Raw genomic sequence first — 54,829 nt, forward strand, 5'->3', positions numbered from 1 at the left:
TCCAGATCCTGCAAAGCATGCAGGAAGACAACCAGCGCACCAGCCAGGAAGTCGCGCAGCGCGTGAACCTGTCGCCGGTGTCCTGCCTGCGCCGCATGAAACGGCTGCGCGAATCCAAGGTCGTGCTGGGCGACGTCTCCGTGGTCGACCCCGCCGCCGTCGGCCGGGGCATCATGATGGTGGTGCTGGTCACGCTGGAAAGCGAACGAGCCGACAAGCTCGACCTCTTCAAACGCGCCATGCAGTCCGCGCCGGAAATCATGCAATGCCTGTCGGTCACGGGCGAGGTCGACTTCGTGCTCACCATCACCATGCGCGACATGGCGGAGTACGAGGTCTTCGCCCAGCGCCATTTCTGGGGCAATCCCAACGTCAAGCGCTTTTCGACCCTGGTGGTGATGAACCGGGCGAAGTATGGGATGGCGGTGCCGGTGGGGTGAGGGCGGCTGGAAGGGCTTGGATCTGCCATGTTCCAAAAAATAGGTATTTATTGACATATACCTAGAAAAAGGAACACCATCGCTCGATGGATACCGCTACTGACAAGCTGCTGGCGCTGGCCCGCAAGGAGGGGCTGATCCGCGCCCGGGACCTGGCGCCACTGGGCATTGCCCGCGTGACGCTGACCCGCGCCGTGCGTCAAGGGTGGCTGCAGCGCCTGGGCCGGGGACTGTATGGCCTGCCATCCCGCCGCGTTTCGCAGCATGCAACGTTGGCCGAGGCGGCCGCGCGCCTACCCAAGGGCGTCATCTGCTTGCTGTCAGCGCTCCGCTTTCACGGCCTGACGACTCAGGCGCCGCACGAAGTGTGGATCGCCATTGGCAACAAATCGGCTGCCCCCGGGTTCGACTACCCGCCGCTGCGTGTTCTGCGGTTCTCCACAATTGCGCTGAGCGCAGGGGTGGAGGAGCATGTGGTTGACGGTGTGCCCATCCGGGTCACTGGGGTCGCAAAGACCGTGGCGGACTGCTTCAAATTCCGCAACAAGATTGGCCTTGATGTGGCCTTGGAGGCGCTGCGCGAAGCGTGGCATGAAAAGCGCATGACCAGCGATGAAATGTGGCGCCATGCCCAGTTGTGTCGAGTGGCGAATGTAATGCGCCCCTATCTCGAAAGCCTGGAATGACGGTCGCCCGCAATATTGCGGCATCGTTGCGCGCTCGCCTGCTCAACAAGGCGCGCGCGGACAGGCAAGACTTCAGCTTGCTACTTTCGCGCTATGCCTTGGAGCGAATTCTTTACCGTCTGAGCATCTCGATCTATCGCGAACAGTTCCTGCTGAAGGGCTCGCTGCTGTTCGACCTGTGGTTCGATATGCCTCACCGTCCAACCCATGATGCGGACCTGCTGGGCTTCACGCTGGCCGAAGTACCGCACTTGATAACGGTGTTTCAGCAAATAAGTGCCATTGCCTGCGAGGACGGCATGATCTATCCGGCTGATTCGGTGAGGGCCGCGGCAATTCGCAAGGAAGCCAACTATGCGGGTATTCGCGTGAATCTGGTCGGCTCCTTGGATGGGGCGCGACGCCCGGTGCAGATTGACATAGGCTTCGGGGATGCCGTCGTGCCAGGCCCCGAAGAGGCGAAGTATCCCGTCATCTTCGACGAAATGCCTGCACCGTGCCTGCGTGTCTATTCTCAGTACGCCGTCATTGCGGAAAAGCTGGAAGCCATCGTCTCGCTAGGCATGGGCAACACGCGGATGAAAGACTATTTCGATTTGTGGGTACTGGCGCGGCGAGCGGAAATCGATGGCGGAACTCTGGCTCATGCAGTGCATGCAACGTTTACGCGCAGAGCGACACGGATTCCAGTTGGGAGCCCTTTGGGATTAGCAGACGAGTTCGCCCACGATGCAAGGAAGGTGCAACAGTGGCAGGCATTCCTGAGCAAGAACGGGCTGGAGCCGGTGCCGCTGGATGTGGTCGTTGGAACCATACGCCCGCTATTGCTAGCTGCGCTGAAAAGCAGCGTCGAGCTTGGCAGGTAGCCTACTGTGGTTCTCCTTACTTCACTGTCCGCAACCTCAACGCATTGAAAATCACCGAAGCCGAACTCAAGCTCATCGCCAGCGCTGCGATCATTGGCGATAGCAGCCATCCCGTGAAGGGATAAAGCAGGCCGGCCGCTATCGGCACGCCGATACCGTTGTAGACGAAGGCGAACATCAGGTTCTGCCGCATGTTGCGCACCGTGTCGATCGAGATCTGGCGCGATGCGGCGATGCCGCGCAGGTCGCCCTTGACCAGGGTCACCTGGCCGCTGTTCATGGCCACGTCGGTGCCCGTGCCCATGGCCACGCCCACGTCGGCGCGAGCCAGCGCGGGAGCGTCGTTGATGCCGTCGCCGGCCATCGCCACCACGTGGCCGTCCTGTTGCAGCTTTTCCACCAGCGCCAGCTTGTCGGCGGGTTTTACCTCGCCATGCACTTCGTCGATGTGCAATGCGGCGCCGACGGCGCGGGCGGTGGTCAGGCCGTCGCCAGTCGCCATCACGATACGCAGGCCGCTGTCGTGCAGATGCTGGATGGCTTCAGGCGTGCTGGGCTTGATGGGATCGGTCACGGCAAGGATGCCGGCGAACCGGCCGTCCACGGCCAGGTGCATGATGCTGGCGCCTTCGCCGCGCAAACGCTCGCCATCCGCGCGCAGCGCGTCCACCTGCACGCCTTCCTGTTCCATCAGGGCGGTGTTGCCCAGCGCCAGGCGCTTGCCTTCCACCGTGCCGCGCACGCCGATGCCGCTGCCGGAATCGAAGTCCTCGGCCTTGGACAGCGCGAGACCTTGCGCGCGCGCCGCGCTGACGATGGCGTCGGCCAGGGGATGCTCGCTGCCCTGGTCCAGGCTGGCCGCCAGGCGCAGCACCTCGTCGGGCGTGTATCCCGGCGCCGCGATCGCGGTATCGAAGGCCGGTTTGCCTTCGGTCAGGGTGCCGGTCTTGTCCACGATCAGCGTGTCCACCTCGCGCATCTTCTCGATCGCGCCGGCGTCGCGGAACAGCACGCCTTGCGCTGCGGCGCGGCCCGTGGCCACCATGACCGACATGGGGGTGGCCAATCCCAGCGCGCAGGGGCAGGCGATGATGAGCACCGCAACCGCATTGATCAGTCCATAAATCCAGCTTGGCTCCGGCCCGAAAAAGCCCCACGCCAGCAGCGTGGTGATTGCCACCAGCACCACGGCGATGACGAACTTGCCCGCCACCACATCCGCCATGCGCTGCATGGGCGCCTTGGAACGCTGGGCATTGGCGACCATCTGCACGATCTGCGCCAGCATGGTGGCGGAACCGACCTTTTCCGAGCGCATCACCAGCGTGCCGCTGGTGTTCAGCGTGGCGCCGATCAGCTTGTCGCCTTCCCGCTTGCTGACGGGCACGGGTTCGCCGGTGAGCATGGATTCATCCACGGCGCTGCGGCCCTCGGTGACGACGCCGTCCACCGGAATCTTCTCGCCCGGGCGCACGCGCAGCAGGTCGCCCACGTGCACGTGGTTCAATGGCACATCTTCCTCGCTGCCGTCGGCGTTGATGCGCCGCGCCGTCTTGGGCGACAGGCCCAGCAGGGCCTTGATCGCCGCCGAGGTCTGCGAACGCGCCTTCAGCTCCAGGATCTGCCCCAGCATGGTCAGCGAAATGATGACCACGGCGGCCTCGAAGTACACCGCCACGCGTCCCATCGACACAAAGGACTGCGGGAACACGCCCGGCGCCAGCGTGGCGACGACGCTGTAGATGAATGCGGCTGACGTGCCCAGGCTGATCAGGGTCCACATGTTCGGACTGCGATGCACGAATGACTGCCAGCCGCGCACGAAGAACGGCCAGCCCGTCCAGAAAACTACAGGCAGGGACAGCGCCAGTTCCAGCCAGCTCTGGGTCGCCATGTCGAACCAGCCCAGCCGATGGCCGAACATGGCCAGCGCGGCAACGATGAGGGTCAGCGGCAGCGTGCACCAGAAGCGGCGCTGGAAGTCCTTGAGTTCGCTATTGTCTTCCTCGTCCAGCGGGATGAGCGGTTCCAGCGTCATGCCGCATTTGGGACAGCTCCCCGGATGGTCCTGGCGAATTTCGGGATGCATGGGGCAGGTGTAGATCGTGCCTGCGGGGACGTCGGGCGGGGCTGCGGCGACTGGCAGGGAGGTGGCGCCGTGGTGGCCTGTCTGGCGCATGCCGTGATCGTGGTGGTGAGGCTGGTGCGCCTCGTGGCCACCGTGCGCATACGCTGACTGCTGTGTCGCCTCTTCCTCGGGCACCAGATGCATCTGGCATTTCGGGCATCGGCCTGGGTGGTCCTGCCGGATTTCGGGGTGCATGGGGCACACGTAGAGCGTGCCGTCTTTCGATGCCGCGTCGCCGTGACGAGAGTGATTCATACCCATCCCTTTCGAGTGCTGGTGTGATCCTTCGTGTTCCGATTATGCCCGGGCAGGGCCGCCCGAGGCCCGGGGACCCGGCCGCCCGCGCGGCCGCAAGGCGCGCCGGGACGGCGGTTTATGGCGATCAGCCTTTGGGCGGCGAGGGCATCGAGTGATCCGCTGCCGGTGGCGTATCGCCCGCCCGGTTCATCATCGCTCCCATCATCTGGAGGCAGTCCTGCATACCGGCGCCATTGGCGGACATGGATTTCATGTGATCGGCCGTCATGGCCTGCATGTGCGCCTCCATGTTCATCATCATACCGGCGCCGGGCGCCATTTCCGGCTTCGAGGCCGGATCGCTCGCCGACGCGGGCGCGGGATGATGCGTGGCATGCTCGCTGCTCGCGTCCTGCGCGGAGGCCGCGCCGATCATCCCCAGGCTCAAGGCGCACGCGCTAAAAAGGGTGGTCAGGGTCTTCATGGTCAGCTCCTTGCTGTGGTCTGGAAGTGCATGGGTTCCAGTCTGGAGAGCTGACAGGGGCGCAGAGGTTACGCGAGCATTACTTTTTTGTAATGTGAAGAGAAAACCGAGTCAGATCGGCTTCACTGCGACCTGGCATAGTCCGCCACGATGTCCCGGGCCCGTTGCGCCGCATCCGTGACATTGAACTCCAGCAAGGTATAAATGCGCCCCGCGCCGTCCACGGAGGAATAGGCGCTGGCGCCTGAAAGCCTGTCGCTTTCCTGTCTGATGTAGACCGCGTATTCGTCGCGGCCGAGGTAGTCGGGGCGGTTCTTGTAGCGCGCTTCAAAGAAATCCAGCGCCGCGGCCCTTTCGGCCGGGACTCCGCCCGCCGCGTTCGCACGGTAATCGGCGAACAGCATCCTGGGACGATCCGGATGTCCGTTCTCTGCCGCGGACAGGGTCTCGCAGTCGATCGCCATCAAGACGACCGTCACGCCGCGATTCGCTTGCGGTTTGAATGTTTCGTAGATGCGCTGCTGATAGCCCGGCTTGTCAGCCCGGATTTCACAAAGCCCGGCGGGGAGCGGGCCGGCCAGGATGCCGCTCGATGCGCTGGCCAGGATTGCGCAGGACAGGATGTACAGGAGAGGGCGGGCGGCGGTCATTGGTTTTCCGGCCAACGCGTAAAGATCGCATCCTGCTCCAGCGCCCGCCTGCGCCAGGCATTCAGCAGTTCGGCCAGGGCTTCGTGGCTGAGCCCGTACGTTTCGCCCAGGCTGGAATTGCGGCCGACGAAGTGTCTGTTGAGTCCTGCCTTGCCGGCGCGGTCGACGGCGTCGTCGTCGAAGGCGATGACCTTGGGCACCGAGCTGCTGATGCTGGCCAGGGTGAATTCGCTGGTGTCCTGCCAGCGGATCTTTCTTTTGTTCCACACCTGCCTGGTTTCGAAGCCGTCGCGGCTCAGGAGCAAGCGGGTATCGTCCTTCACGGCGCGCAGCAGCAGCGCGACCGAGCCCAGTAGAAAAAACACGGAACCCGGCCAGAGGAGCAGCTGCTTGAGCGGCGGCAGCGATTCGTGAAGCAGCATCCACAGGATTACGCCGCCGAAGATTGCCGACAGCAGCGAGAAAACCAATAGCTTGCCTTTTGGGGCCTTCAGCTCCAGGGGGCCTGGATATCGCGCCAGCAGCGTCGAGGCCGAGCGCTTGTCGCGCTGGAGCAGTTCCGGCCATATCTGCAGGACTGCGGTCACGGCGCAGATGGCGAAGAACAGCGTGACGGGAATGCCCGCTTCGGCCTTGTCCAGGATCATGCCCGAGCCCAGGAAAACGAATACGACGCTGATCGCCAGGCAGGCATAGGCGAGCAGGTTCGCGCGCTTGCGGCCGGATGCGCGTTTCGAGGCGGGGGAGGCGGGGAGCTGTGTCATGGATATCCAGTGCGGCAACCGCCACTCAAGGCTTGTGGCGGGCCAGGATTTCGTCGCGCGGTCCCGCGTCCACCACGCGCCCGGCTTCCATCACCACGATGGTGTCGAAGCGGCTGAGCAGGCTGGGCCGGTGCACCGAGGCCACGATGCAAGCCGAAGGAAACGCAGCATACATGCGGTCGAACACCCGGCCTTCGGCTTGCGGGTCCAGCGCGCTGGTGGGTTCGTCCAGCAGCAGCAGGGAGCTGCCCTGGGCCGCCAGCGCGCCGCGCGACAGGGCCAGGCGTTGGCGCTGTCCGCCGGACAGGTTGCTGCCCCGCTCGTTCACCGGGCTGGAGAGGCCGTCGGGCATGCGTTGCAGCACTTCGTCGAACACGCCGGTGTGCACGGCGGATTGCAGCGCCGCAGGGTCCGCGGGTTCGCCGAAGGTGAGGTTCTCCTGCACGCTGGCTTCAAAGACCTCTGCTTCTTGCGGTATCAAGGTGGCCAGCGTGCGCAGTTCGGACCACGGCACGGGCTTGCCGTCGCGCAGCAGCTCGCCTTGCTGCGGCGGATAGAGGCCGGCGAGGGTGCGCAGCAGTGTGCTCTTGCCGCCGCCGCTGGCGCCGATCAGCGCGACGCGTGAACCGCGCCGCAATACCAGGTCTACGCCGTGCAGGCCGCCGCGCCCTTCATCCGAATAGCGCCAGGTGGCGCCGCGCAATTCCAGGGTCTGCCAGGGCGCGTCGGCCTGCACCGCGGGCACGACGGCCTCGGGGTCGCCGGGCGCCTGCCAGATGGGCTCTGCGCTGCTGAAGTCGGTGTGCATGCGCGAGAAGCTCTGGAAGTTGGAGGCGATCGCGCTGACCACCGAGGCCGCCTGCTGGGCGTATTGGTAAATCATGAAGATGGTGCCCAGCAGCAAGGCCTGTCCGGGTTCGCGGTGCCGCAGCACGTATTCCACCACCAGTATCCAGGTGAGGCACATGCCCATCAGGTCCACCACGCACCACTTGACCTCGTTGACCCACAAGGCGCGGCGCAGGGGCTTCATGACCGTTTCCAGGCGGCGGCCCAGCACTTTGCGCGAGGCCGCCTGCAACCGCAGGCCGATCACGGTGCCCGCATTGCTGACGAAGTCGAGCAGCGCCGCCACATAGCGGCGCTCCTGGTCGTTCTCGGAGCGCGCCAGGCGCATCAGTGCCAGGTCGAAACGCAGCGTGATGAGGGCGATGATCAGATAACCGCTGACGGCGATGAGGCCGCTGGCGTGCGACAACAAGGTCAGCGCGATCAGCGGGCCCACGAAGTTCAAGGCGCTGTGCAGGTAGCCATACATGCTGCGCGCGAAGGTCGACAGGGCGCGGCTGGATTGCAGCACGCGGTGCTGCAGGTCGCCGGAATGCCGGCCGTCGCGCCAGGTCAAGGGGGCCGCGGCGATGCGGGCATAGAGATCGTCGGCCAGCCGTTCGCGCACGCGCACGCCGACGTTGCCTTCCAGGACGCGTCCGGGGCCATGGAATACCCAGGACATGATGTAGCTGCCGACCAGGAACAGGATCCAGAGGCCGGCCGTGGACATGTCGTTCTGCTGCAGGGCGTTGATGGCGTGGGAGGCCAGCCAGGGCAGGGTCAGCTTCACCAGCTGCGCGCCCGACAGCAGCGCGATGGCGCCGATCAATTGCCGGCGCGCGCCGTCGGCATAGCGCCAGAGCGCGCGATACAGCACGAGCGCCGCGCGGCTCATGCCGATGGAGGAGGACGGAGAAGAGGAGTCAGGCTTCATCGCGTAGGGGGAAAGTCAGGGAGGGCACGCCAGGGATAATGCTATCCGACGCGCGCTGCTGCAATCCCAAAGCAAAAAGCCCCGCCAAAGGCGGGGCCAAGTGCTTGAATTCATTGGTGGCCTGGGGCGGAATCGAACCACCGACACAAGGATTTTCAATCCTCTGCTCTACCGACTGAGCTACCAGGCCAACGCGAAAGTCCGCAACTATACACAATATCCGCGTCATGTGGGCGGCTGGCCGGGGTCGGGCGGGGCGCCGCGGGCCTGGGCGAGAAGGGCGCCGGCTTCGGGGGAAACGCTGCGCAGGCGCAGTTCGGTCTGCGGGAAGGGGATGTCGATGCCGGCCTGTTTCAGCGCCGCGTACATGCGCGACAGCATGTCGCTGCGGATGGACATCCATTGGTCGAAGTCCGGCGTCCAGGCGCGGACGCTGAAATCCAGGGCGCTGGGGCCGAAACCCATGAAGAGCGCGATGGGCGCCGGCTGCGTGGATACGCCCAGGGTGCCGCGCGCGACCGAGGCCAGCAGTTCGATGGCCTGGGCGGGGTCGGTGCCGTAGGCCAGGCCCACGTTGATCTCGATGCGGCGGTTGCGATCCAGCATGGTCCAGTTGGTCAGCTTGTCGGACAGCAGGGTGCCGTTGGGCACGACCACGTCGGCGCCTTCGAAGGTCTTGATGCGGGTGGCTCGCATGCCGATGTCGCGCACCTGGCCGGAGGTGTCGCCGATCTCCACCACGTCGCCGGGCTGGATCGGGCGCTCGAACATCAGGATCAGGCCGGACACGAAGTTGTTGACCACGTTCTGCAGGCCGAAGCCTATGCCCACGCCCAGGGCGCCGAGCACGATGGCGAGCTGGCTGGTCTTGACGCCGGCCGCCGACAGGGCCACGGCCAGGCCCAGCAGCAACACCGAATAGTAGGTCAGCGAGGCGATGCTGTTGCCCACGCCGCGCGGCAGCGGCATGCGGGCCAGCAGCTCGTCGTGCAGCACCAGGCGGATGGCGCGCGCGGCCCAGAACGCGATCAGCACGGAGATCGCGAACACCAGGATGTTGCCCAGGCTGAGCGTGATGTCTCCGAGCGCCAATGTGTACGACAGCACTTTCGTTGCGATGGCGTAGGTGGCGCGCAGGATCCGGAAGCGGTCCATCGTGTAGATCGTCCAGCCCACGACCGCGGCGGCGGTCACCAGGCGGATCAGCAGTTGCACCAGGGGCGGGGCGTGCTCGCGAGCGAGCCGGAAGCGCGACACGCCGGGCCGGGCCAGCACCAGCTGCAGCAGGGTGACGATGATGGTGACGCCGGCGTAGAGCATCAGGCCGAAGTAGCCGCTGCTGATGACGGCGCTGGTCAGCATTTCCGCCAGCGACAGGTTGCCGACGAGGTTGGCGACGCCGGCAATCGCCAGCAGCGCCACCGCGGCCCAGGCGCCGGCACGCACCGCCTTGTGCAATCGGCCGGGAGCCTGGGCGGTGCCGCGGCGCTTGGCGCGGGCTCGCAGCCAGATTGCCGTGGCCAGGGCCAGCACGGTGATGACGAGATTGTGCAGCCGGTACAGCGTCTCGCTGGCCAGGAAGAATATGCCCAGCCGCTCGGCCAGATACAGGCCGGTAATGGCGTAGGGCCACAGGTCCAGTTGCTCGCGCGCGGTCGGCGGCAGCAGTCGCAGGACGGGCACGACCGCCAGTAGCAGCGCGAACTGCAGCACGATCAGCGGCGCGTCCGACTCCAGCAGCTGCACGCCCATCATCGCCAGCAGCAGCCACGCCGATAGCGGACGCCCCAGCACCCGCGCGGCCGTCTCGCTCATTTCACCCGCCCGGATCGCATGGCGGCTGTGCCAGGCCAGCCAGAGCAGCAGCGGCAGCAGCACCACTTGCAGCACGTGCAGTGCGATCTGGTTGCCGGTATCGGCCGCTGCGTACTGGCGGGCGAAGCGCAATTCCATTTCCAGGCCGCTCAGGAGATAGGCCCGCGCTTCGCTGCGGGCCATGGACGTGAAGGTGGCGGCCCACAGCGGCGGTCCGTCCAGTTCGAGCAGGCGGGAGTCGATGTAGGAGATGGCTTCGGCGACCGCCCGCTGTCCGGCCTGGATGCGCTCTTCGACGGAGTTGGCGCGCTGGCCCAGCGCGATCTGGCGGGCCAGCGGCACGGACAGGGCTTGTTCGGCTCGAGCCAGTTGGGCGATGACGGAATCGATCCGGGTATTCAGCGCGGGCGGCAGGTCGACGGCGCCAGGGGCGTTCTTGAGCGCTTGCCATGCTTCGCGGCGGCGCGCCAGTTCGGCGGCATCGCTGGCATAGGCGGCGGTCGCCTGCCGCATATCCTCTTGCCAGTTGGCGAAACCGCGGGTGTCGAACATCCAGTGCCGCTCCAGGCTTTCCAGCCGCATGATGGGTAGGGTGCGCAATTGGGCCGGCTGGAACTGTTGGAGCTTTTCGTCGATGGACCGGGAAATCGCCTCCAGGCGCGGCGCCAGCGAGTCCGTGGGGTCGGCTCCCATGATGCGTTCCATGACGCTTTCGGCATAGCGGTGATCGGTGTCCGCGCGTAGGGGGATCTCGGCCACCAGGATCGCCTGGGCCTGCGTGGGTGGCGGGGCGGGATGGGGCGGCGCCGTCATGGCGTTTTGCCCGAAAGCCGGGGCGAGCAGGCCCGCAAGCAGTGCAATCAGGCCGAAAAGCGCTTTTGCTTGGGCGCGCATGTCGCGGCTCCGGTGGGAGGATGCAGCGGGCGGGCGTTATGGAAGGACAGCGTCTTACGATATCGCGGAAACTGCGGGGCGGGGAAGGGGACGCGACGGGCGTTTTGTAGGCAAAACGTCGCGGGCGTGGTTGGCCGCTACTCATAGGGTCAAGATTCTTCTTGCGCTGCGGCCGCTGATGAACAGTCCCTGCGAGAGCTCAAGCGAAAAGCAATCCCTGCCTGACCCGCGAAGGCGCGTCTGACCCTTGCAAAAACGCTTTTCATCGGCGATATTCGTAATTCGCGAATAGCGAATATCGCCGATGAAATGGAACTGAAACCCCAAGACCTGCTGGTATTGCTAAAGGTGGCCGCGCATCCGCCGCAGCGCTGGACTTACGCCGCGCTGGGCGCAGCGCTGTCCATGAGCGCCTCGGAAGCGCATGCGAGCGTGAAGCGCGCCTTGGCGTCGGGCCTGGCGGTGGCGCCGGCACGCGGCCAATGGTCGCCGGTACGTGCCAACCTCCTGGAGTTTGTCCTGCACGGTGCGCGCTATGTCTGGCCACCCATACTGGGACCGGTCAAGCGTGGCGTGCCGACAGCCTTCGGTACTGACCCTTTGGCCAGCCAATTGACGGTAGTTCCAGGGGAGGCGCCCGTGTGGGCACATCCCACGGGAACATCCAAAGGGCCCACGCTTTCTCCCCTCTACCGCACAGCACCGCAGGCTGCTCTTTCAGACCCGGCGCTGCACCGTCTGCTGGCGCTGCTGGATGCCTTGCGCGTGGGGCGCGCCCGCGAGCGCGCGCTTGCCGCCAAGCTGATGGAGACCGAATTGATGCGCAGTGATGCAGGAGTTGCCGATGCGGGCTGATGACCCCAACCTGCCTTACTTGCGCAGCATTGCCGAAGCGCTGGGCGAACTGCGAGCGCAAGTTGTGTTTGTCGGCGGCGCCGTGGCAGGCCTGTTAATCACGGACCCATTGGCCGACCCCGTTCGCGCCACGCGCGATGTCGATGCGGTGCTGGAGGCCAATCGTGGCAACTTTCATCGCTTCGAAGAAGCCTTGGCGGCGCGCGGGTTTGCGCGCGATGTGGGTAGCGATGTCATTTGCCGCTGGATACACAAGGTATCTGGCGTGCTTTTTGACCTTATGCCCGTGCGGCCGGAGGTCCTGGGCTTTTCCAATCGCTGGTATCCCTACGCGGTCGAGACCGCCGGTCCCATGGACCTGGGAAATGGCGTCACGATCAAGCTAATGAGCGCCGTCGCCTTTGTCGCCACCAAGCTTGAAGCGTTCGCTGGCCGAGGAGGTGGCGATTTTATGAACAGCCATGACCTGGAAGATGTGTTGAACATCATCGACGGGCGTGAGGAACTGGCCGCGGAATTGGCCGTCGCGCCAGTCGAATTGCGCCAATCCGTGGGCGCTGCATTCGCCCGGCTCGTCAAGAATCCCGATTTCGCGAATGTGCTGCCAGGTCTTATTGCCGAGCCGGAGCGTGCCGATCTCATCATGGAACGCCTGAACAGCTTCAGCCAGTGAAGCCGCACGGCGTCCGGAATGATCGCAGTCAAGAACATTGGAAACTGACTGGCCAAAGCAAAAAGCCCCGCTTTCGCGAGGCTAGGTGCTGAAATCTTTTGGTGGCCTGGGGCGGAATCGAACCACCGACACAAGGATTTTCAATCCTCTGCTCTACCGACTGAGCTACCAGGCCAACGAAGTCCGCAACTATACACAATTTTTGAGGCTTGTGCCAGTTGAGGGCAAAAAATCCAGATTTTCTCGCCCTCAGCCTGATCGAAGGACGAATCGCGGGCCGAGGCGCGATGAGCTTGCGGCGGCGCTCGGCCCAGGTTCCGCCCGCAATCGGCTGACTGTTGGGCGGAGGGCACGAAAGGTGCGACCCAGGGTCGCGGCCGGGGGGTGAAATGGCCTGGGGATAACCCGCGGGGGTATAATGATGAGCGGTCCGATGCTGCGGCAAAGCCTGCGGCGTCTTGTTCTTAGTGGCAGTTTTTGAGCTTACGCGCGGATGGCCCGTCCATCCTTCCCACATGTCGGTAGCTGTCCTTGCCTTCGGTCTGAATCACACGTCCGCGCCGGTTTCGGTCCGCGAACGCGTGTCCATGCCCGTCGATCTGGTGAAGCCCGCGCTGGAAGGCCTGCGCTCGGCGTTCGGCGGTTCGGTCCGCGAAGCCGCCATCCTGTCCACCTGTAACCGCACCGAAATCTACTGCGCCGCCGACGGCCACGTGGCCGACCAGCTGCCCGCCTGGTTGGCCGATTACAACCGCCTGGACGCCGGCGCGCTGCGCCCGCATCTCTACCGTCACCATCAGGACGACGCCGTCCGCCACGCCTTCCGCGTGGCCAGCGGCCTGGATTCGATGGTGCTGGGCGAGACCCAGATCGTGGGCCAGATGAAGGACGCCGTGCGCGCCGCCGGCGAAGCCGGCTCGCTGGGCACCCTGTTGCACCAGATGTTCCAGCGCACCTTCTCGGTGGCCAAGGAAGTCCGGTCGCAGACCGCCATCGGCGCCCAATCGGTGTCCATGGCCGCCGCCGCGGTGCGCCTGGCCGAACGCGTGTTCGGCAACCTGGACCAGGCCCGCACGCTGTTCATCGGCGCGGGCGAAATGATCGAATTGTGCGCCACGCACTTCGCCGCGCAGCGTCCGCGCAGCATGGTGGTGGCCAACCGCACGGCCGAGCGCGCCGAACTGCTGGCCAATCGCTTTTCGGCCAGCACCATGAAGTTGTCGGACCTGACGGACCGCCTGTCCGAGTTCGACGTCATCGTTTCCTGTACGGCAAGCTCCCTGCCCATCCTCGGTTTGGGGATGGTGGAACGGGCCACGCGCCTGCGCCGCCACCGGCCCATGGTCATGATCGACCTGGCCGTGCCGCGCGACATCGAACCCGAAGTCGGCCGCCTGGACGACGTCTACCTGTATTCGGTGGATGACCTGGGCCGCCTGGTGCAGACCGGCACCGACGCGCGCCGCGCGGCCGTGGTGCAGGCCGAAGCCATCATCGAAACCCGCGTCCAGGGCTTCATGCACTGGATGCAGTCCCGCGAAGTGGTACCCGTCATCCGCGACCTGCACCAGGCCGCCGAGGACGTCCGCAGCGCCGAGCTGGAACGCGCCCGCCGCCTCTTGGCGCGCGGCGAATCGCCGGAAGCCGTGCTTGAACAATTGGCCCACGGCCTGACTCAGAAGTACCTGCACGGCCCGCTGGCGGCCCTGAACCGCAGCGAAGGCGAGGACCGCAAGCAGCTGCTTGCCTGGATGCCGCGCCTGTTCCCCGGCCGCGACTCCCGCCGTTAGCGACGCTGTCCCACGTCCCGCCTCCCGGCGGGCGTTCGTCTTTTTGGGCGCCCGCGATCCGCTTTCCCGCTTTTCTTTTTGGTCATTCCCCATGAAATCTTCCATGCGCAGCCGGCTGGAGCATCTGTGTCACCGCCTCATCGAGGTCGACGCCCTGCTCGCCGAACCGGAAACCGCGTCCGACATGGACCGTTTCCGCAAGCTCTCGCGCGAACGCGCCGAACTGGAGCCCGTGGTCGAGGCCTTTTCGGCCTTCGCCCGCACCGAGGAGGATCTGGCAACGGCCCAGGAAATGTTGTCCGACCCGGACCTGAAGTCCATGGCCGAGGACGAGATCAAATCCGGCCGCGTCAAGCTGGAAAAGCTGGAAGGCGCGCTGCAATTGCTGCTGCTGCCGCGCGACCCCAATGACGGGCGCAGCGTGTTCCTGGAAATCCGCGCCGGCACGGGCGGCGACGAAAGCGCGCTGTTCTCGGGCGACCTGCTGCGCATGTACACGCGCTACGCGGAACAGCGCGGCTGGCGCGTGGAGCTGATGTCGGAAAGCCCGTCCGAGCTGGGCGGCTACAAGGAAGTGATCGCGCGCATCGACGGCGATGGCGCCTATGGCCGCCTGAAGTTCGAATCCGGCGCGCACCGGGTGCAGCGCGTGCCCGCCACCGAGGCGCAGGGCCGTATCCACACCTCCGCCTGCACGGTGGCCATCATGGCCGAAGCGGACGAGATGTCGGAAATCGTCATCAACCCCAGCGACCTGCGCATCGACACCTTCCGCGCCAGCGGCGCGGGCGGCCAGCACATCAACAAGACCGATTCGGCGGTGCGCATCACCCACTTGCCGACCGGGCTGGTGGTGGAGTGCCAGGACGACCGTTCGCAGCACCGCAACAAGGACAAGGCCATGCAGGTGCTGGCCGCGCGCCTGAAAGACAAGGAAACCCGCGAGCGGCAGAGCAAGGAAGCCGCCGAGCGCAAGAGCCTGATCGGCTCGGGCGACCGGTCCGAGCGCATCCGCACCTACAACTTCCCGCAGGGTCGCGTGACGGACCATCGCATCAACCTGACGCTGTACAAGCTGCAGCAGATCATGGAAGGCGATCTCGAAGAGCTGACCGGCGCGCTGATTTCCGAACACCAGGCCGAGCAGCTGGCGGCGCTGGGCGACGACGTTTGAGTCCGGCCATGACGCCGCCCCAGCTGAAAAGCCTGCTGCTCGACACGCGCCTGCCGCGCCTGGAGGTGCGCATGCTGCTGGAGCACCTGCTGGCCAAGCCGCGCGCCTGGTTGCTGGCGCACGATACCGATCCTCTGGAGCCCGAGACGGCCGCTGCCTACGAGGCCCTGGCCCAGCGGCGGCTGGCCGGGGAGCCCATGGCTTATCTGCTGGGCCACCGCGAATTCATGGGGCACCGCTTCCGGGTCACCCCTGACGTGCTGATTCCCCGCCCGGATACCGAGGTGCTGGTGGAAACCGCGCTGGAATGCGTGGCCGGCGTGGCCGCGCCCGCCGTGCTGGACCTGGGCACCGGCAGCGGCGCGATCGCGATTTCGATCGCGCTGGCGCGCCGCGATGCGCGGGTGATGGCGTCCGACCTCAGCGCGGCCGCGCTGGCGGTGGCGGCGGCCAATGCCTGGGACCTGGCCGCGTCCGTGCGCCTGGTCGAAGGCAACTGGTATGAAGCCGTGCCCGCGGGCGAAGGCTTCGACCTGATCGTGTCCAATCCGCCCTACGTGGCCTGCGACGATCCGCACCTGGAGCTGGGCGACGTGCGCTTCGAGCCGCGCGGCGCGCTGACCGACGGCGCGGGCGGCCTGGAAGACCTGGCCCGCATCGTCCAGGGCGCCAGCCGCCACCTGAAGCGGGGCGGCGCCCTGTGGATGGAGCATGGCTGGGACCAGGCGCAGGCGGTGCGGGACCTGCTGGCCGCGGCCGGCTTCCAGGACGTGCACAGCCGCCAGGACCTGGCCGGGATCGAGCGGATTTCGGGCGGACGGCTGCCTGCCTGACCCGATTCCCGGTGGGGCGCCCGGGGTATCCGGGCGGATTTTCCCGCTGTACCTATAATTGGCGTATTCCGTTATGCCTGTCCAAGAGACCACCATGAGCGACGTTCAAGAATTCATCCGCGAAACCGTGACCCAGCACCCCGTCGTGCTGTTCATGAAGGGCACCGCCCAATTCCCGCAATGCGGCTTTTCCGGCAAGGCCATTCAGATCCTGAAGGGCTGTGGCGTGAAGAAGCTGGTCACCGTCAATGTGCTGGAGGACGACGAAGTCCGCCAGGGCATCAAGGAATTCTCCAACTGGCCCACGATTCCGCAGCTGTACGTGGCGGGCGAGTTCATCGGCGGCTCGGACATCATGAACGAGATGAACGAATCCGGCGAACTGAAGACGCTGCTGGATCAATCCGGCGCAACGGCCTGATCCGTCCATGCGGCGGCTGGTCATCGGCATCACGGGCGCCACTGGCGCGCTCTATGCGGTGCGCATGCTGCAGGCATTGCGCGGCGTGGACGATGTCGAAACCCACCTGGTGGTCTCGGCGTCCGGCGTGCTGAACATCAAGCACGAACTGGACGTCAGCCGCCACGATGTCTATGCCCTGGCGGACCACGTGCACAGCGTGCGCGACGTGGGCGCCACCCTGGCCAGCGGCGCGTTCCAGACGGCCGGCATGGTGATCGTGCCCTGCTCCATGCGCACCCTGGCGGCCGTGGCGCACGGCCTGTCGGACAACCTGATTACCCGCGCCGCCGACGTGACCCTCAAGGAACGTCGGCGCCTGGTGATGATGGTGCGCGAAACGCCCTTCAACCTGGCGCACCTGCGCAACATGACCGCCGTCACCGAAATGGGCGGCATCGTGTTCCCGCCGCTGCCCGCGTTCTACCACCGCCCGGCCTCCATCGAGGAAATGGTGGATCACACCGTGGCGCGGGTGCTGGAACTGTTCGACATCGTCGTGCCCGGGCCGCATTGGGAAGGCATGAAGTAGGCGCGAGACCGCGCCTGCAAGCGCTCCCGCATCAAACGCGCGAAACCTTCACGCGTACTTCCCCGTCAGTCCCCCATCCACTACCAATTCGGTTCCCGTGATGTAGGACGCCTCGTCCGAAGCCAGGAACGCGACCGCGTTTGCTACTTCCCAGGGCGTGCCCATGCGGCCAATCGGCACCTGCCTGTCGCGCGCGGCGCTGGCGGCACGGGCGTCGGCGTCGAACATGCGCGCCACGTTCCTGGCCACCCGCGGGGTGTCGATCAATCCCGGTATCACCGTGTTCACGCGGATACGGTCGGCGGCGTATTGCTGCGCGGCCATCCGCGCGAAATGGATCACGGCGGCCTTGCTGACGCTGTAGGCCAGATGTGGATACCCCGTGTAGCGGATGCCGGCCACCGAGGACACCGTGACGATGGCGCCGCCGCCCTGATCTCGCATGAGCGGAGCCAGCAGGCGCGTGGCGATCAGCAGGCTGGTCACGTTCACCTGCTGGATGCGGTCCCACTCTTGCAGCGTGATGTCTTCGGGGCCGCCGACCTTGCCGATGCCGGCGTTGGCCTGCAAGACGTCGATGCGTCCGTAGCGGCGCAGCGCGGCGTCCAGCGCCGCTTGCATGGCGGCGGGATCGGCGACGTCTGCCTGTACCGGCAACGCGCTGCCGCCCGCCTGCTCGACTTCGTGGGCCGCGTCCTCGGCTGCAGCCAGGTCGGCGTCCAGCGCGACGATGGCGGCGCCCTGGCGCGCCAGCGTCACGCAGCTGGCCTTGCCTATGCTCCAGCCGGGGCCGGACGAACCGGCCCCGGCCACCAGCGCGATCTTGCCCGCCAGGCGTCCCGCCGGCGCTCCGGCAGTCATGGCTGCTCTCCGTCCTGATGCGTCTTGCCCTTGCCCACGTAGGGAATGGCGTGGTCTATGGTTTCCCAGATGTAGCGTCCCGACGGGCTCTGCTGTTCCTCGGCCACGTGCGACACCAGCCCGGCGGCGCGCGAGATGACGGCGAAGCCGCGCATCAGTTCGGTCGGCACGCCGATCTCGCTGAGCAGCGCGGCGACCGCGCCGGTGGCGTTGATGGTGATGTGCTTGCCGTAGGTTTCGTCGATGGCGGCCGAGAGCAGGCGCAGCGCCTTGAGCGAGTCGCCCTTGAGGTCCGGTTCGGCCTCGGCCAGCGCCAGCAGCTTGATCGAGCGCGGGTCGTCCGGCTTGTGCAGGTGATGGCCGAAGCCGGGCAGGGCGCTGCGCGATTCGCGGTGTTCGCGGGCGATGGCCAGTGCCTCGGCGCGGCCGTCCTGGGCCTGGCGGATGCGGTCCAGCAGGCGCGAGCAGTTTTCCATGGTGCCGACGAACTGGCTGCCCACCGCCATCAGGCCGGACGCCACCGCGCCCTGCAGGTTCTCGGGCGCGCTCATGTAGATCAGCCGCGTGGCGATGGCGCTGGGCGTCAGGCCATGCTCCATCAGGGTGACCAGCACCGCGTCGACGATGCGCAGGTCCACCGGGCGAGCCTCGCGGCCCAGGATCTGCATGATCATGACTTCGGTGAACGTCTTCTTGCCGATCAGGTCCTCGACCAGGTCCACGTCGCGGTAGGACATGCCGGTCAGGTGATGCGCGCAGAGGTGGGTTTCGGGCGTTTTCATGAGGTCTCCTTCAGGGCCGCGTCGCGCACGGCGTTTTTCAGCACCTTGCCCACGCTGGAGCGCGGCAGGCTGTCATGGATGTGGAACTGCTTGGGCGTGGCCACGGGGCCGAGCAGGCCGCGCACGTGCGCCTTGAGCTCGTCCTCGCTAACTGCTGCGCCGGGATGGAACTGGACCGCGGCATGGACCGCCTCGCCCCACTTGTCGTCGGGCAGGCCGAAGACCGAGCACTCGTACACCGCGGGGTGCGCGGACAGCGCGTTCTCCACGTCCACGGGATAGATGTTGAAGCCGCCTGTGATGATCACGTCGCGCAGGCGGTCCTTCAGGAACAGGTAGCCGCGCGCGTCGATCAGGCCGGTGTCGCCAGTGTGCAGCCAGCCCTCCACGACCGTCTCGGCCGTTTTCTCGGGCAGACGCCAGTAGCCGGACATGAGCAGGTCGCCCTGCACCACGACCTCGCCGATCTCGCCGCGCGGCAGCAGCGCGCCGTCGGGCGACATGATGGCCACGTCGGTGAGCCAGGTGACGCGCCCGACCGAGGCGCGGTTCTCCGGCGCTTCGAGGTCGGCGGGTCGCAGCACCGTGACGATCTGCGGCGCCTCGGTCTGGCCGTAGGTGGTGCCCAGCACCGGGCCGAAGAAGGCGCGGGCGCGGTCGATCTTCTCCACGGGCATGGGGGCGCCGCCGTAGATCAGGTTGCGCAGGCGCGGGAAGTCGGCGCGCGTCACGCCGGGCTGCGCCATGATCATGTAGATCAGCGTGGGCGGCATGAAGCTCAGGGTGCCGCCGCGCTCGCGGAAGGCGGTGGTGATGCTGGCCGGCGTGACGCCGTCCAGCAGCAGATGGGCGCCGCCGCGCGCCAGCACCGGCAGCAGGTAGGTGCCGGTGCCGTGCGTGATGGGGGCGGCCACGACGTAGCGGTCCTCGTGCGTGAGCCCCCAGCTGGCGATCTGGTTGATGATGCCCGCGTTCCAGGCGTGATACGGCTGCATCACGCCCTTGGGCAGGCCGGTGGTGCCGCCGGTGAACTTGATGGCCTGGGTGGCGTCGCGCGGCAGCGCATGGCGTTGCGGCTCGCGGCCCGCGCAGCGGGCCAGCAGCGCGTCCAGCGCCAGCGGCGCCGCCGCGTCTTCCAGGTGGATGTGGCGGCGGCCCTGCGGCGCCTGGGCCGCGGGCGCCAGCTGCGCGCCCGCGCCATCCACGATCACGATGGACGGTTCGGTGGCGTCCAGGATGCGCCCGATCTCGCGCTCGGTGCTGCGGTAATTCAGCGGCACCCACACCTTGCCGCTGGCCAGCACGGCCAGCAGCGCCAGGATGTGCCGCGCCGAATTGCCGGCGCAGATCGCCACGCGAGTCTGCGGCGCGGGGTCCAGTTCCTGCAGGGCCGCGGCCAGCGCCCGCGTGTCGGCGGCCAGCCGCGAGTACGTGACCTGGCCCTCGGGACCGTCCAGCGCGATGCGGTCCGGATACTGCTCGGCGGCGCGGAAGAAGAAATCTATCGGGTACATCCTGGCGTTCCTAGTTGGCTTTGAGGTTGGCGCGCTTGACGACGGCGCCCCACTTGTCGATCTCGCTGGCGATCTTGCTGGCGTAGGTTTCGGGCGTATTGGGTTGCGCCGGCGCGTAGAAGCCGGACTGCTGGTAGGACGCCTGCAGGGCGGGGCTGGCCAGCGCCTTGTTGATGGCCTGGTTCAAGCGTTCGATGACGGGCTTGGGCGTGCCCGCCGGCGCCATCACGCCGAACCAGGATTCCACGTCGAAGCCCGGCAGGCCGGATTCGGCCAGAGTGGGCGTGTCCGGCGCGGACGGCAGGCGCTGCGGCGACGTGACGCCGAGGGCGCGCAGCTTGCCGGCCTGTACGTGCGGCAATGACGAGGGCAGGTTGTCGAACATGGAATCCACCTGGCCGCCCAGCAGATCGGCCACGGCCGGCCCGCTGCCCCGGTAGGGCACGTGCAGGATGTCCGTGCCGGTCTGCATCTTGAACAGCTCGCACGACAGGTGGATGGACGAACCGCTGCCCGAGGAGGCGCAGGTCAGCTTGCCGGGGTTTTTCTTGGCGTAGGCCACATACTCCTGCACCGTCTTGACCGGGAGCTTGGGATTGACGACCAGGATGTTCGGAATGGTCGCCAACATGCCGACGGGCTCGAAGCCCTTCACGAAGTCGTAGTTGAGCTGGCTGTACAGCGTGCGGTTGATGGTGTTGGCGATGGAACCCACGTACAGCGTGTAGCCGTCGGGCGCCGCGCGCGAGACGATTTCCGCGCCGATATTGCTGTTGGCGCCGGTCTTGTTCTCCACCACGATGGTCTGGCCCAACTCTTCCGTGAGCGCTTTCGCCATCAGGCGCGCCACGATGTCGGTGGCGCCGCCCGCGGCATAGCCGACCACCAGCGTCACGGGACGCTCGGGATAGGGCTTGGCCGCCAGGGCCGGGGCCGCGAGCAGGGCGCCCAGGGCGGCCGCCGCAACGGCCCACCGCTTGCTTTGCATCTTCATTGTTGTCTCCGTCCTGTTTGTCTAATATTTGGACAAATCTGCGTCTGCCCGGCTTCATATTGGGCTTTGATAGAGGCCTCATCAACGCAAGCTGTCCAAAAAATGAACAAACCAGAATCCGAAGGTTCGGGGCCGCGGGTGTTGCGCCGCGGGCTGCGCGTGCTGGGCGTACTGCGGCAGGCGGGGGCGGCGGGCATGCATGTCGTGGACATCGCGCGCGCGGCGGGCATGCAGCGCACCACGGCCTACCGTTACCTGGATGTGCTGGCGCAGGAGGGCTATGCGTTGCGCGAGTCCGATGCGCCGCGCTGGCGCGTGGCCGAGCTGGGCGTGATGCTGGCGGGCGATCCGCATGCCCAGGCGGTGCGCGACCTGCGGCCGGTGTTGCGTCAGATCAGCGATGTCAGCGGCGACTCCGCCTTTCTCATCTGCCGCGCGGCCAACGATTCGCTCTGCTTGCACCGCGAGGTGGGCAACTACCCGGTGCAGGTGCTGGCGGTCACGGTGGGGCACCGCCAGCCGCTGGGCGTGGGGGCGGCCGGGCTGGCGCTATTGGCGGCGCTGTCGCCGGACGAATCGGACGAGGTGATCGCGCAGAACGAGCAGGCTCTGCGCGCCTATGGCGGCATGACGGTGGCGCAGATGCGGCGTCTGGTGGAGAACACGCGCGGTCGCGGCTGGTCCGTGGTGGGCAATGCCGCGGTGCCCGGCGTGCTGGGCGTGGGCGTGGCTCTGTGCGACGCGGGCGGCTATCCGAGATTGGCCGTCAGCGTGTCCAGCCTGATCAGCCGCATGCAGGCCGCGCGCCAGCGCAGCATCGCCGACCTGATCCGCGCCCAGCTGGCGCGGGACGAGGCCCAGGCGCAGCGCTGGACGTTTGCGGGATCGGCGGACGGCTAGAGCCGTCCGCGCATGAACGCCGGACCTTATGCCGCGGCGGGCACGCGGTAGGTCTTCTGGTAGTGCACAGTGAAGGTCTTGAACGCGTCCAGAGCCTTGTGCGGATCGTGGCCGGGCTTGACCAGGAAGCTGTCGAAGCCGACCCGCGCCTGGTAGTGGATGGTGTCGATCATCACGTCGCCCACCGCGCGCAGTTCACCGTGCCATTGATAGCGCGTGCGCAGCAGCTGCGCCAGCGAATAGCCGCGGCCATCGGTGTAGACCGGAAAATCCACCGCGATGAAGGCGATGCCGGCAGGGTCCAGGGTGCCGTCGGCCTCGGCCAGGTCGCGCAGGTCGGCGTCGGGGTCGAGCTGGACCGCGACCGGATGCTGATGGCGGCGTAGCGCGGCGCGCGACGCCTTCCAGGTGGACAGCGGCACGATCCAGCCGGGCGCGTCGCTGGGCAGCTGGCCCTCGGCGGGGACTTCGGGTTCGGGCGTGAAGACGTGCGAGGTGTCGGCTTCCAGGCGGCCGTTGCGGATCAGGTGCGGGCCGGGCGCGTCGTGCGGATAGATTTCAGACATGGGCGGTCTCGGCTTGCTGCGCAGGTTTGGCGAATGCTGGATCGGAGTAGACGTCCTGCTTGAAGGGATCGATGCCGACGCGGTCCACCACGTCGATGAAGCGTTCCTCTTCGCTGTCGCGCAGGCCCAGATAGGTGCGGATCAGGCGGTCCACCACGCCCGCGACCTGGTCGCGCGCGAACGAGGGGCCGATGATGCGGCCGATGGCGGCGCCGCCGCCGCGCGTGGATTCGATGTCGGGCAGCGGCTTGGCGGCGCCGTTCTGGCGGCCGCCGATGGTGACCTGGTACCACTCTTCGCCGGCCTTATCGACGCCGAGGATGCCGATGTGGCCCACGTGGTGATGGCCGCAGGAATTGATGCAGCCCGAGATGTTCAGGTCCAGCTCGCCGATCTCGAACAGGTAGTCCAGGTTGTCGAACTGGCGCTGGATGGCTTCGGCCACGGGAATGGAGACGGCATTGGCCAGCGCGCAGAAGTCTCCGCCCGGACAGGCGATGATGTTGGTCAGCAGCCCGATGTTGGGCGTGGCCAGGTTCAGCTCCTGCAGCGCGGTCCAGAGCTCGTGCAGGCGCGCGCGGCGCACGTCGGCAAGGATCAGGTTCTGCTCGTGCGAGACGCGCAGCTCGCCGAAGCCGTAGTCGTCGGCCAGGTTGGCCACCGCGTCCATCTGGTCGGCGGTGATGTCGCCCGGCGGTACGCCGGTGGGCTTGAGCGACACGGTCACGGCGGCATAGCCGGCGGCCTTGTGCGCATGCACGTTGGTGCGCAGCCAGCGCGCGAAGCGCGGATCGGCGGCGGCCAGCGCGGCGGTGTTGTCGACGTCCTGCGCGGCCGCCGGATCGTATTGCGGCCAGACGAAGCGGGACTTGATGCCGTCGACGAATTCCTGGGTGATGGTGTCCGGGCCGCCCTTGATGAGCTGCCATTGCTCGTCCACCTGCTGCGCGTAGACTTCCGGCGTCAGGTCCTTGACGAGGATCTTGATGCGCGCCTTGTACTTGTTGTCGCGGCGGCCATGCAGGTTGTAGACGCGCAGCGCGGCCTGCAGATAGGTCAGCAGGTCCTGCCATTCGACGAAGGGATTGATCAGCTTGCCGACGATGGGCGTGCGGCCCAGTCCGCCGCCGACCCAGACGCGAAAGCCCAGCTTGGCGTCGCGCTCGACGGCCTGCAGGCCGATGTCGTGCACGCCCACGGCCGCGCGGTCCTGTACCGCGCCGCTGACCGCGATCTTGAACTTGCGCGGCAGGAAGGCGAATTCCGGGTGCAGCGTGGACCACTGGCGGATGATCTCGCACCACACCAGCGGATCCACCAGCTCGTCCGGCGCGACGCCGGCGAAGTGGTCGGTGGTGGTGTTGCGGATGCAGTTGCCGCTGGTCTGGATGGCGTGCATCTGCACCGTGGCGAGTTCCGCCAGGATGTCCGGCACGTCTTCCAGCTTGGGCCAGTTGAACTGGATGTTCTGGCGGGTGCTGAAATGGCCGTAGCCGCGGTCCCACTTGCGCGCGATGTGCGCCAGCGTGCGCAATTGGCGCGAGGCCAGGATGCCGTAGGGGATGGCCACGCGCAGCATGGGCGCATGGCGCTGGATGTACAGGCCGTTCTGCAGGCGCAAAACGCGGAATTCATCTTCCGTTAGTTGGCCATCGAGGAAGCGGCGCGTCTGGTCGGAGAATTGCGCCACGCGTTGCTCGACGAGCTGCTGGTCGACGGGGTCATACACGTACATGTCTACTGCCCTTGAAGTCTTCTCGGTCTGAGCCCCTGCGCTCGCCTGGCGCAATGCGGCAGGGAAAAGGGGTTCATAACCGTAACAGGCAGCTGTAGCGACCGTCTAAGTCATTCTGGTAATAAGATCATGCCCCCGTTCTGGTAACAGGATCATGCCCGCAGGGTGGGTGAGGCGCGAGGGCGGGGGCCAGAACGCAGGCGCCGAATGCGCGCGACCCAGCATGCAGCGATCAACCGTAGATGCAGTTCGTGAAGCGCTGAAGGCGTGATGGGTTACGCGCGCTTGATAGCGGCGTTCTGGTCCCCCGCCTTGTCGCGCTGCACCCATCCCACGGACCATCTACACCGCCGCGTTCACCGCCCATCTCGCCGCCAGCACCAGAATGACGACCAGGCAAGCCGCCATCAGCAGCCCGGTCAATATCAATGGCGCCGGCTTGTTGTTGGCGATGTCGGCATCGTAGCCGCGGCCGCGGCGCACGCCGAAGAATCCCCACAGCACGGATTTGACCGTGCGCAAGAAACCGAGCATCTCGTCCCTCCCAAGGCGTAGTGGCGGATAACGCCAATGTAGGCTGCCCAGGGAGGCGGAAACAGATGCAGATCCGCCTTACTCGACCGTATCAGCCTGCGCGCCGTCGGGGGCGCCGATGCCGCGCACGATGTGGTCCAGCAGTTCGCGCGCGGCGGGCGAGACATGGCGGCCGGCGCGGCTCAGCACGTGCAGGCTGCCCTGGTTGAGGATGGGGTTGGCCAGCGGCAGGCTGGCCAGGCGCTGGGCCCGCATGTCGGCCGTGACCGCGATGGGCGGCGTCAGGGCGTAGCCGATGCCGGCCGCCGCGAACTGCCACAGCGCCTTGAAGGACGAGGTGGTCAGCACATTGCGCAGCCGCACCTGTTCGCTGATCTCGGCGGCCTGGATGTGCTGGCGCACGCCGAAGCCTTCCTGCATCGACGCCCCGGGATATTCGGCCAGGTCGGTCAGCAGCAGGGGGCGGCGCAGCCGGGTCAGCGGATGATCCTCGCGCACGATGGCGCGGATCGGCTCGGGCCGCGAGTAATGGGTGCGCAGGCGGGCGTCGTTGGGCGGCTGGAACACCAGTCCTATATAGGCTCGGTCATCGACGATGCGCTGCACGATCTCGGAGGTGCGCGCCACGTCGATGTCCAGCGTGACCTCGGGGTGGCTGCGCCAGTAGCCGGGCAGCACGCGTTCGAACATCAGCTCCACGAAGCCCTCGCCCAGCACCAGGTCTATATGTCCTCGTTCTGCCTTGCGCAGGCTGTCGATCTCGGAGAAGAAGCTCTCCTGGATATCCTGCTGGCGCTTGATGTAGCGCGCCAGGATGTGGCCCGCGTCGGTCGGCACCACGCCGCGTCCGCGGCGCTCGAACAGGGCGATGCCGCAGTCGCGCTCCAGCGCGGCGATGGCGCGGCTGACGGCGGACGGGTCCATGTCCAGCACTTCGGCCGCGCCACGCACCGAGCCGCGGCTCATGACCTGCATGAAGTAATGGGTGCGGCGGGCGTCGAGTTTTTCGTCCATGGCGGGGACTCCGGAGCGGGAATGCGGCGGCAGATCCACAGATAAAATAAGGGTTTACCCTTGCATGATCCGAGATCATGCAAAATTTTCCCTGGAAAAGCTTGTCCGTTGCATTTTACGCAACGTTTATGCGCCAGCCCTGTCATGGTTGCGCGCCGGGCCCCCGGCGAAAATCGGCCCTGCTGCGCGCGCCATCGCCGCCGCCGCGTTGCGCCGCCCGCTGCGGGCGCAGGCCGGCCGGGATTGCGGCGGGCAGCCACGACGACTATTCACGTTCATCAGGGGAATCCGATGTCTCACGCCAGCGCCAGCCTGGCCGCGCCCTCCATGCCGCTATCCGGGCGCATCCGCATGCTCGCCGCCATCCTGCTGGTGGTCGTCATTGCCGAAGCGATCGGCAGCGCCACCTTCAACGTGGGTCCGGGCAAGATCATCCTGCAGCCGATGTTGTGGGCCATCTTCATCGGCGCCATCGTGGCCGCCATCGGCCAGCGCCTGCCCGCCGGCCTGAACATCGACACGGCCATGCAGACCCGCATCAGCGGCTATCTGCAGTACGCGCTGCTGCCCTTCCTGGCCAAGCTGGGCCTGATGGTGGGCGGCGCCTTGCCGCAGGTGCGCGAAGCCGGCTGGGCGCTGGTCTTCCAGGAATTCGGCCACTTCTTCGGCACCATGGCCGTGGGCCTGCCGCTGGCCCTGCTGCTGGGCATCAAGCGCGAAGCCATCGGCGCCACCTTCTCGGTGGGCCGCGAGCCCAGCCTGGCCATCATTGGCGAACGCTACGGGATGAATTCGCCCGAAGGCCGCGGCGTGATGGCCGAGTACATCACTGGTACCGTGATCGGCGCGCTGTTCGTGGCGTTGATGGCCGGCTTCATCACCAGCCTGAACATCTTCGATCCGCGCTCGCTCGCCATGGGCGCCGGCGTGGGTTCGGGCAGCATGATGGCCGCCGGCGTCGGCGCGATCGCTTCCCAGCAGACGCCCGAGGTCGCGCACCAGGTGGCCGCGCTGGCCGCCGCCGCCAACCTGCTGACCACGGTGGTGGGCGTGTACTTCACGCTGTTCATCTCGCTGCCGACCACGATTTTCCTGTACGGCAAGCTGGAGCCCGTGCTGGGCCGCTTCTCGCGCGGCAAGGCCGAGGCCGCCGTGACCGCCGACGAGCCGGTCACGCAGGACGCGCCGGCGCACGGCGCCAAGATGGGCTTCGGCGACCGCCTGACCGCCTACGTCATCTGCGGCCTGTTCGCCCTGGTGGGCAACCGCCTGGGCTACAACGTGCCCTTCGCCGACGCCCTGCCGGGCATGGGCATCATCATCCTGCTGGTCGTCATCACCGACCTGGTGCTGCGCGTGGTGCCCAAGCTGCCGGCCGTGTTCGTGCTGTCGCTGATCGCCATGACCGCCGGCTGCCCGGGCGTGCTGCCGTACTCGGACCAGATCATCGCCCTGGTCGGCAAGGTGAACTTCCTGCCGTTCACGACGGTGATCCTGGCCATGGCCGGCCTGTCGATCCTGAAGGACCTGCCGGCCTTCCGCAAGCTGGGCTGGAAGATCGTGGTGGTGTCCCTGGCCGCCAATGCGGGCACCTTCCTGGGCGCGACCATGATCGCGGAATTCTTCCACTGAGCGCAGCTCGCCACGAATGAAAAACCGCCTGATGCGTCAGGCGGTTTTTTTTTTCGGCTGGTCAGGCTGGTCAGGGCTTGAAGCCCGGCCGGTAGCGCGCCTGGTCCGTGACGTTCTCGGTCGCGCCGATGTTGGCGACCTTGGGTATGCCCAGGCCCGCCGCCTTCATGGCCACGGCCGTCTGCAGTTCCTGGACCTGCGGATTGCCCATGGCCAGGCGATAGGCCTGCAGCGGCATCAGGCCCTCGATGGTGCCCAGGTCATTGGCGGAGCCGGCGCGCTGCGCCACGGGATCCGGCTGCGCGGCGTAGTCCTCGACCGCGCGCCGCATGCGCGAGTCCGCGTACAGGTCGCGCAGCGCATCCGCGTGCGGGGCGGCGAAGGCGGTCAGCGGCAGCGCCGGTCGCGGGTCCGCGCGTTCGCGCACGGCTTGCGCCGCATGGCTTGCAGCGGCGGCCTTGGCTGCCTGTACCTGGGCGACGTCGCGGGTCGCGAGGAATGGATGTGTGGCGTCCAGCGCGGCGGAGCGCGCGGGGTAGGGCGCGGCAGCCCGGGAGATGGCGGAGATCGCAGCGACGTTCATGCTGTGCCCCTTCTGGTGATGGCCGGCGGATTGGCCCGCCCGGCAGTTTCACTGTAACAGCTGGGGGCGATCGAGGCGAAAAAAAGGCCCCCGCGCGGGCGGGGGCCTGGCGGCGCTGCAACTGGGCAGCGCCGTAGCGGGCAGGTGATGGCCAGGGAGCCCGGCGGGTTCTCCCGGCCCTATGCCTGCCCAAACCGGATCAGGGCTTGGTTGCCTGCATCGACGGACGCTGGCTGAAGGTCTCGTACCAGGCGGCGGTGGCGGGGTGGCCGGCGCGCCAGTCCAGGTCGGGAAAGCGGAAATCCAGGTAGCCCAGTGCGCAGCCGATGGTGATGGTGCCGATGTCGAGGCGGCCGTTCAGCGAGGCGGCGTTCTTCTCCACCAGGGCGAGGCCGTCGCGGACCTTGCCCAGCTGGCCTTCGAACCAGCCGTCCCAGCGCAGGGCTTCCGGACGCAGCACGGATTCATAGCGGGCCAGCAAGGCCGCGCCCAGCATGCCGTCGGCCATCGACTGTTCCGTCAGCACCTGCCAGCGCGCCTTGCCGGCCGGGAACAGCGCGCCGCCGCCCAGGTCGTTCAGGTATTCGCAGATGACGCGGCTGTCGTACAGGACCTGGCCGTCATCGGTGATGAAGGTCGGCACCTGGCCCAGCGGATTGCTGGGGATGATGGTCTGGTCGCGCGCGACGGGGCCGGCCGCGCTGGGCAGCTTTTCGATGCGGTCGGCCAGGCCGAGCTCATGGGCGATGACCATGCATTTGCGCACGAAGGGCGACGCGGGCGAGTAGAAGAGTTTCATGGGGATCCTTGTCGGTGGAGAGGCGTCAGTGTTGTGCATGCGCCAGATGTTGTCCAGCGATCCAGCCGAAGGTCAGGGCGGGACCGAGCGTGATGCCGGGGCCGGGATAGGCGCCGCCCATCACGGATTGCATGTCGTTGCCGGCCACGTACAGGCCGGGAATGGGCGCGCCCGCGGCGTCCAGGGCCTGGGCGTCGGGGTTTGCGGCGATGCCGCAGGCCGTGCCGATGTCGCCCGGGTAGACCTGGACCGCGTAATAGGGGCTCGCGGCCAGCGGCGCCAGGCAGGGATTGGGCGCATGCTCCGGGTCGCCCAGGTAGCGGTTGTAGGCGGTCGATCCCTTGCCGAAGTCCGGGTCCAGGCCTTGGGAGGCGTGGGCGTTGTAGCGCTCCACGGTGGCTTGCAGCGTATCGCCGGGCACGCCCAGCCGCGCCGCCAGCGCCGCCAGCGTGGGGGCTTGCAGCAGATAGCCCGCGTCGATCAGATGCTGGCGCGGCCTGCCGCCAGGCAGCGCCAGGCCCAGGCCCCAAGTGTCGATGAAGCGCTGGTCGCAGATGAGGAAGGCGGGAATGCTTGGCGCCGTGTCGTGGCTGCGGTACATGGCCTGCACGAACTCATGGTACGAGGCCGATTCGTTGACGAAACGCCGGCCCGCGCCGTTTACCGCGATGAGGCCGGGCTTGGCGCGGTCCCACACCAGATGCGGATAATGCAGGCGCTTGCCGTCGGCGGATTCCAGCACGGACACCGGCGCCCAGAACGCGGGGCTGGCGTGGCCCGTGCCGAGCGCCGCGCCCGCGCTCTCCGACAGGCGGATGCCGTCGCCGGCATTGTCCCGCGGCGACATGGACCACAGGCCGGTGGGCTGCGGATAGGTCCGAGCGCGGCGTTCGGGATCCCAGGGAAAGCCGCCCGTGGCCATCACCACGCCGCGCCGCGCGCGGATGTTCAGCGTCTTGCCGCCGCGCGCGACCGCGGCGCCCAGCACGCGGCCTGACGGGTCGCGATGCAGCTCGAGGGCGGGGGTGTCGAGCCAGTAGTCGATCTTGCGCGCCAGCAAGGCGTGGAACAGCTGTGCGGCCAGCGCATTGCCCAGCAGCAGTCGGGTGCCGCGGTGATAGCCGCGCGCGCGGTCCGCGGCATAGCGCAGCACCAGCTTCATGCTGTGACGCCAGGCCGCGAACGAACGGGTGGCCCGCAGCAGATGGCGCACGTCGGTGATGTTGACCATCATGCCGCCCAGCACCGTGAATTCCTTGAGCGGATCGCGCAGCGAGCGGAAGTCGCGACCCAGCCTGCGGCCGTCGAACTCCAGCGGGTCCAGCGAGCGTCCGCCCATCGCGGCGCCCGGCAGATCGGGGTAGTAATCCGGCGAGGCGGTGCGCGCGGCCACGTCCAGGATGCCGCGCGACGCCAGGTAATCCATCATGCGCGGGCCGGCTTCCAGATAGGCGCGCTTCATGTCGTCCGGAGCGGCCGCGCCCACGGTCTGTTCCAGATAGGTCCAGACGCGGTCCATGCTGTCCGGGTGCCCGGCGGCTTCGGTCTGCGCGTTCAGCGGAATCCACAGCGCGCCGCCGGAGATCGCGGTGGAGCCGCCTATGCGGCCGGTCTTCTCAACCAGCAGCACGTCCAGCCCTTCCTCGCGCGCCGTCAGCGCCGCGGCCATGCCGCCCGCGCCCGAGCCGACGACCAGCGCGTCGACTTCCTTGTCCCAAGTGATGCCTTCCATGCTGCCTATGCTCCCGAACCGCCCAGCGACTTGCCGCCGTCCACGAAGATGACCTGGCCAGTGATGAAGTCCATGTGCGGCGCGGCCAGGAAGGACACGGCATTGGCGATGTCTTGCGGTTGCCCCGCGCGGCCGGTGGGCTGCAGGGCCAGTTGGGCCGCCAGGCGTTCGGGCGTGAGATTGCGCAAGAGCGGGGTGTCGATGAGGCCGGGGGCGATGGCGTTGACCAGAATGCCGCGCGGGGCCAGCTCCATGGCCGAGGCCCGCGTGTAGCCGACCAGGGCCGCTTTCGATGCCACGTAGTGCGGGTGGTTCTTCGCGCCCAGGTAGGCGCGCGACGCGATATTGACGATCTTGGCGCCAGGCGCCATGTCGCGCGCGGCTTCCTGCGTCAGGGTCGCCACCGCCAGCAGATTGACGTCGAAGGCGCGGCGGTAATCGGCGCTGTCCACCTCAAAGAATTTGCGTTCGTCGAACAATCCCGCGTTGTTGACCAGCGCGGCCAGCGGCGCGAGCGAGCGCGCCAGCGCGCGCGTGGCGGCTTCGTTGGTCAGGTCCACCACGCGGTGTTCCACGTCCAGTCCTTGCGCCCGCAGCGCTTCGGCTTCCTTCGCGGCCAGTTCCGCGTTGCGGTCGGCCAGTACGACGCGAAAGCCGTCGCGCGCCAGCCGTTCCACGATTGCCAGGCCCATGCCGCTTGCGCCGCCCGTGACCAATGCCGTGCCCAGATCCATGATGTTTCCTTATACGGCCAGATAGCCGCCGTCCACCGGCAGCACCACGCCATTCACGTAGCTGGCCATGTCCGAGGCCAGGAACAGCACCGGCCCGACGATCTCGTCGGCCCGTCCCGCGCGCGCCATGGGGGCGCGCTGCATGTACCAGTCCGTGCCTTGCGCCTGCGAGCGCTGGCCGGCCGTCATCTCGGTTTCCATCAAGCCGGGCGCTACGGCGTTCACACGCACGCCGTGCGGCGCCAGGTCGCGCGCCAGCACTTCGGTGAACGAGCGTACGCCGCCCTTGGACACCACGTAGCCCGCGGTCGATATGCTGCAGCCGTAGGCCACGATGGAGCACAGGTTGACGATGGCGCCGCGCGTGGCCTTGAGCTGTTCGACGAAGGCATGCGTGACGTTGAAGGTGCCTTGCAGGTTCACGCTCATCAGGCGTTCCCAGATCTCGGGCGTGTTCGGATCGTCGAAGGGCGCGCGAGCGGAGATCCCGGCGTTGTTGACCAGCACGTCCAGGTTGCCGTGTTCGGTGGCGGACCGCTGCGCGAAGGCGCGGACCGCGGCGGCATCGGTTACGTCCAGCACGGCGTCGGCCGCCTTGCCGCCCGCGCCGCGGATGGCCTGCACGGTGGCGGCGGCCAGCGCCGCGTCCACGTCGGCGACGATCACCGACGCGCCTTGCCTGGCGAAACCCTGCGCGATGGCCGCGCCCAGGCCGCGGCCGGCGCCCGTGACGAGGACCCGCTTGTCTTGCATCGATATCATCATGGTCTGTCCTTGCGGCGCCTCAGGCGCCCAGATAGGCGCGCTGCACGCCTTCGTCGCTGGCGAGCGCCGCGGATTCGCCTTCCAGCGCGATTTCGCCGTTTTCCAGGATGTAGGCGTAGCTGGACACCGACAGCGCCAGCTTCACGTTCTGCTCCACCAGCAGGATGGTGATGCCTTGCTCGTGGTTCAGCCGCAGCACGATGTCGAAGATCTGCTCCACCACCAGCGGCGACAGGCCCATGGACGGTTCGTCCAGCAGGATCATGCGCGGCCGCGCCATCATGGCGCGGCCGGTGGCCAGCATCTGCTGTTCGCCGCCGGACAGCGTCGCGGCCTTTTGCTCGTAGCGTTCGCGCAGGCGCGGGAAGGTGTCGCACACCATCTCCAGGTCCTGCCGGACGGCCGCCCGGTCGGCGCGCAGGTAGGCGCCCATCTCCAGGTTTTCGCGCACGCTCATTTCGCGGAAGATCTCGCGGCCTTCCGGCACCTGCACGATGCCGCGTCCGACGATGGCGTCGGCCGGCAGCCGGTGTATGGGCTGGCCGTCGAAGCGCACGCTGCCCGCGGTGGGCGCGACCAGGCGCGAGATCACGTTGAGCGTGGTGGACTTGCCCGCGCCGTTGGCACCCAGCAGCGCCACGATGGCGCCTTGCGGCACTTTCAGCGACACGTCCTGCAGGGCGCGGATATTGCCGTAGGCGGCCGATACCGCGTCGACTTCAAGCAGATACTCAGCCACCGGCGGCTCCCTTGCCCAGATAGGCCTCGATCACGCGGGGATTGCTGCGCACCTCCGCGGGCGTGCCTTCGGCGATCTTCTCGCCGAAGGACATGACGGTGATGCGATCCGAGATCGACATCACCAGCTGCATGACGTGCTCCACCAGCAGCACCGTGATGCCGTCGCGTTCGCACAGCTCGGTCAGCAGCCGGTCCAGCGTTTCGATCTCGCGGTTGCGCAGGCCGGCTGCGGGCTCGTCCAGCAGCAGCAGCTTGGGCGATATGGCCAGGGCGCGCGCCAGCTCCAGCATCTTCTGGCGGCCGAAGTCCAGGCTGCATGCGGGCGTGTCGAGGAAATCGGCCAGTCCCACGCGCTCCAGCAGGTGCTCGACCCGCTCGCGCGTTTGCGCGGCGGCCGGGCGCAGCAGCTTGCCGGCGCTGTCGGCGCCATGGGCATAGGTGCCCAGCAAGGCGTTCTCGCGCACGCTGAGCGCGCCGAACAGCTCCAGGTTCTGGAAGGTGCGGGCCACGCCCAGCGCCGCCATTTCGTGTGGCTTCCTGCGCGTGATGTCGACGCCGTCGAACAGGATGCTGCCGCTGCTGGGGCGGTAGTAGCGCGAAATGCAATTGAAGGTGGTGGACTTGCCCGCGCCGTTGGGGCCGATCAGCGCATGGATGCGGCCGCGCTCCACCTGCATGGACAGGCCGTTGATGGCGGTCAGGCCGCCGAACTTTACGGTCAGCCCTTGCACGTCCAGATAGGGATGGCTGCTCATGCCGCGCTCCTTTGGGTCGGTTTGGCCGCGGCCTGGCGCGGGGCGGAAGGTTGCGGCGCGACCGGCGGCGCAACCCGGCCGCGCTCGCCGCGGCCGGCAAACAGGCCCTTGGGCGCGAACATCATGAAGCCCATCAGGATGAAGCCGTAGATGATTTCCTGGAACGACAGCGCCTGGCGCAGCAGTTCGGAGATCAGGCCGAAGGCCAGCGCGCCGGCAATGGCGCCGCGCACCGAGCCAATGCCGCCTACCACCACCATCGTCAGGATCAGTATGGTGGTCTGAAAGCCCAGGCTTTCCGGATGGATGAAGGAGGCGAAGGTGGTGTACATGCCGCCCGCGATGCCGGCGTAGGCGGCGGACAGGGTGAAGGCCGTGCGCTTGATGGCGTTGACGTTCACGCCCATGGCCTGGGCCGCCACATCGCTCTCTCGCACTGCGCGGAAGGCCGAGCCCAGCTGCGAGCGCGACAGGGCGACGGTGGCCCACAGCAGCAGCGCGGCGATCAGCACGACGAAGGGATATGCCTTGGCATCCGACACCAGCTCATAGCCGAATAGCGTGGCCGGCGAGATCCGGAAGCCGTTGGAACCGTTGGTGACCGATTGCCAGTTCAGGAACACCCATTGCATCGCCTCGCCGAAGGCGAAGGTGGACAGGGCCAGATAGATGTCGCGCATGCGCAGCGCCAGCGCGCCGATCACATAGCCCAGCGCGGCGGCAAGCAGCCCGCCCGCGACGATGGAAATGAAGAATGGCGGATGCCAAAGGTTGTTGATGAGGCCGGCGGTGTAGATGCCCACGCCGTAGAAGGCGGCGTGAGACAGCGCGAACTGCCCGGTTTCGCCGATGACCAGGTGCAGGCCCAGGGCCAGCACCACGAACACCATCAGCAGGTTCACCACGTAGATGACATAGCCGCTGGCCGCGAAGGGCAGGATGGCCAGCACCACGGCCATCAGCGCCAGCAGCGCATGGTCGATTTTCTTGCTCATACTTTCTTCACCTGCAGTTTTCCGCCCAGCAGCCCTTGCGGGCGCAGCAGCAGCACGACCATGATGGCCACGAAAGGCGCGACCACGATGGCATTGGTCGAAATGAACAGTCCCACCAGGTTCTCGGCCACGCCGATCACGAAGCCGCCCACCACCGCGCCAGGCAGGCTGGTGATGCCGCCCACGATGGCCGCGGCATAGGCCAGGATGGCGATATGGCCGATGTCGGGCGTGATCAGGATCTTGGGCGTGATGAGCAGCGCGGCGACCGCGGAGATCAGGCCGGCCAGCGCCCACACCAGCATGCGGATGCGGGTCAGGTTCACGCCCACCAGCCGGGCGGCCTTGGGATTCATGCCCACCGCGCGCATCGCGCGGCCGACGCGGGTGTAGGTAAACATCCCGAACAGCAGCAGCATCACGCCCACGGCGACCGCAAAGATCACCAGGTCGAGCTGGGTCAGCACCGCGTCGCCGATGATGATGGCGTCGGTCGAGGCCAGCGGCGGCAGCGAGCGCGGCGTGTCGCCCAGGCCGGTCTGCCGCACCAGGCCTTTCAGCGCATAGGCCAGGCCCAGCGTGGCGATCACCATTTGCACGCCCACGCCCTTGGAGGCGATGACGCGTTCCATGACGACGCGCTGGAACAGGCCGGACAGGACGGCCACGGCGGCCAGGGTGATGGGAATGACGACGAGATACGGCCAGCCCATCACCAGCGTGAGGAACAGGGCGATGTAGCCGCCGACCATGAAGATTTCGCCCTGGGCGAAATTGGGCACGTCGGTGGTCTTGAAAATGATGACTACGGCGACGGCCAGCAGCGCGTACACGCTGCCCGTCACCAGTCCTGACAGCACCCCCTGCTGCAGGAACAGCCAGATATCGGCAAAGCTCATGATGTTCTCCGGGGGCCCGCGCGCCGCTGCGCCAGCGTGCGGGCCCGACCCGTGGCGGGCCGCTGGTTTACTTCTGGTACTGCCAGACGCTCTTGAAGGCGCCGGGCACGAGCGACATGTTGGTGCCGTCGAACTTGATGTAGATGGCGGACTCCTGCGCGGCGTGGTCGTTCGGGCCGAACTCGATCGGACCGGCCATGACGCCCGAGTCGAACTTCATGGTTTCCAGCGCCTGCAGCACTTTCTCGCGGGTGGGTTGCGGGCCGGCGGCCTTCAGCGCGTTGACCACCGTCATCGCCGGCGGCAGGCCATAGGGCATGTAAGTCTGCGGATGGCCCGGCTTGGCGGCCAGGTCGGGGTAGGCCTGCTTGTACATGTCGTACACCCAGGTCAGCTTGGCGCCGCCAGGCACGTCGGACAGCACTTCCTGGATATAGACGTTCTTGAAGGCGTCCTTGTTGCCCACGTTCTCGACCAGCTGCTTCAGATCGGCCGTGCCGTTCACCGCCAGGACGATGGGCTTGTTCCAGCCCAGTTCCTGCGCTTTCTTGATGATGAGCGCGGCGGGGCGGGCGTAGGTGGTCAGCAGCAGCACGTCGGCGTTGGCGGCGCGGATCTTCAGCATGGGCGCGGTGACGTCGGTGATGTTCGGGTTCACCGATTGCACCTGCAGCGCCGCGTCGCCCAGCTGCTTGATCTGGGCCTGGGCGGCCTCCAGGTTCCAGCCGCCGTAGGCGTCGTCATGGTTGATGTAGCCGATCTTCTTGGCCTTCAGGTGCTCGGCGGCGAACTGCACCATTGAGCCGCCGACGGCGTGCTGCGAAATGGAGAAGGCGCCGTAGATGTACTTGGAGGGCGGATACAGCGCGCCGTCGCCCGATGCGTTGAGCATGACGAGCGGGACCTTCTCGCGTTCCACGTATTCGCGCGAGGCCACCACCGCGGCCGAGCAGGAGCCGCCGTTCAGCAGGAACACCTTGTCCTGTTCGTTCAGCTTCTTCACCGCGGCGACCAGGTCGTTGGCGTTGCAGCGGTCGTCCTCGATCACCAGCTCGATCTGGCGGCCATGTATCCCGCCTTCCTTGTTGACCTTGGCGTACCACATCTTGGCGGCGTTCAGCACATCGAAGCCATAGGCCATGCCGCTGCCGGACAGTGGCGCGAAGAGGCCGATCTTGATGGTCTTGTCGGTGATGCCCGGCTCCTGCTGCGCTTGCGCGCCCAGGCTCAGGGCCCATGCGCACAGCGCGGCGGCGGCTGCGTGGCGACTGCTTTTCTTCATGTTTGTCTCCCGTTCTTTTCTGGTGCGCGCCTTTGGTGGTGGATGGCGCCTTGCTGCGTTGCCGGCCTGGGCCGCCGGTATGCCTTACTGCATGCGGTAGCCGCCGTTGACGTCGATGACGCTGCCGGTGATGTAGCCGGCTTCCTCGGACGCGAGGAAGCGCACGGCGGCGGCCACGTCGTCCACGGTGCCGATGCGGCCCAGCGGAATGGCTTGCGCCGCGGCGGCCAGGGCGCCGCTGCTGGTGACGGTGCTGCGCAACATGTCGGTGTCGATGAGGCCGGGCGCGATGCCATTGACGGTCACGCCCAGGTGCGCGGATTCGCGCGCCATGGCCTTGGTCAGGCCCAGCACCGCGGACTTCGCCGCGATGTAGGAGGCGCTGGAGCGGTAGCCGCCCAGCTGTGCCGCCACCGACGTGAAGGTCACGATGCGGCCGTGCGCCAGCGGCGCGGCTTCGCGCCGGCGCAGATAGGCGCGGCCGCACAGGAACACGCCGCGCGCGTTGACCGCGAAGCTGCGTTCCCAGATGTCCAGCGTGGTGTCCTTGATGAGCGGGCGTTCGCCGTTCTCCTGGAACAGCAGCAGGCCGGCGGCGCTGACGAGCACGGCGATGGGGCCGTGCTGCGCTTCGATCTGCTCGAAGGCGTTTTCGACCGAGGCCTCGTCGCTGACGTCGAAGGCGTGCGCGGCGTGCGGAGCGCCCAGTTCGTCCGCCACGCGGCGGGCGCGCTGCGCGTCCAGGTCCGAGACCACGACGCGCAGGCCGGCGCGGGCCAGTTCATGGCAGATGCGGGCGCCAATTCCGCCGCCGCCGCCGGTGACGAGCGCAAGACGGGGAGCCGGACCTGTGCCGGCCGGCGTGGATACATTGGACATGCTGTCTCCTGGTAGCGCGCCTTCCGCCTAGGGAGGGGCCGGGCCGCTGGTTTGAATTTTTTGCGATTATGTATACATGAATGGGTCGCACATATAGGGGCTTACCCGAGGTCGCGCTTGATTTACATCGTGTTTTATAGAGAAGTTCCGAAATTCGGAATTGCTTCTGGCGTCGTATGTATTCTTCATGTATACAATGCCGCTATGGACACGCTATCTCAACACGTTACCGACACGCTGCGGGACTGGGTGCTGCACGGCAAGTTCAGCCCTGGCGCCCGCCTGGAAGAAATCCCGCTGGCGGAAAAACTGGGGGTGTCGCGCACGCCGGTGCGCGCCGCGCTGGCGACGCTGGGCAACGAGGGGCTGCTGGAGCACCTGCCCAAGCGCGGCTATACGGTGCGCGCCTATGACATCGGCGAAATCGTGGCGGCCTACGAGGTGCGCGCGGCGCTGGAAGGGCTGGCCTGTCGCCAGGCGGCCTTGCGCGGGCTATCCAACGATGCCGTGGCGGTGCTGAAGAATTGCCTGGACGAGGGCGACCGCATCCTGGGCAAGGGCGTCTTGCTGGCCGAGGACCATCTGCCGTACCAGCAGGTGAACATCACCTTGCACAACGGCATCCTGGAGGCGGCGGGCAATCCCTGGGTGCGCCGCTTCGCGGCGCAGGCGCAGGCCATACCGTATGCCTCGGACCGGATCATCCTGTGGGAGGACCACGGGATCATCCTGCGTTCGCACGACGACCATCACCGCATCGTCAATGCGATCATCGCCCGCGACGGCGCGCGGGCGGAGGACCTGATGCGCGAGCACGTGTATTACGCGGGCATCATCCTGAAGAACAACTACGAAAGGCTGGCGCAGGCGTACCGGGTGTGAGGTACGCCTGAGGCGGCGGCCTCAGCCGGCCGCGCCTCAGCCGGCCGCACCTAACCGGCCGTACCTAGCCGGCCGCACCCGTTTCCAGGCAGGGCTTGAATTCGCCGGTGGCGGGATCGCGCAGGTACAGCAGGCCGGTGGCCACGCCGAAGTAGGTGCCGTGCAATTCCAGGTCGCCCTTTTCCACGCGGCGGCGGATGGACGGGAAGGTCATCAGGTTGTTCAGGCTGTGCTCGACCACGGCCAGTTCCAGGCGCTTCAGGTTGGCTTGGCGGTCGCCGGTGCCGGGGCCCAGGCGTTCGGCCACGGGTTCGATCTGCGACATCCACTTGCCGATGAAATCGCCCTTGGTCAGCGGCTTGGCATCGTCGAAGAAGGAGCGGATGCCGCCGCAAGACGCATGGCCCAGCACGACGATGTGCTTGACGTTCAGGCCGTTGACCGCGAATTCGATCGCGGCGCTGGTGCCGTGGTACGAGGATTCCGAGTCAGGGTCACAGGGCGGGACCAGGTTCGCGACGTTGCGGACGACGAACATCTCGCCGGGGCCGGCGTCGAAGATGACTTCAGGCGACACGCGGGAGTCGCAGCACCCGATGATCAGGATTTCCGGGTTTTGCCCGGTTTCGGCCAGCTTTTGGTATCGGCTGCTTTCCGAGGGAAAACGGCCCCCCAGGAAAGATTGATAGCCTTCGGTGAGTCTTTTGGGAAACATGATTTTTTATCCTCGTAGCTGAGCCAGGCGTGCTGGCGTGTCGGCGCACGCAACAAGGGGCTTCGTGTGGAAGCCCCTTTTATTGAGTCGACAAACCGAATTTTCCCATACTTGACCTTGCGCCACGCTGTCTAAACCCTGTGAGAATCAGGGTTTTTAAGTCCCCACGGGGAGGGGCGGCAGGGGATCTTCCCTGTTTCGGCCGCGCCGGCTGGGAGGCGGCTAGCGGGCGTCCACGTCCAGCGCGGTGACGCGGGTGAACTGCAGCGGCGTGATGGCCCGGATCTGCTTGATCTGGCCGGGCGCCAGCGGACCGACGACGTCGTCGCGCACGCGGCCGATTTCCCGGCCTTGCGCGTCGTACAGCACGAAGGTCAGCATGGCGCTGTTGATCGGGCGGGCGGACTGGTTGGAGAGCAGGCCGGTAATGGCCGACACGTTCTGGTTGACGTCGCGCACGGCCTGGACGTTGCCCAGCGTGACGCCATAGACCAGGCTCTGCGCGCCGGCGGCGCCGGACAGGCCCGCGAGCAGCGCGAACGAGGCTAGGGCAAGTTTCATCGTGGTCTCCTGTGCAGCCGCGGTGTCGGGCGCCATTGTCGCCTGCAGGGCGGTCATCGCCACCTCTGGAACGGAGGCATGCCTATCTCACACCTTTCCTGGTCCATGCACAACGGGGCAAAGGGATGAATGGGTAACAGGTTGCTCGGATTGGTCGCAAATTCACCCGCTTGGGGGCATGCCGCAAGGGGAAAGGCGCGGACGGGTTCAGGGCCGCGTAAGGCCTTGGCGATTCTTGACTTTCCATACTCTTGCGAAGGCGCGTGGATTGTTCGATCATGACCGGGCCGGCGATTGGCCGGCGGATCGTGCGGCCCGCCTTCTTTTGCGACTGACTCCAGGCGCGCGGGCGCCCAAGGGAGGAACTCATGCTTTCCCGTACCAGCCAATTGGCCTCGGCCTTTCTGTTGACCGCCTGCTTCGCCGGCGCGGCATTTGCCCAGACTCCCGCGGCCTCGACGCCTGCCAAGACGCCCACGCCGCAGCAGCAGCGCATGGCGGACTGCAACAAGTCCGCGACAGGCAAGACGGGCGACGACCGCAAGACCTACATGAGCAGCTGCCTGAAGGGCGAAACCGCCGCCGCGCCCGCCAAGCAATTGACGCCGCAGCAGCAGAAAATGAAGGACTGCAACGCCACGGCCACGTCGCAGAAATTGACCGGCGACAAGCGCAAGACCTTCATGAGCACCTGCCTGAAGGGCTGAGTCCCCGCCGCAAGAAAAAACGCCAGCCTGATCCAGGCTGGCGTTTTTCTTTGCTCACACCGTCGCGATCGGCGTGACCGGCGAACCGATGGCGTGCGGCAGGCGCAGCGGCGGCGCCGTCAGCATGAAGCGATGGCGGCCGTTGGCGTGCAGCCAATCGGCCAGGTCCTTCAGGTACCAGAGTTCCGCCAGCGGCAGGCCCAGCTTGAACAGGCAATGGTGGTGCAGCGGCAGCATGGCGCGCGGGCCGGTTTTCTCGCGCGCGGGGTAGGCTTCTACTGCGTAGTTGTCGGCGCAGATGGCGGCGATGCCGCTGTCGGTGATCCATTGCAGCAGCGCGGCGTCGGTGCCGTCCAGCGCGGCGCCGTAGGTATGCAGCGTTTCGGCGTCGGGCTTGCCGTTCATGGCGACGACCGCTTCCGCGTAGCCGGTGCGCAGCACCAGCATGTCGCCGGTTTCGACGCTGATGCCGTCCGTCTTCAGCACGTGCATCAGTTCGGCGTGGCCGATCAGCGTGCGGCCGGGGCCATAGTGGCGGAACAGGTCCACCAGCACGCCGCGGCCCTGCATGCCTTTCTGGGCCAGGTTTTCCACGCCCAGCTTCAGCGCCGCCGACGGGCCGCCGCTGTTGCAGCCGCAGCCGGTGTGATCGCCGTCGGCGGGGCCGACCACGTCCACGCCGGCCTGGTAGCCGTTGTAGTAGCGCAGCTCGGGCTTGCCGTCGCCGTCGGCGTCGAACAAGGCGCCCACGTGGGCCAGCGCGTCCCATTGCGTCGAATACTGCATGGACAGCAGCACCTGGTCGTCGCTCAGCACGTCGACCGCGTCGGGGTTGACGTTGCGCAGCGGGAAGTTCAGGTAGGGCGTGTCCTGCAGCCGGGTCGGGCTCAGCTGCGGCGGATGGCGGCGCGGGTTGAGCACGTTGCCGCCGGGCAGGTCCAGCGGCAGCGACAGGCAGAAGGTCTTGCCGGCGCGGATTTCGCGCGCGCCCTTCAGGACCTGTTCTTCGGTGATGAGGTTCAGGCGGCCGAGTTGGTCGTCGGGCCCGAAGTCGCCCCAGTTGGAGCCTTCGGGCCGGTTTTTCCAGCGCTGCATGCCGCTTACCCCTTCAGGAAGTCGACGACCGTGCGGGTGAAGACTTCCGGTTGTTCCCAGTTCGAGATATGGGAGGTGTTCATCTCCACATAGCGCGCGCCGGGAATGGCGGCGGCCAGCTCGCGGCCCTGGGCCGGGGTGGCGGCCAGGTCGTGCGTGCTGCTGATGACCAGCGTGGGCGCCTTGATGGTGTTCACCTGTTCGCGGAAATCGGCGTCGCGCAGCGCGGCGCAGTTGCCGGAATAGCCGGCATCCGGCGTGCGGCGCAGCATGTCGACCAGCACCTGGGTCAGGCCGGGCTCGGTGGCGCGGAAGTCGTCGGTGAGCCAGCGCTCGACCAGCGTGGGCGCCATCTTTTCCAGCGTCTGCTCGGCGACCGCGGCGATGCGGGCGCTCCAGCCTTCGGCCGAGCCGATGCGCGCGGCGGTGTTGCACAGGATCAGCTTGTCCAGCAGTTCGGGGCGCGCCAGCGCCAGCCACAGGCCGGTGGGGCCGCCCATCGACAGGCCGCAGAAGTGCGCGCGCTTGATGCCCAGGTGCGCCAGCAGTTCGGCGACGTCGTTGCCCAGTTGCTCGAAGCTGTATTCGCCCTCGGGGATCGACGATTTGCCGTGGCCGCGGGTGTCGTAGCGCAGCACGCGGAAGTGCTTGCTCAGTTCGGGAATCTGGCGGGCCCACATGTCGGAACAGGTGCCCAGCGAGTTGGAGAGCACGAGCACCGGCGCGTCGGCGGGGCCATCGATGACGTAGTACAGCCGTGCCTGGCTGAGATCGGCGTAAGACATGCGGGTTTATTCCTTGCGTTTACAGATGGCAGACGCCGTCGACGTAGGCCTTGCGCCAGCGCGTGATGTTCACGTGCTCGAACAGGTCGGCCTTGGAGAACGGGTCGGCGTCGATGAATTGCTGCGCGGCTTCGCGCGTTTCCAGGGCCACGATGTACAGGCCGCCGCCGGCGTCCTTGCCGTCGTCCTGCAGCTTGGCGCCGCAGGCCAGCAGCAGTTGCTTGTTCGCGTCCAGGAACTCAAGGTGCGCGGCGCGATGCTGCTGGCGCACTTCCTGGTGGCCGGGCTTGTCGAAGGTTTCGATGATGTAGGGCATCGGCCGCTCCTTGTCAGATTGCCGAGGGATGGCGCGCCAGCGCCGTGACGTTGATGTCCATGTACGGGAACAGCGGCAGCGAGGACAGCAGCGTGTGCAGCTCGTCATTGCTTTCGACGTCGAAGATGCTGACGTTGGCGTAGCGGCCGGCCACGCGCCACAGGTTCTTCCACTTGCCGTCGCGCTGCAGTTGCTGCGCCAGGGCCTTTTCGTCGGCCTTCAGCTTGTCGGCGCGCTCGGCCGGCATGTCGACGGGAAGATTGACTTGCATTTGGACCATGAACAACATGATGACTCTCTCCTGTAAAGCGGCTCCGGCACGGCCGGAGCGCGCACAAAACTCAGCGGGAAAACTTCAGCGGCAGGCCGGTCAGGCGCAGCAGCTCGTCGGCGGTGGTGTCGCCGAACATGTCGATGACGGTCACGCCGTCGGCGCGGATGTCGAACACCGCCACGTCGGTGTAGACGCGCGATACGCAGCGCACGCCAGTCAGCGGATAGGTGCAGGCCTCGACCAGCTTGCTCTGGCCTTCGCGGGTCTGCAGTTCCATCATCACGAAGACGTCCTTGGCGCCGATGGCCAGGTCCATCGCGCCGCCCACGGCCGGAATGGCGTCGGGCGCGCCGGTGTGCCAGTTGGCCAGGTCGCCGTGCTGCGACACCTGGAAGGCGCCCAGCACGCAGATGTCCAGGTGGCCGCCGCGCATCATTGCGAACGAATCGGCGTGGTGGAAGAACGAGCAGCCGGGCAGTTCCGTCACGGGCTGCTTGCCGGCGTTGATCAGGTCGTAGTCTTCCTGGCCCTTGGCGGGCGCGGGGCCCATGCCCAGCATGCCGTTTTCGGTGTGGAGGATGACTTCGCGGTCGGCCGGCAGATGGTTGGCGACGAGCGTGGGCAGGCCGATGCCCAGGTTCACGTAGGCGCCTTCAGGAATGTCCTGCGCCACGCGGGCGGCGATCTGGTCGCGGGTCAGTTTGGTGCTCATTGCTGCTCCTTGGCGGCCGGGGTGGCTGCGATCTGCACGACGCGTTTCACGAAGATGCCCGGGGTCACGACGGTTTCGGGGTCCAGCTCGCCCAGCTCGACCACTTCGCGCACCTGTGCCACGGCCACGCGCGCGGCGCTGGCCATGATGGGGCCGAAGTTGCGGGCGGTCTTGCGGTAGACCAGGTTGCCCCAGCGGTCGCCGCGCTCGGCCTTGATGAGCGCGTAGTCGGCGTGCAGCGGATACTCCAGCACGTACTGGCGGCCGTTGATCTCGCGGATTTCCTTGCCGTCGGCCAGCGGCGTGCCGTAGCCGGTGGGCGTGAAGAACGCGCCGATGCCGGCGCCGGCGGCGCGGATGCGCTCGGCCAGGTTGCCCTGGGGCACGAGTTCCAGCTCGATCTTGCCGCTGCGGTACAGGCCGTCGAAGATCTGCGAGTCCACCTGGCGCGGGAACGAGCAGATGATCTTGCGCACGCGGTTGGCGCCCAGCAGGGCGGCCAGGCCGGTGGTGCCGTTGCCGGCGTTGTTGTTGATGATGACCAGGTCCTTCGCGCCCTGCTCCAGCAGGGCATCGATCAGTTCCATGGGCTGGCCGGCGGTGCCGAAGCCGCCGATCATGACGGTGGCGCCGTCGGGTACGTCCGCCAGGGCGGCCGCCGCGCTTGCAACAAGCTTAGAAATCATGATGTTTGCTCATAGGTGGCGTGTCATAATTTGTTCTTAATTAGAACTTTCGTTCTTCTGAAGAACATCGTTTCATGGGGATAAGCCGAGCGTCAAGGCGAGCCGGCGCGGCGTAGTCTCCATTTACTCTTTTCGCGGTAGACGGATGGCCGAGCAAGATACCCAGCAACCCAGCGACAGCTACGTGCAGTCCTTCGCCCGCGGCTTGTCCGTGATCCGGGCCTTCGGCCCCGACCGTTCGGAGATGACCTTGTCCGAGGTCGCGGCGGTGACGGGGCTGACCCGCGCGGGCGCGCGCCGCATCCTGCTGACGCTGGAGCACCTGGGCTACGTCACCGTCGACGACCGCAAGTTCTCGCTGACCCCGCGCATCCTGGAACTGGGCTACGCCTACCTGTCCGGCACGCCGCTGTGGAACCTGGCATTGCCGTACATGGAGGAAGTGGCCGAGCAGACGCGGGAGTCGTGTTCCGTGTCGGTGCTGGAAGGCGCGGACATCGTCTACATCCTGCGCCTGTCCACGCACAAGGTCATGACCATCAACCTGGCCGTGGGCAGCCGCCTGCCGGCCTGGGTGACCTCGATGGGCCGCGTGCTGCTGGCGGGGCTGGCGGAGCCGGAGCTGGACCGGGTGCTGGCGCTGAGCCAGATCCAGCCCTACACCTCGCACACCATCACCGACATCGCCGAACTCAAGCGCCAGCTGGCCGGCGTGCGAGCCGACGGTTACGCCTGCGTCGCGCAGGAGCTGGAGCCGGGGCTGCAGTCGGTGGCCGTGCCCATCATGGACCGCAGCGGCCGTGTGATCGCCGCGATGAACGTGAGCGGTCATGCCAACCGTTTCACGCGCGAGGAAATGCTGGCGGCCTTTCTGCCGCCCTTGCGCCGCGCGGCCGACCAGATCAACCACGCCCTGCTGCGCCGTTAGGCGGGGCAGGGGGCGGATGCCGGCGGCTGGCGTGCGCATCGCGGGCCTCAGATGGGCGCGACGCCCAGCGTCGTGCCGCCGCAGACATACAGCATCTGGCCGGTGACGAAGCCGTTGTCGGGAGACAGGAAGAACATCGCGGCGCGCGCCACGTCCTCGGGCGTGCCCAGGCGCTTGACCACGATGCTGTTGATGATGCGTTCGGTCTGGGGCGCGCCTGCCGGGTTGCTCTTGGTGAACAGGTCGGTGGCGATGGGGCCCGGGCCGATAGCATTGACGGTGATGCCGTCGCCGCCCAGCTCCATGGCCAGCGTGCGGGTCAGGCCCACCAGGCCGGCCTTGGTGGCCGAATAGACCACGCGGTCCGGCTTGCCCAGCGCGGCGCGCGACGACATGTTCACGATGCGGCCGAAGCCGGCCTCGCGCATGGCCGGCAGCGCGGCCTGCACCAGGATCAGCGCGGTGCGCAGATGCAGGTTCACCACATAGTCCAGGTCCGCCAGCGTGGCCGTGTCGGCCGTGCCGGGGCGGGTCGCGCCCGCGTTGTTGACCAGGCCCACGATGTTGTAGGCCTCGGTCACTTCGCGCGCGACTTCCTTGGTGCGCGCCTCGTCGGTCAGGTCGGCCTGATACGACACCAGCCCCGCGGGCGGATGCTCGGGCAGCTTGTAGTCGATGTTGACGACCTTATGCCCCGCATCCAGCAGCATGCGGATGATCGCCGCCCCGATCCCGGCGCTGCCGCCGGTCACGAGATACGCAGTAGGTTTGCTCATATCAGTTTCCTATTCCAAAGTCAGCGCGTACGCGGCTCAATGCGTCAAGTAGCCCCACAGGAGCACGGCGGTGATGTGGATCACGCCGACCCACAGCATCATGATGACGGTATAGCCCATCACGTCGCGCAGCTTCAGCTTGGACAGCGCCAGAGCGGGCAGAATCCAGAAGGGCTGCACCAAGTCGTTCCAGGCGTTGCCCAGCATGACGGCCATGGTGGTCTGGTTGAGCGCGCTGCCGATTTCCTTGGCGGCGTCGATCATGAACGGACCCTGGATGACCCAGTGGCCGCCGGCCGACGGCGCAAAGAAGTTGATGACGAACGAGCTGATCAGGCCCCAGAACGGCAGCGTTTCGGGCGTGGCCACGTCGACGAACACTTGCGAGATCGTGGTGACCAGGCCGGATGCGGCCATGATAGCCATGATGCCGGCGTAGAAGGGGTATTGCAGGATGATCCCGGAGATCGTCTTGATGCCTTCGGTCAGCTTGGCGACGTAGGCGGCCGGCGTGCCCAGCAGGATGATGCCCAGGAACAGGATGATGAAGTTGATCAGGTTCAGGTCCAGCGAGCCGCCGTCCATGAAGTGGAAGGCCACGTAGGCAACGCCCAGCGCGCCGATCAGCAGGCTCAGGATGCGGCTGTTGTTCAGCTTCGAGGCCAGCGTGCCCTTTTCCAGCAGGTCTTCGGCGGCGCCGGCGGTGGCGGTGTCGCGGTCGATGGCCGGATCCACTTCAACGATCTTCTCGCCCTTCTTGGGGTGCAGCCAGGCGTTGAGCAGCGGCAGCGTCACGATGATGACCAGGCTGGTGATCAGCATGGGCACCGAGAAAATGGTTTCCGACAGCGGGATGGTGCCCATCTGCTTGGCGGTGGGGTGGTTGGGGGTGGCGACCAGCACGGGAATGCTGGCGGACAGGCCCAGGCCGTACATGGTGAAGCCGCTGTAGGCGGCGGCGATGATCAGCGGGTAGTGCACGCCCTTGACCTTCAGCGCCAGCTTCTTGGCGACGATGCCGCCGATGACCAGGCCGAAGCCCCAGTTCAGGTAGCTGCCGATGCCGCCGACCAGCGTCGCCACGATGATGGCGGTGTGCGGCTTGTGCACATGGCTGACGATGCGGTTGAGCAGGCGGTCGGTGAGCGGCGCGGTGGCCAGCACGTAGCCCATCGCCAGGATCACGGCCATCTGGGTGGTGAAGGCCAGCAGGCTCCAGAAGCCGTTGCCCCAGGCGCGCGTGATGTCGCCGATGCCCTTGCCTTCCACGCCCATGGCCAGCAGCACGGTGAGCAGGGTCAGCGCGATCGCGAAGACGAAGGGATCGGGCAGATACTTGCGCATCAGCTCCGTAAAGAATGAAGCCAGTTTATTCATGGTGCCTCCTACAAACTCCGGTAAGGCTGGGTTTTCTCGCGTCTTGCGCCGCCCGTCGCCGGGTGTCGGCGCAGGCGGGTGGGACGATTGCTTTTCTTTGTGTGGCTGGGCTTGTGGCCCGGTGGCGCTGGTGGCGGGATGCCCCGCGCCTTATGTAGTGAAGTCGTGAATGCTTGCGGGCGCGGCCGTCAGGAGCCGCTGGCCTTGCCGTTGAGCCAGGCGGCCAATTCGCCGAGCGCGGCGCTTTTCTCGCGCAGCACGCGCTCGCGGCGCTCGGGGCTCCAGGTATAGAAGCCCTGACCGCTCTTGGCGCCGATCTGGCCGCTTTCGACCTTGCTCTTGAGCAGTTCGGAGGGTTCGGTGCGGTTTTCCAGGTCTTTGTACAGATAGCTGGCGATCGCGTAGTGCACGTCGATGCCGTTCATGTCGCGCTGTTCCAGCGGGCCCGACAGCGCCAGGCGGATGCCCAGGCTCCACTTGACCACTTCGTCGATGTCCTCGGCGCTGGCCACACCTTTTTCCAGCAGCGAGATGGCCTCGCGCGCCAGGGCGTGCTGGATGCGGTTGGCGATGAAGCCGGGGATGTCCTGGCGCACCAGCACCGGACGCTTGCCGGCGTAGCGCAACGTGGCCATGACCTGGGCCACGGTGTCTTCGGAAGTGCCGTCGTTGCGCACGACTTCCACCAGCGGAATCACGTCGGCGGGCGTAAAGAAGTGGGTGCCCACGAAACGGTCGCGGCGCACCACGGCGCTGGCGATCGCGTTGATGGACAGGCCCGAGGTGTTGGTGGCGAAGAGGGTGTGCGCGGGGCACAGGGAATCGAGCTTGGCGAAGATGCCGCGCTTGAGTTCCAGGTTTTCCGGCACGGCTTCGATCACCAGGTCGCTGTTGCAGGCGGCTTCCAGTCCGGGCGCCACCTGGATGCGCTGCATCGCTTCCTGGACCTGGCCGGGAGCGTAGACATTGAGCTGGCGGTCGATGGTCTGGAGCGCGCGCTCCAGGGCGCCTTCCATCGGGTCGATCAGGACGACGTTCAGTCCCTTCGAGGCGAACAGCGCGGCGATGCCGCTGCCCATGGCGCCTGCGCCGACGATGGCGAGATTCTTGAGGGGAGTATCCATGATGGTTCGCTTGGTGCTGAGACGCCGGGCTTGCGGGCGGGCACGGGCGGAACCAGGGTGCTTTCTGTCTCTTCCGGTGTGCCTTCCTGTGCGCCTGGCCAGAAAAATCTTTATGTTCTATATACGAACATTTGTGCGCATATAGAATTTCTGAAAGAGATAGTACTAAAAGTCGCGGGGAGCGGACAAATGGGGATTTTTGGGTGTCCGGCTGGTGGACGATGTACCGGCCTGGGCGGCGCCCGGGCGCGGGCGCGAGCGCGGGCCGGCCTGGCTTCACCAACGGTAGGTGGCTGTGCCTATCACTCGGCGCGGTTCGCCGTAGAAGCAGCCGTAGGTGCAACTGCCGATGTAGGTCTTGTCGGTCAGGTTGGACGCATTCAGCGCGAACTTCCATGGTCCCGTCGCGTAGCTGATCATGGCGTCGAACAAGGTGAAGGATGGCACCTCCACCGGCATGCCGTGCGCTATGCCGCGCGTGCTGCCCACGTAGCGCAGGCCAGCGCCGATTCTCAGGCCGGGCAGGCCGAAATCGCCGAAACCATAGTCGCCCCAGAGCGAGAACTGGTTGTAGGGGACCGAGTTCAGGCGCTTGCCCTCCTCGTCGGGCTGCAAGGGGCTGGCCTTGAGCGTGCGCGCGTCCGTATAGGCGTAGGCGGCGATCAGATTGGCATTGCGGCCGATGCGGGTGCGCGCCTCCAGTTCCAGGCCGCGGGTCCGCGCCTCGCCGGCCTGTATCTGGTAGGACGTGTCCAAGGGGTCGGTCACGGTCATGTTCTTGCGGGTCAGTTGGTAGACCGCCGCCGAAAGCATGGTGTCCGAGCCGGTGGGCTGGTAGCGCAGACCGGCTTCGTACTGCTGGCCGGTGGTCGGCTGGAAGCGGCTGCCCTGGCGGTCCTGGCCGCTGGTAGGCTCGAATGACTCGCTATAGCTCAGGAACGGCGCCAGCCCGTTGTCGGCCAGGTAGACCAGGCCGGCGCGGCCGGTGAAGGCCTTGCTCTTTTCGCCGTCCGCATACTTTTCGTCGGTGAAGAAGTTGCGCTCGTCGACCGTGACCCAATCCTGGCGGCCGCCTAGCAGGACGACCCATTTGTCGGCGATCTTGATCTGGTCCTGAAGGTAGATGCCCAGGCGCTTCATGTCGGTGACGGAGGAAGACCCGGGGAAGGGCGCGGCGGGGCCTAGCGGCAAGCCATATACGGGGTCGTAGAGATCGATGTTGTTGTTGCTGCGGATGTAGCGCTCGGTTTCGTGCTTGGGCAGGGAGTAATCGATGCCCGCCAGCAGCGTGTGGCGCACCATGCTGCTGCCCGCCTCGTATTGCAAGGACGTATCGGAGATCAGGGCGGAGGACCGGTCCCAGCGCGGCATGGCGCCGCGGTCGGCGGTCCAGCGCTGGTCGGGCGCGAGCTGCCAGATGTCGGTGGAGTGGTAGGTGCTGTCCGCATGGAAATAGCGCGCGCTGTTGCGCAGTTTCAGCTGGCTGTTGAAGGCGTGTTCGAACAGATAGCCGATCGAATAGCGTTCCATATTGAACTTGTCGAAACCCGGCTCGCCGGTAAAGCGATTGCGTGGGATCCGGCCGTTGACGTTGGGGAGCACCGTGCCTTGCGCCGGCAGGCCATAGACGTAGACGGTGTGGTCCTTCTGGTATTCGGCAAGCAGGGTCAGCGAGGTGGCGGCGCTGGGCTGCCACGTGATGGCAGGCGCGATGTAGGTCCGATCGTCCGGCACATGGTCGACGAAGGTATCGCTGTCGCGCAGCAAGGCGGTCAATCGGTACGACCACTTGCCTTCTTCATCCAGCGCGCCGCCGAAATCGCCGGAGATCTGCCTGCGGCTGTAGTTGCCCGCTTCCACGTTCAGTTCGCGCAGCGGCTCCACGGTGGGGCGTTTGCTGACCGTATTGATGATGCCGCCAGGCGACGCGGAGCCGTAGAGGACGGAGGATGCGCCTTTGAGGAACTCGATGCGCTCCAGCCCGTACACTTCTTGCCGCCCGTCGTAGATGTTCACGGTGTACAGCATGCCGTCGCGATAGTAGTTGCCCAGGTTGCTGCGGAAGCCCCGCAGGAACAGGCTGTCGGACGTGCGGTCCATGCCTTCCGCGCGGCTGACGCCCGCCACGTAGCCCAGCGCATCCTGAATGCTCTGCGACTTCAGGGTGTCGATCTCCTCCGCGCCCACGACGGAGATGGATTGCGGCGTTTCGATGATGGGCGTGTCGGTGCGGGTGCCGGTCGCGCTGAGCCGGGCGACGTAGCCGTGCAGCGGGCCGGCGGCGGTTTCCGCGGACTGCGCGGTGACGGTCACGGCTTCGAGCGTGGTGGTGTCGTGGTGCGACGTCGGCGCGGGGCGCAGCGTGTAGCTGCCGTTGCTTTCCGGCAGGGCTTGCAGGCCTTGGCCGCGCAGCAATTCACCGAAGCCTTCGCGCACCGAATAGGTGCCTGACAGACCGTTGCTGCGCCTGCCCTGCAGCAGCGCGGCGTCCATGCTCAGCTCGACGCCGGCCGCGCTGGCGTAGGCATTGAGGACCTGGCTCAGCGGGCCTCCGGGGATGTCGTAGCTGCGCCTGGCCTCGGCGCTCTGCGCCTGCGCGGTGGCGGTCGCGCCAGGGAAGACGCAGAACGCCACGCTGAGCAACAGCGCCAGGCGCATCATGCGGGGGATCGCGGGGCGGGATGCTGGCGTGGCTGGCGCGTGCGTATGGGACTTGGGCTGCGGGTGACGGGACATTGGGTGATGCCTTGCGGTTCGTGCTGGAGAGGAAAGGGGGTCACCCTATATCCCGAGCAAGAAGGCCGAATCCGCAATTGCCGCCTCGGAAAATTTGTAACGGCGGCAACCGATTGGCCGTCATTCCGCCGCCTGCACGGTTACCCAGTACCGCGTCCGGTAGCTCACCGCCACTGGCAGAGCCCGCGCGAGGTTGTCCAGCGCTCGGTCCGTGTTGCGTACGGAAAAGACGCCGCTCACCAGCAGGCCCGCAACCTCGGGATCGCAGCGCAGCAGGCCCGGCCGGTAGCGGGCCAGTTCCGCCAGGAATTCGTCCAGGCGCATGGCATCGGCCACCAGCACCCCGCGGCTCCAGGCCGCCGCGCTTTCATGCGCGGGACTGGGAGCAGCGGCCGCGCCTGACGAAAAGCGCGAACCCTGGCCGGCTTGAAGCAGGACTGCCTGTTCCGGCGCGCTGCGGGGACGGATTTCCACGGCGCCTTCGAACACGGCCACGCGGGAGGTTTCGGCATCGTCCCTGACCGAGAATCGGGTGCCCAGGGCCTGGATGGACCCGTGGCGGCTGCGCACTCGGAACGGCCGGGCCATGGCTGAGGGATCCGGCGCGGTCGCGACCAGGATCTCTCCGGCGAGCAGCACCACCACGCGTTCGTCCGCGGTGAACCTGAGGTCGATGGCGGTCGCGGTGGACAGTGTCACGCTGGACCCGTCCGGCAGGGTGATGATCCGGATTTCTCCCGTGCCGCTGCGGTAGTCGGCCGTCGCGGCTTGCCAGGAGTCGGTGCCGCGCAGGCCGTAGCCCACGCCCACGATGGTTGCGCCCAGCCCCAGCAGGCTGATCGCGCGCCGCCGAGAGACGCCTGCCGGGCGTTTGCGCAGAGCGTGGCTCGCGGCCTGCGGCGATACGCTGCCGAGCTTGTCTTCGAATTCCAGCAACCGTTGCCAAGCCAGTTCATGGTCGGCATGTTGCGCGCGCCAGCGGGCGCAGTCGGACTGGTCCGTGGGGTTGACGTCTTCCGACCACAAGCGCGCCATCCATTCAGCCGCCCGCTGCACGATTGCGGGGTCGATGGCTCGATTCAAACCCTGCGGATTTGCCGGAATGCCGGGCGTGGCGGACATGTCCAGTCAGCCGCCAGGAGCCGCGTGCAGGGCCTGGTAGCAGGCCAGGAGCGCGGAAGCCACGTATTTCTCCACCGACGACACCGACACGGCCAGCTGCGACGCGATGTCGCGGTAGCTCAGACCGTCCAGTTTGCGCAGCAGCAGCGCCTCGCGCGCCTTGGCTGGCAGGCCCTGCAGCACGGCGTCGATCTCGACCAGGGCCTGCACCGCCAGCGCGCGGGCTTCTTCCGACGGCGCATGCGCCTGCGGCAGGCTGGCAAGGGCTTCGAGATAGGCGGCCTCGATCTGGCGGCGGCGGTAGAGGTCGATCACCAGGCCGTTGGCGACCTGCGCCAGATGCTGTCGCGACTGGTGCGGCTCGGGCAGCCGGCCGGTGTGCAGGATGCGCAGATAGGTGTCGTGTGCCAGATCCGCCGCGTCGAACGCATTGCCCAGTCTTCTACGCAGCCAACTTCTCAGCCAGCTGTGATGATCGGCATACAGGCCTTCGATGCCCTGCTGCGCTGCGGATTGGTTGGTCGACATGCGGGCCCCTGCAACGCGCGAAGGCGGCAAAAATGGCGCGGGTAAAAGATGAGAATCAGACTCATTCTATACTGCGCGCCATTTCACCGGCAATGCGCTAGCCCGAGTTGCGCAGCCCCGCCGCGATCCCGTTGATGGTCAGGTGGATGGCGCGCTGCACGCGCTTGTCCACCTCGGCCTCGGGATGCTTCTGCGCCGCGCGGTGGCGGCGGATCAGGTCAATCTGCAGGTAGTTCAGCGGATCGATGTAGGCGAAGCGCTCGCGCAGCGAGGCCTGCAGCATGGGGTTGTCGGCCAGGAGCTCGCGCTGGGTCAGCAGCTTCAGCATGGCCAGCGTGCGGCCGTGCTCGGCGCTGATGGCGCCGAAGATGCGCTCGCGCACGCCGCGCTGCGGCACCAGCTGGGCGTAGCGCGCGGCGATGGCCAGGTCGGACTTGGCCAGCACCATTTCCATGTTGGACAACAGCGTGCGGAAGGCGGGCCAGTCGCGCGCCATTTCGCGCAGCTGGGCCAGTCGGCCGCGGCGCGAGCGGGGCGCGTCGGGAGCGCCGGTTTCCAGATAGGCCTCGATGGCCGAACCCATGCCGTACCAGCCGGTCAGCATCAGGCGGCATTGGGCCCACGAAAAGCCCCAGGGAATGGCGCGCAGGTCTTCGATGCGCTGGCCCTTCTTGCGCGAGGCCGGGCGCGAGCCGATGTTCAGGCCGGCGATTTCGCTGATGGGCGTGGCGGCGAAGAAGTAGTCGGCGAAGCGAGGGGTGTCGTAGACCAGGCCGCGGTAGGTGCGCTGCGCGGTTTCCGACATGAAGGACATGGCGGGTCCGTGCTGGGCCATGTGCGCGTCTTCGGCGCTGGTGGCTTCGGCGCGCGGCGCCAGGCTGGATTCCAGCGTGGCGGCGACCAGCAGCTCCAGGTGCCAGCGGCCGACCTCGGCGTCCTTGTACTTGCTCTGGATGACCTCGCCCTGTTCGGTCAGGCGGATCTGGCCGGCCACCGTGCCCGGCGGCTGCGCCAGGATGGCGTCGAAGCTGGAGCCGCCGCCGCGCCCGACCGAGCCGCCGCGGCCGTGGAACAGGCGCAGCCGCACGTTGCGCGCCGAGAACACGTCGACCAGCGCGCGTTCGGCCTGGTAGAGCGACCAGTTGGACGTGAGGAAGCCGCCGTCCTTGTTGCTGTCGGAATAGCCCAGCATGACTTCCTGCGCGCCGTTCTGCGCCAGCTTCACGCGCTGGCGGATTTCGGGCAGGTCCAGCCAGGCGGCCATGATGTCGGCGCCGCGCTGCAAGTCGGGAATGGTCTCGAACAGCGGCACCACCATCAGGCCGTCCTCGGGCAGGATCTCCTGGCCGGCGGGGGCGATGAGGCCGGCTTCCTTCTGCAGCACCATGACTTCCAGCAGGTCGCTCAGCGTTTCGGTGTGCGACACGATGGTCTGGCGCACGGCCTGCTTGCCGTAGCGCGCCCGGCCCGCGGCGGCGGCGCGCAGCACGGCCAGTTCGCGGGTGGTGTCCTCGCTGTAGGCGATCCAGGGCGAGGCCAGCGGACGCGCCTGCGCCAGTTCGGCGCGCAGCAGTTCGACGCGTTCCTCTTCGTTCAGGGCCAGGTAGTCCAGCGGCTTGCCGTCGCGCTGCGTGCCGGCCAGGGTGAACAGTTCGGCCAGCGCGCGCTCGTGCACGTCGGAGCTCTGGCGCAGGTCCACGGTGGCCAGGTGGAAGCCGAAGACCTCCACGGCCTGTTGCAGGCCGGCCAGGCGCAGCTTGCCG

General features: G+C 66.9%; 55 protein-coding genes and 2 tRNA genes (2 of these 57 running past the window's edge). 15 read left to right on the forward strand and 42 right to left on the reverse strand.

Features of this window, described 5'->3' with window-relative positions:
- The 3 genes from HWY37_RS01320 to HWY37_RS01330 all read left to right on the forward strand — a co-directional run.
- Positions 1-440, forward strand: the 3' portion of a protein-coding gene (locus tag HWY37_RS01320) for an Lrp/AsnC family transcriptional regulator (RefSeq protein WP_175207478.1). The gene continues 22 nt to the left of window position 1, outside the view; the window shows 440 of its 462 coding nt (coding positions 23-462); the start codon falls outside the window, past its left edge; its stop codon occupies positions 438-440.
- An 86-nt stretch (positions 441-526) separates the two neighbouring features.
- On the forward strand, positions 527-1,126 hold the full coding sequence (locus tag HWY37_RS01325) for a type IV toxin-antitoxin system AbiEi family antitoxin domain-containing protein (RefSeq protein ID WP_175207479.1): 600 nt from the start codon (positions 527-529) through the stop codon (positions 1,124-1,126).
- Positions 1,123-1,992 carry a nucleotidyl transferase AbiEii/AbiGii toxin family protein gene (locus tag HWY37_RS01330; RefSeq protein ID WP_176087662.1) on the forward strand — a complete coding sequence of 290 codons (870 nt, stop codon included), beginning with the start codon at positions 1,123-1,125 and terminating at the stop codon, positions 1,990-1,992. The genes HWY37_RS01325 and HWY37_RS01330 overlap by 4 nt, the downstream gene beginning before the upstream one ends.
- Before the next feature lie 16 nt (positions 1,993-2,008).
- Here the strand turns inward: HWY37_RS01330 and HWY37_RS01335 are convergent, their stop codons facing one another.
- The 7 genes from HWY37_RS01335 to HWY37_RS01365 all read right to left on the reverse strand — a co-directional run bounded on the left by HWY37_RS01335 (position 2,009) and on the right by HWY37_RS01365 (position 10,729).
- Positions 2,009-4,375, reverse strand: a complete 2,367-nt coding sequence (locus HWY37_RS01335) for a copper-transporting P-type ATPase (RefSeq protein ID WP_246302157.1) — start codon at positions 4,373-4,375, stop codon at positions 2,009-2,011.
- Between the two features lie 127 nt (positions 4,376-4,502).
- A complete protein-coding gene (locus HWY37_RS01340) occupies positions 4,503-4,841 on the reverse strand; it encodes a hypothetical protein (RefSeq protein ID WP_176087663.1) in 339 nt (112 codons plus the stop codon).
- Positions 4,842-4,963: 122 nt separating this feature from the next.
- On the reverse strand, positions 4,964-5,491 hold the full coding sequence (locus HWY37_RS01345) for a hypothetical protein (protein ID WP_175207481.1): 528 nt from the start codon (positions 5,489-5,491) through the stop codon (positions 4,964-4,966).
- The gene (locus HWY37_RS01350) at positions 5,488-6,255 is read right to left on the reverse strand and encodes a hypothetical protein (protein WP_176087664.1); all 768 of its coding nucleotides are present in this window, start codon (positions 6,253-6,255) and stop codon (positions 5,488-5,490) included. Before HWY37_RS01350 ends, HWY37_RS01345 begins: the two co-directional genes overlap by 4 nt.
- Positions 6,256-6,280: 25 nt before the next feature.
- Positions 6,281-8,020, reverse strand: coding sequence for an ABC transporter ATP-binding protein (locus HWY37_RS01355; RefSeq protein WP_246302158.1), 1,740 nt, complete (start codon positions 8,018-8,020; stop codon positions 6,281-6,283).
- Between the two features lie 114 nt (positions 8,021-8,134).
- Positions 8,135-8,210, reverse strand: a tRNA-Phe gene (locus HWY37_RS01360).
- Between the two features lie 35 nt (positions 8,211-8,245).
- Positions 8,246-10,729, reverse strand: a complete 2,484-nt coding sequence (locus HWY37_RS01365; RefSeq protein WP_176087665.1) for a mechanosensitive ion channel family protein — start codon at positions 10,727-10,729, stop codon at positions 8,246-8,248.
- Positions 10,730-11,038: 309 nt separating this feature from the next.
- Between HWY37_RS01365 and HWY37_RS01370 the strand changes: the two genes are divergently transcribed.
- Positions 11,039-11,584: a MarR family transcriptional regulator gene (locus HWY37_RS01370; protein ID WP_175207484.1), complete on the forward strand. Its 546-nt coding sequence runs from the start codon at positions 11,039-11,041 to the stop codon at positions 11,582-11,584.
- Positions 11,574-12,257 (forward strand): hypothetical protein, encoded by a 684-nt coding sequence (locus HWY37_RS01375; protein ID WP_176087666.1) that lies wholly within the window; start codon positions 11,574-11,576, stop codon positions 12,255-12,257. Before HWY37_RS01370 ends, HWY37_RS01375 begins: the two co-directional genes overlap by 11 nt.
- A gap of 99 nt (positions 12,258-12,356) precedes the next feature.
- On the opposite strand, the gene HWY37_RS01380 is transcribed toward HWY37_RS01375, so the two are convergent.
- Positions 12,357-12,432: transfer RNA gene (locus tag HWY37_RS01380), tRNA-Phe, on the reverse strand.
- A gap of 340 nt (positions 12,433-12,772) precedes the next feature.
- On the opposite strand from HWY37_RS01380, the gene hemA reads away from it, so the two are divergent.
- From hemA to HWY37_RS01405, 5 genes are all read left to right on the forward strand, one after another.
- Positions 12,773-14,047, forward strand: a complete 1,275-nt coding sequence (gene hemA / locus HWY37_RS01385) for a glutamyl-tRNA reductase (RefSeq protein WP_175207486.1) — start codon at positions 12,773-12,775, stop codon at positions 14,045-14,047.
- 91 nt (positions 14,048-14,138) lie between these two features.
- The gene (gene prfA / locus HWY37_RS01390; protein WP_176087667.1) at positions 14,139-15,221 is read left to right on the forward strand and encodes a peptide chain release factor 1; all 1,083 of its coding nucleotides are present in this window, start codon (positions 14,139-14,141) and stop codon (positions 15,219-15,221) included.
- Between the two features lie 8 nt (positions 15,222-15,229).
- On the forward strand, positions 15,230-16,054 hold the full coding sequence (prmC, locus tag HWY37_RS01395) for a peptide chain release factor N(5)-glutamine methyltransferase (protein WP_176087668.1): 825 nt from the start codon (positions 15,230-15,232) through the stop codon (positions 16,052-16,054).
- A 94-nt stretch (positions 16,055-16,148) separates the two neighbouring features.
- On the forward strand, positions 16,149-16,475 hold the full coding sequence (grxD, locus tag HWY37_RS01400) for a Grx4 family monothiol glutaredoxin (protein WP_042797530.1): 327 nt from the start codon (positions 16,149-16,151) through the stop codon (positions 16,473-16,475).
- Positions 16,476-16,482: 7 nt separating this feature from the next.
- Positions 16,483-17,046, forward strand: a complete 564-nt coding sequence (locus tag HWY37_RS01405; RefSeq protein WP_129530602.1) for a UbiX family flavin prenyltransferase — start codon at positions 16,483-16,485, stop codon at positions 17,044-17,046.
- A gap of 48 nt (positions 17,047-17,094) precedes the next feature.
- Here the strand turns inward: HWY37_RS01405 and HWY37_RS01410 are convergent, their stop codons facing one another.
- The 4 genes from HWY37_RS01410 to HWY37_RS01425 are packed head-to-tail and all read right to left on the reverse strand — an operon-like array spanning position 17,095 to position 21,197.
- Positions 17,095-17,907, reverse strand: coding sequence for an SDR family NAD(P)-dependent oxidoreductase (locus tag HWY37_RS01410; protein WP_175207489.1), 813 nt, complete (start codon positions 17,905-17,907; stop codon positions 17,095-17,097).
- Positions 17,904-18,689, reverse strand: coding sequence for a citryl-CoA lyase (locus tag HWY37_RS01415; protein ID WP_175207490.1), 786 nt, complete (start codon positions 18,687-18,689; stop codon positions 17,904-17,906). The genes HWY37_RS01410 and HWY37_RS01415 overlap by 4 nt, the downstream gene beginning before the upstream one ends.
- Positions 18,686-20,203, reverse strand: coding sequence for a class I adenylate-forming enzyme family protein (locus HWY37_RS01420; RefSeq protein WP_176087669.1), 1,518 nt, complete (start codon positions 20,201-20,203; stop codon positions 18,686-18,688). Before HWY37_RS01420 ends, HWY37_RS01415 begins: the two co-directional genes overlap by 4 nt.
- A 10-nt stretch (positions 20,204-20,213) precedes the next feature.
- Positions 20,214-21,197 (reverse strand): Bug family tripartite tricarboxylate transporter substrate binding protein, encoded by a 984-nt coding sequence (locus HWY37_RS01425; RefSeq protein ID WP_176087670.1) that lies wholly within the window; start codon positions 21,195-21,197, stop codon positions 20,214-20,216.
- A 102-nt stretch (positions 21,198-21,299) separates the two neighbouring features.
- Here HWY37_RS01425 and HWY37_RS01430 point away from each other — a divergent pair, with 102 nt between their 5' ends.
- Positions 21,300-22,097 carry an IclR family transcriptional regulator gene (locus HWY37_RS01430; RefSeq protein WP_176087671.1) on the forward strand — a complete coding sequence of 266 codons (798 nt, stop codon included), beginning with the start codon at positions 21,300-21,302 and terminating at the stop codon, positions 22,095-22,097.
- A 26-nt stretch (positions 22,098-22,123) separates the two neighbouring features.
- On the opposite strand, the gene HWY37_RS01435 is transcribed toward HWY37_RS01430, so the two are convergent.
- The 4 genes from HWY37_RS01435 to HWY37_RS01450 all read right to left on the reverse strand — a co-directional run bounded on the left by HWY37_RS01435 (position 22,124) and on the right by HWY37_RS01450 (position 25,946).
- Positions 22,124-22,663, reverse strand: coding sequence for a DUF934 domain-containing protein (locus tag HWY37_RS01435; protein ID WP_176087672.1), 540 nt, complete (start codon positions 22,661-22,663; stop codon positions 22,124-22,126).
- Positions 22,656-24,398, reverse strand: a complete 1,743-nt coding sequence (locus tag HWY37_RS01440) for a nitrite/sulfite reductase (RefSeq protein WP_176087673.1) — start codon at positions 24,396-24,398, stop codon at positions 22,656-22,658. Before HWY37_RS01440 ends, HWY37_RS01435 begins: the two co-directional genes overlap by 8 nt.
- Positions 24,399-24,740: 342 nt before the next feature.
- Positions 24,741-24,932 carry a DUF2970 domain-containing protein gene (locus tag HWY37_RS01445; protein ID WP_176087674.1) on the reverse strand — a complete coding sequence of 64 codons (192 nt, stop codon included), beginning with the start codon at positions 24,930-24,932 and terminating at the stop codon, positions 24,741-24,743.
- 78 nt (positions 24,933-25,010) lie between these two features.
- On the reverse strand, positions 25,011-25,946 hold the full coding sequence (locus tag HWY37_RS01450; RefSeq protein ID WP_176087675.1) for a LysR family transcriptional regulator: 936 nt from the start codon (positions 25,944-25,946) through the stop codon (positions 25,011-25,013).
- 291 nt (positions 25,947-26,237) lie between these two features.
- On the opposite strand from HWY37_RS01450, the gene HWY37_RS01455 reads away from it, so the two are divergent.
- Positions 26,238-27,578 (forward strand): DUF3100 domain-containing protein, encoded by a 1,341-nt coding sequence (locus tag HWY37_RS01455; RefSeq protein ID WP_176087676.1) that lies wholly within the window; start codon positions 26,238-26,240, stop codon positions 27,576-27,578.
- Between the two features lie 70 nt (positions 27,579-27,648).
- Here HWY37_RS01455 and HWY37_RS01460 read toward each other — a convergent pair whose 3' ends face one another.
- From HWY37_RS01460 to HWY37_RS01510, 11 genes are all read right to left on the reverse strand, one after another.
- Positions 27,649-28,161: a hypothetical protein gene (locus tag HWY37_RS01460; RefSeq protein WP_175207499.1), complete on the reverse strand. Its 513-nt coding sequence runs from the start codon at positions 28,159-28,161 to the stop codon at positions 27,649-27,651.
- A gap of 199 nt (positions 28,162-28,360) precedes the next feature.
- Positions 28,361-28,960, reverse strand: a complete 600-nt coding sequence (locus HWY37_RS01465; RefSeq protein WP_176087677.1) for a glutathione S-transferase — start codon at positions 28,958-28,960, stop codon at positions 28,361-28,363.
- Between the two features lie 25 nt (positions 28,961-28,985).
- Positions 28,986-30,692, reverse strand: coding sequence for an FAD-dependent oxidoreductase (locus HWY37_RS01470; RefSeq protein ID WP_176087678.1), 1,707 nt, complete (start codon positions 30,690-30,692; stop codon positions 28,986-28,988).
- A 5-nt stretch (positions 30,693-30,697) separates the two neighbouring features.
- Complete coding sequence (locus HWY37_RS01475; RefSeq protein ID WP_176087679.1) at positions 30,698-31,426, reverse strand: SDR family NAD(P)-dependent oxidoreductase; 729 nt, start codon at positions 31,424-31,426, stop codon at positions 30,698-30,700.
- A gap of 9 nt (positions 31,427-31,435) precedes the next feature.
- Entirely contained in the window at positions 31,436-32,188 is a 753-nt protein-coding gene (locus tag HWY37_RS01480; protein WP_175207551.1) for an SDR family NAD(P)-dependent oxidoreductase, read from the reverse strand.
- Between the two features lie 22 nt (positions 32,189-32,210).
- A complete protein-coding gene (locus HWY37_RS01485; RefSeq protein WP_175207503.1) occupies positions 32,211-32,930 on the reverse strand; it encodes an ABC transporter ATP-binding protein in 720 nt (239 codons plus the stop codon).
- The gene (locus HWY37_RS01490; RefSeq protein ID WP_175207504.1) at positions 32,923-33,687 is read right to left on the reverse strand and encodes an ABC transporter ATP-binding protein; all 765 of its coding nucleotides are present in this window, start codon (positions 33,685-33,687) and stop codon (positions 32,923-32,925) included. Before HWY37_RS01490 ends, HWY37_RS01485 begins: the two co-directional genes overlap by 8 nt.
- Positions 33,684-34,682 (reverse strand): branched-chain amino acid ABC transporter permease, encoded by a 999-nt coding sequence (locus HWY37_RS01495; RefSeq protein ID WP_176087680.1) that lies wholly within the window; start codon positions 34,680-34,682, stop codon positions 33,684-33,686. Before HWY37_RS01495 ends, HWY37_RS01490 begins: the two co-directional genes overlap by 4 nt.
- The gene (locus HWY37_RS01500) at positions 34,679-35,581 is read right to left on the reverse strand and encodes a branched-chain amino acid ABC transporter permease (protein ID WP_175207506.1); all 903 of its coding nucleotides are present in this window, start codon (positions 35,579-35,581) and stop codon (positions 34,679-34,681) included. Before HWY37_RS01500 ends, HWY37_RS01495 begins: the two co-directional genes overlap by 4 nt.
- A gap of 67 nt (positions 35,582-35,648) precedes the next feature.
- Positions 35,649-36,863, reverse strand: a complete 1,215-nt coding sequence (locus tag HWY37_RS01505) for an ABC transporter substrate-binding protein (protein ID WP_176087681.1) — start codon at positions 36,861-36,863, stop codon at positions 35,649-35,651.
- Positions 36,864-36,947: 84 nt separating this feature from the next.
- A complete protein-coding gene (locus tag HWY37_RS01510; protein WP_176087682.1) occupies positions 36,948-37,742 on the reverse strand; it encodes an SDR family NAD(P)-dependent oxidoreductase in 795 nt (264 codons plus the stop codon).
- Positions 37,743-37,946: 204 nt separating this feature from the next.
- On the opposite strand from HWY37_RS01510, the gene HWY37_RS01515 reads away from it, so the two are divergent.
- Entirely contained in the window at positions 37,947-38,624 is a 678-nt protein-coding gene (locus HWY37_RS01515) for a GntR family transcriptional regulator (RefSeq protein WP_176087683.1), read from the forward strand.
- 64 nt (positions 38,625-38,688) lie between these two features.
- Here HWY37_RS01515 and HWY37_RS01520 read toward each other — a convergent pair whose 3' ends face one another.
- Both HWY37_RS01520 and HWY37_RS01525 read right to left on the reverse strand, forming a co-directional pair.
- The gene (locus tag HWY37_RS01520; protein WP_175207510.1) at positions 38,689-39,339 is read right to left on the reverse strand and encodes a carbonic anhydrase; all 651 of its coding nucleotides are present in this window, start codon (positions 39,337-39,339) and stop codon (positions 38,689-38,691) included.
- A 222-nt stretch (positions 39,340-39,561) separates the two neighbouring features.
- Positions 39,562-39,900, reverse strand: coding sequence for an FxLYD domain-containing protein (locus HWY37_RS01525; protein ID WP_175207511.1), 339 nt, complete (start codon positions 39,898-39,900; stop codon positions 39,562-39,564).
- 368 nt (positions 39,901-40,268) lie between these two features.
- Between HWY37_RS01525 and HWY37_RS01530 the strand changes: the two genes are divergently transcribed.
- Complete coding sequence (locus HWY37_RS01530) at positions 40,269-40,607, forward strand: PsiF family protein (RefSeq protein WP_175207512.1); 339 nt, start codon at positions 40,269-40,271, stop codon at positions 40,605-40,607.
- A gap of 54 nt (positions 40,608-40,661) precedes the next feature.
- Here HWY37_RS01530 and HWY37_RS01535 read toward each other — a convergent pair whose 3' ends face one another.
- Genes HWY37_RS01535 through HWY37_RS01560 form a run of 6 tightly spaced genes read right to left on the reverse strand, consistent with a single transcriptional unit; the run spans position 40,662 to position 44,475 of the window.
- A complete protein-coding gene (locus HWY37_RS01535) occupies positions 40,662-41,702 on the reverse strand; it encodes a cyclase family protein (RefSeq protein WP_175207513.1) in 1,041 nt (346 codons plus the stop codon).
- Positions 41,703-41,707: 5 nt separating this feature from the next.
- Positions 41,708-42,487 (reverse strand): 3-oxoadipate enol-lactonase, encoded by a 780-nt coding sequence (gene pcaD / locus HWY37_RS01540; protein ID WP_176087684.1) that lies wholly within the window; start codon positions 42,485-42,487, stop codon positions 41,708-41,710.
- A gap of 19 nt (positions 42,488-42,506) precedes the next feature.
- Positions 42,507-42,803: a YciI family protein gene (locus HWY37_RS01545; protein WP_176087685.1), complete on the reverse strand. Its 297-nt coding sequence runs from the start codon at positions 42,801-42,803 to the stop codon at positions 42,507-42,509.
- A gap of 13 nt (positions 42,804-42,816) precedes the next feature.
- The gene (gene catC / locus HWY37_RS01550) at positions 42,817-43,092 is read right to left on the reverse strand and encodes a muconolactone Delta-isomerase (RefSeq protein WP_042796227.1); all 276 of its coding nucleotides are present in this window, start codon (positions 43,090-43,092) and stop codon (positions 42,817-42,819) included.
- A gap of 52 nt (positions 43,093-43,144) precedes the next feature.
- Entirely contained in the window at positions 43,145-43,789 is a 645-nt protein-coding gene (locus tag HWY37_RS01555) for a 3-oxoacid CoA-transferase subunit B (protein ID WP_043546700.1), read from the reverse strand.
- Positions 43,786-44,475 carry a 3-oxoacid CoA-transferase subunit A gene (locus HWY37_RS01560; RefSeq protein WP_013396544.1) on the reverse strand — a complete coding sequence of 230 codons (690 nt, stop codon included), beginning with the start codon at positions 44,473-44,475 and terminating at the stop codon, positions 43,786-43,788. The genes HWY37_RS01555 and HWY37_RS01560 overlap by 4 nt, the downstream gene beginning before the upstream one ends.
- Positions 44,476-44,620: 145 nt before the next feature.
- On the opposite strand from HWY37_RS01560, the gene HWY37_RS01565 reads away from it, so the two are divergent.
- On the forward strand, positions 44,621-45,403 hold the full coding sequence (locus tag HWY37_RS01565) for an IclR family transcriptional regulator (protein WP_176087686.1): 783 nt from the start codon (positions 44,621-44,623) through the stop codon (positions 45,401-45,403).
- A gap of 47 nt (positions 45,404-45,450) precedes the next feature.
- On the opposite strand, the gene HWY37_RS01570 is transcribed toward HWY37_RS01565, so the two are convergent.
- The 7 genes from HWY37_RS01570 to ppc all read right to left on the reverse strand — a co-directional run.
- Complete coding sequence (locus tag HWY37_RS01570; protein WP_175207518.1) at positions 45,451-46,179, reverse strand: SDR family NAD(P)-dependent oxidoreductase; 729 nt, start codon at positions 46,177-46,179, stop codon at positions 45,451-45,453.
- Positions 46,180-46,215: 36 nt separating this feature from the next.
- A complete protein-coding gene (locus tag HWY37_RS01575) occupies positions 46,216-47,556 on the reverse strand; it encodes a short-chain fatty acid transporter (RefSeq protein ID WP_176087687.1) in 1,341 nt (446 codons plus the stop codon).
- 188 nt (positions 47,557-47,744) lie between these two features.
- Positions 47,745-48,680, reverse strand: a complete 936-nt coding sequence (locus HWY37_RS01580) for a 3-hydroxyacyl-CoA dehydrogenase family protein (protein WP_175207520.1) — start codon at positions 48,678-48,680, stop codon at positions 47,745-47,747.
- Positions 48,681-48,956: 276 nt separating this feature from the next.
- A complete protein-coding gene (locus tag HWY37_RS01585) occupies positions 48,957-51,416 on the reverse strand; it encodes a TonB-dependent siderophore receptor (protein ID WP_176087688.1) in 2,460 nt (819 codons plus the stop codon).
- A 120-nt stretch (positions 51,417-51,536) separates the two neighbouring features.
- Complete coding sequence (locus tag HWY37_RS01590; RefSeq protein ID WP_176087689.1) at positions 51,537-52,538, reverse strand: FecR domain-containing protein; 1,002 nt, start codon at positions 52,536-52,538, stop codon at positions 51,537-51,539.
- Positions 52,539-52,544: 6 nt separating this feature from the next.
- Positions 52,545-53,066 carry a sigma-70 family RNA polymerase sigma factor gene (locus tag HWY37_RS01595; RefSeq protein ID WP_175207523.1) on the reverse strand — a complete coding sequence of 174 codons (522 nt, stop codon included), beginning with the start codon at positions 53,064-53,066 and terminating at the stop codon, positions 52,545-52,547.
- A 97-nt stretch (positions 53,067-53,163) separates the two neighbouring features.
- Positions 53,164-54,829, reverse strand: the 3' portion of a protein-coding gene (gene ppc, locus HWY37_RS01600; RefSeq protein WP_176087690.1) for a phosphoenolpyruvate carboxylase. 1,184 nt of this gene lie beyond the right edge of the window; the window shows 1,666 of its 2,850 coding nt (coding positions 1,185-2,850); its start codon lies off the right edge, out of view; the stop codon is at positions 53,164-53,166.

The organism is Achromobacter anxifer (assembly GCF_903652925.1).
Taxonomy (GTDB): Bacteria; Pseudomonadota; Gammaproteobacteria; order Burkholderiales; family Burkholderiaceae_B; genus Achromobacter; species Achromobacter anxifer.

Coding starts and splice junctions, on each gene's coding strand:
- HWY37_RS01325 (WP_175207479.1), top strand. CDS start 527: ATGGATACCGCTACTGACAAGCTGCTGGCGCTGGCCCGCAAGGAGGGG.
- HWY37_RS01330 (WP_176087662.1), top strand. CDS start 1,123: ATGACGGTCGCCCGCAATATTGCGGCATCGTTGCGCGCTCGCCTGCTC.
- HWY37_RS01335 (WP_246302157.1), bottom strand. CDS start 4,375: ATGAATCACTCTCGTCACGGCGACGCGGCATCGAAAGACGGCACGCTC.
- HWY37_RS01340 (WP_176087663.1), bottom strand. CDS start 4,841: ATGAAGACCCTGACCACCCTTTTTAGCGCGTGCGCCTTGAGCCTGGGG.
- HWY37_RS01345 (WP_175207481.1), bottom strand. CDS start 5,491: ATGACCGCCGCCCGCCCTCTCCTGTACATCCTGTCCTGCGCAATCCTG.
- HWY37_RS01350 (WP_176087664.1), bottom strand. CDS start 6,255: ATGACACAGCTCCCCGCCTCCCCCGCCTCGAAACGCGCATCCGGCCGC.
- HWY37_RS01355 (WP_246302158.1), bottom strand. CDS start 8,020: ATGAAGCCTGACTCCTCTTCTCCGTCCTCCTCCATCGGCATGAGCCGC.
- HWY37_RS01365 (WP_176087665.1), bottom strand. CDS start 10,729: ATGCGCGCCCAAGCAAAAGCGCTTTTCGGCCTGATTGCACTGCTTGCG.
- HWY37_RS01370 (WP_175207484.1), top strand. CDS start 11,039: ATGGAACTGAAACCCCAAGACCTGCTGGTATTGCTAAAGGTGGCCGCG.
- HWY37_RS01375 (WP_176087666.1), top strand. CDS start 11,574: ATGCGGGCTGATGACCCCAACCTGCCTTACTTGCGCAGCATTGCCGAA.
- hemA (WP_175207486.1), top strand. CDS start 12,773: ATGTCGGTAGCTGTCCTTGCCTTCGGTCTGAATCACACGTCCGCGCCG.
- prfA (WP_176087667.1), top strand. CDS start 14,139: ATGAAATCTTCCATGCGCAGCCGGCTGGAGCATCTGTGTCACCGCCTC.
- prmC (WP_176087668.1), top strand. CDS start 15,230: ATGACGCCGCCCCAGCTGAAAAGCCTGCTGCTCGACACGCGCCTGCCG.
- grxD (WP_042797530.1), top strand. CDS start 16,149: ATGAGCGACGTTCAAGAATTCATCCGCGAAACCGTGACCCAGCACCCC.
- HWY37_RS01405 (WP_129530602.1), top strand. CDS start 16,483: ATGCGGCGGCTGGTCATCGGCATCACGGGCGCCACTGGCGCGCTCTAT.
- HWY37_RS01410 (WP_175207489.1), bottom strand. CDS start 17,907: ATGACTGCCGGAGCGCCGGCGGGACGCCTGGCGGGCAAGATCGCGCTG.
- HWY37_RS01415 (WP_175207490.1), bottom strand. CDS start 18,689: ATGAAAACGCCCGAAACCCACCTCTGCGCGCATCACCTGACCGGCATG.
- HWY37_RS01420 (WP_176087669.1), bottom strand. CDS start 20,203: ATGTACCCGATAGATTTCTTCTTCCGCGCCGCCGAGCAGTATCCGGAC.
- HWY37_RS01425 (WP_176087670.1), bottom strand. CDS start 21,197: ATGAAGATGCAAAGCAAGCGGTGGGCCGTTGCGGCGGCCGCCCTGGGC.
- HWY37_RS01430 (WP_176087671.1), top strand. CDS start 21,300: ATGAACAAACCAGAATCCGAAGGTTCGGGGCCGCGGGTGTTGCGCCGC.
- HWY37_RS01435 (WP_176087672.1), bottom strand. CDS start 22,663: ATGTCTGAAATCTATCCGCACGACGCGCCCGGCCCGCACCTGATCCGC.
- HWY37_RS01440 (WP_176087673.1), bottom strand. CDS start 24,398: ATGTACGTGTATGACCCCGTCGACCAGCAGCTCGTCGAGCAACGCGTG.
- HWY37_RS01445 (WP_176087674.1), bottom strand. CDS start 24,932: ATGCTCGGTTTCTTGCGCACGGTCAAATCCGTGCTGTGGGGATTCTTC.
- HWY37_RS01450 (WP_176087675.1), bottom strand. CDS start 25,946: ATGGACGAAAAACTCGACGCCCGCCGCACCCATTACTTCATGCAGGTC.
- HWY37_RS01455 (WP_176087676.1), top strand. CDS start 26,238: ATGTCTCACGCCAGCGCCAGCCTGGCCGCGCCCTCCATGCCGCTATCC.
- HWY37_RS01460 (WP_175207499.1), bottom strand. CDS start 28,161: ATGAACGTCGCTGCGATCTCCGCCATCTCCCGGGCTGCCGCGCCCTAC.
- HWY37_RS01465 (WP_176087677.1), bottom strand. CDS start 28,960: ATGAAACTCTTCTACTCGCCCGCGTCGCCCTTCGTGCGCAAATGCATG.
- HWY37_RS01470 (WP_176087678.1), bottom strand. CDS start 30,692: ATGGAAGGCATCACTTGGGACAAGGAAGTCGACGCGCTGGTCGTCGGC.
- HWY37_RS01475 (WP_176087679.1), bottom strand. CDS start 31,426: ATGGATCTGGGCACGGCATTGGTCACGGGCGGCGCAAGCGGCATGGGC.
- HWY37_RS01480 (WP_175207551.1), bottom strand. CDS start 32,188: ATGATATCGATGCAAGACAAGCGGGTCCTCGTCACGGGCGCCGGCCGC.
- HWY37_RS01490 (WP_175207504.1), bottom strand. CDS start 33,687: ATGAGCAGCCATCCCTATCTGGACGTGCAAGGGCTGACCGTAAAGTTC.
- HWY37_RS01495 (WP_176087680.1), bottom strand. CDS start 34,682: ATGAGCAAGAAAATCGACCATGCGCTGCTGGCGCTGATGGCCGTGGTG.
- HWY37_RS01500 (WP_175207506.1), bottom strand. CDS start 35,581: ATGAGCTTTGCCGATATCTGGCTGTTCCTGCAGCAGGGGGTGCTGTCA.
- HWY37_RS01505 (WP_176087681.1), bottom strand. CDS start 36,863: ATGAAGAAAAGCAGTCGCCACGCAGCCGCCGCCGCGCTGTGCGCATGG.
- HWY37_RS01510 (WP_176087682.1), bottom strand. CDS start 37,742: ATGTCCAATGTATCCACGCCGGCCGGCACAGGTCCGGCTCCCCGTCTT.
- HWY37_RS01515 (WP_176087683.1), top strand. CDS start 37,947: ATGGACACGCTATCTCAACACGTTACCGACACGCTGCGGGACTGGGTG.
- HWY37_RS01520 (WP_175207510.1), bottom strand. CDS start 39,339: ATGTTTCCCAAAAGACTCACCGAAGGCTATCAATCTTTCCTGGGGGGC.
- HWY37_RS01525 (WP_175207511.1), bottom strand. CDS start 39,900: ATGAAACTTGCCCTAGCCTCGTTCGCGCTGCTCGCGGGCCTGTCCGGC.
- HWY37_RS01530 (WP_175207512.1), top strand. CDS start 40,269: ATGCTTTCCCGTACCAGCCAATTGGCCTCGGCCTTTCTGTTGACCGCC.
- HWY37_RS01535 (WP_175207513.1), bottom strand. CDS start 41,702: ATGCAGCGCTGGAAAAACCGGCCCGAAGGCTCCAACTGGGGCGACTTC.
- pcaD (WP_176087684.1), bottom strand. CDS start 42,487: ATGTCTTACGCCGATCTCAGCCAGGCACGGCTGTACTACGTCATCGAT.
- HWY37_RS01545 (WP_176087685.1), bottom strand. CDS start 42,803: ATGCCCTACATCATCGAAACCTTCGACAAGCCCGGCCACCAGGAAGTG.
- catC (WP_042796227.1), bottom strand. CDS start 43,092: ATGTTGTTCATGGTCCAAATGCAAGTCAATCTTCCCGTCGACATGCCG.
- HWY37_RS01555 (WP_043546700.1), bottom strand. CDS start 43,789: ATGAGCACCAAACTGACCCGCGACCAGATCGCCGCCCGCGTGGCGCAG.
- HWY37_RS01560 (WP_013396544.1), bottom strand. CDS start 44,475: ATGATTTCTAAGCTTGTTGCAAGCGCGGCGGCCGCCCTGGCGGACGTA.
- HWY37_RS01565 (WP_176087686.1), top strand. CDS start 44,621: ATGGCCGAGCAAGATACCCAGCAACCCAGCGACAGCTACGTGCAGTCC.
- HWY37_RS01570 (WP_175207518.1), bottom strand. CDS start 46,179: ATGAGCAAACCTACTGCGTATCTCGTGACCGGCGGCAGCGCCGGGATC.
- HWY37_RS01575 (WP_176087687.1), bottom strand. CDS start 47,556: ATGAATAAACTGGCTTCATTCTTTACGGAGCTGATGCGCAAGTATCTG.
- HWY37_RS01580 (WP_175207520.1), bottom strand. CDS start 48,680: ATGGATACTCCCCTCAAGAATCTCGCCATCGTCGGCGCAGGCGCCATG.
- HWY37_RS01585 (WP_176087688.1), bottom strand. CDS start 51,416: ATGTCCCGTCACCCGCAGCCCAAGTCCCATACGCACGCGCCAGCCACG.
- HWY37_RS01590 (WP_176087689.1), bottom strand. CDS start 52,538: ATGTCCGCCACGCCCGGCATTCCGGCAAATCCGCAGGGTTTGAATCGA.
- HWY37_RS01595 (WP_175207523.1), bottom strand. CDS start 53,066: ATGTCGACCAACCAATCCGCAGCGCAGCAGGGCATCGAAGGCCTGTAT.